51 protein-coding genes and 1 tRNA gene (1 of these 52 cut by a window edge) are annotated in these 57,160 nt (G+C 69.0%); 24 read left to right on the top strand and 28 right to left on the bottom strand.

The features are described from left to right. Positions 1 to 783 precede the first annotated feature (783 nt). A complete protein-coding gene (locus tag BJEO58_RS07215) occupies positions 784 to 1,896 on the bottom strand; it encodes an MFS transporter (RefSeq protein WP_101588817.1) in 1,113 nt (370 codons plus the stop codon). A 156-nt stretch (positions 1,897 to 2,052) separates the two neighbouring features. On the opposite strand from BJEO58_RS07215, the gene BJEO58_RS07220 reads away from it, so the two are divergent. The 5 genes from BJEO58_RS07220 (at position 2,053) to BJEO58_RS15335 (ending at position 7,665) form a co-directional block, all read left to right on the top strand. Further along, positions 2,053 to 3,333 (top strand): GTP 3',8-cyclase MoaA, encoded by a 1,281-nt coding sequence (locus tag BJEO58_RS07220; protein WP_101588818.1) that lies wholly within the window; start codon positions 2,053 to 2,055, stop codon positions 3,331 to 3,333. Positions 3,334 to 3,348: 15 nt separating this feature from the next. Next, complete coding sequence (locus tag BJEO58_RS07225; RefSeq protein WP_101588944.1) at positions 3,349 to 3,651, top strand: MoaD/ThiS family protein; 303 nt, start codon at positions 3,349 to 3,351, stop codon at positions 3,649 to 3,651. 47 nt (positions 3,652 to 3,698) lie between these two features. After that, complete coding sequence (locus BJEO58_RS07230) at positions 3,699 to 5,030, top strand: molybdopterin molybdotransferase MoeA (RefSeq protein ID WP_101588819.1); 1,332 nt, start codon at positions 3,699 to 3,701, stop codon at positions 5,028 to 5,030. A gap of 179 nt (positions 5,031 to 5,209) precedes the next feature. Further along, positions 5,210 to 5,962, top strand: a complete 753-nt coding sequence (modA, locus tag BJEO58_RS07235) for a molybdate ABC transporter substrate-binding protein (RefSeq protein ID WP_101588820.1) — start codon at positions 5,210 to 5,212, stop codon at positions 5,960 to 5,962. After that, positions 5,962 to 7,665, top strand: coding sequence for an ABC transporter permease (locus tag BJEO58_RS15335; RefSeq protein WP_144573776.1), 1,704 nt, complete (start codon positions 5,962 to 5,964; stop codon positions 7,663 to 7,665). Before modA ends, BJEO58_RS15335 begins: the two co-directional genes overlap by 1 nt. Positions 7,666 to 7,674: 9 nt before the next feature. Here the strand turns inward: BJEO58_RS15335 and BJEO58_RS07245 are convergent, their stop codons facing one another. Both BJEO58_RS07245 and BJEO58_RS07250 read right to left on the bottom strand, forming a co-directional pair. Then, positions 7,675 to 8,652 carry an SRPBCC family protein gene (locus tag BJEO58_RS07245; RefSeq protein ID WP_101588821.1) on the bottom strand — a complete coding sequence of 326 codons (978 nt, stop codon included), beginning with the start codon at positions 8,650 to 8,652 and terminating at the stop codon, positions 7,675 to 7,677. Between the two features lie 18 nt (positions 8,653 to 8,670). Continuing rightward, on the bottom strand, positions 8,671 to 9,009 hold the full coding sequence (locus tag BJEO58_RS07250) for an ArsR/SmtB family transcription factor (RefSeq protein ID WP_246075895.1): 339 nt from the start codon (positions 9,007 to 9,009) through the stop codon (positions 8,671 to 8,673). 91 nt (positions 9,010 to 9,100) lie between these two features. Here BJEO58_RS07250 and mgtE point away from each other — a divergent pair, with 91 nt between their 5' ends. Beyond that, positions 9,101 to 10,474, top strand: coding sequence for a magnesium transporter (mgtE, locus tag BJEO58_RS07255; protein WP_101588823.1), 1,374 nt, complete (start codon positions 9,101 to 9,103; stop codon positions 10,472 to 10,474). 87 nt (positions 10,475 to 10,561) lie between these two features. On the opposite strand, the gene BJEO58_RS07260 is transcribed toward mgtE, so the two are convergent. Next, positions 10,562 to 12,280 carry an alanine/glycine:cation symporter family protein gene (locus BJEO58_RS07260; RefSeq protein ID WP_101588824.1) on the bottom strand — a complete coding sequence of 573 codons (1,719 nt, stop codon included), beginning with the start codon at positions 12,278 to 12,280 and terminating at the stop codon, positions 10,562 to 10,564. A gap of 139 nt (positions 12,281 to 12,419) precedes the next feature. After that, on the bottom strand, positions 12,420 to 12,614 hold the full coding sequence (locus tag BJEO58_RS07265) for a hypothetical protein (RefSeq protein WP_101588825.1): 195 nt from the start codon (positions 12,612 to 12,614) through the stop codon (positions 12,420 to 12,422). Positions 12,615 to 12,774: 160 nt separating this feature from the next. Between BJEO58_RS07265 and BJEO58_RS07270 the strand changes: the two genes are divergently transcribed. Further along, a complete protein-coding gene (locus BJEO58_RS07270) occupies positions 12,775 to 13,686 on the top strand; it encodes a LysR family transcriptional regulator (RefSeq protein ID WP_180951867.1) in 912 nt (303 codons plus the stop codon). Between the two features lie 104 nt (positions 13,687 to 13,790). Here the strand turns inward: BJEO58_RS07270 and BJEO58_RS07275 are convergent. After that, positions 13,791 to 13,874, bottom strand: a tRNA-Leu gene (locus BJEO58_RS07275). Positions 13,875 to 14,200: 326 nt separating this feature from the next. Here BJEO58_RS07275 and BJEO58_RS07280 point away from each other — a divergent pair. The 7 genes from BJEO58_RS07280 to pknB are packed head-to-tail and all read left to right on the top strand — an operon-like array spanning position 14,201 to position 23,841. Next, entirely contained in the window at positions 14,201 to 15,112 is a 912-nt protein-coding gene (locus tag BJEO58_RS07280) for a DUF3662 and FHA domain-containing protein (protein WP_246075894.1), read from the top strand. Continuing rightward, positions 15,105 to 15,608, top strand: coding sequence for an FHA domain-containing protein FhaB/FipA (locus BJEO58_RS07285; RefSeq protein ID WP_101588828.1), 504 nt, complete (start codon positions 15,105 to 15,107; stop codon positions 15,606 to 15,608). The genes BJEO58_RS07280 and BJEO58_RS07285 overlap by 8 nt, the downstream gene beginning before the upstream one ends. After that, positions 15,605 to 17,254, top strand: a complete 1,650-nt coding sequence (locus tag BJEO58_RS14960) for a PP2C family protein-serine/threonine phosphatase (RefSeq protein ID WP_246075893.1) — start codon at positions 15,605 to 15,607, stop codon at positions 17,252 to 17,254. The genes BJEO58_RS07285 and BJEO58_RS14960 overlap by 4 nt, the downstream gene beginning before the upstream one ends. Further along, positions 17,251 to 18,717 carry an FtsW/RodA/SpoVE family cell cycle protein gene (locus BJEO58_RS07300; protein WP_101588829.1) on the top strand — a complete coding sequence of 489 codons (1,467 nt, stop codon included), beginning with the start codon at positions 17,251 to 17,253 and terminating at the stop codon, positions 18,715 to 18,717. The genes BJEO58_RS14960 and BJEO58_RS07300 overlap by 4 nt, the downstream gene beginning before the upstream one ends. Beyond that, positions 18,714 to 20,186: a peptidoglycan D,D-transpeptidase FtsI family protein gene (locus BJEO58_RS07305; RefSeq protein WP_101588830.1), complete on the top strand. Its 1,473-nt coding sequence runs from the start codon at positions 18,714 to 18,716 to the stop codon at positions 20,184 to 20,186. Before BJEO58_RS07300 ends, BJEO58_RS07305 begins: the two co-directional genes overlap by 4 nt. Beyond that, positions 20,183 to 21,925, top strand: coding sequence for a protein kinase domain-containing protein (locus BJEO58_RS07310; protein ID WP_101588831.1), 1,743 nt, complete (start codon positions 20,183 to 20,185; stop codon positions 21,923 to 21,925). Before BJEO58_RS07305 ends, BJEO58_RS07310 begins: the two co-directional genes overlap by 4 nt. Continuing rightward, entirely contained in the window at positions 21,922 to 23,841 is a 1,920-nt protein-coding gene (gene pknB, locus BJEO58_RS07315; protein WP_101588832.1) for a Stk1 family PASTA domain-containing Ser/Thr kinase, read from the top strand. The genes BJEO58_RS07310 and pknB overlap by 4 nt, the downstream gene beginning before the upstream one ends. A 171-nt stretch (positions 23,842 to 24,012) precedes the next feature. On the opposite strand, the gene BJEO58_RS07320 is transcribed toward pknB, so the two are convergent. From BJEO58_RS07320 to BJEO58_RS07340, 5 genes are all read right to left on the bottom strand, one after another. After that, positions 24,013 to 24,519, bottom strand: a complete 507-nt coding sequence (locus BJEO58_RS07320; protein WP_101588833.1) for a flavin reductase family protein — start codon at positions 24,517 to 24,519, stop codon at positions 24,013 to 24,015. Between the two features lie 68 nt (positions 24,520 to 24,587). Beyond that, positions 24,588 to 25,757 (bottom strand): LLM class flavin-dependent oxidoreductase, encoded by a 1,170-nt coding sequence (locus tag BJEO58_RS07325; RefSeq protein ID WP_101588834.1) that lies wholly within the window; start codon positions 25,755 to 25,757, stop codon positions 24,588 to 24,590. 99 nt (positions 25,758 to 25,856) lie between these two features. Further along, the gene (locus tag BJEO58_RS07330; protein WP_101588835.1) at positions 25,857 to 26,669 is read right to left on the bottom strand and encodes a response regulator transcription factor; all 813 of its coding nucleotides are present in this window, start codon (positions 26,667 to 26,669) and stop codon (positions 25,857 to 25,859) included. Between the two features lie 171 nt (positions 26,670 to 26,840). Beyond that, entirely contained in the window at positions 26,841 to 28,205 is a 1,365-nt protein-coding gene (locus BJEO58_RS07335; protein ID WP_180951868.1) for a phosphotransferase, read from the bottom strand. Further along, positions 28,198 to 29,526, bottom strand: coding sequence for an acyl-CoA dehydrogenase family protein (locus BJEO58_RS07340; protein WP_101588837.1), 1,329 nt, complete (start codon positions 29,524 to 29,526; stop codon positions 28,198 to 28,200). The genes BJEO58_RS07335 and BJEO58_RS07340 overlap by 8 nt, the downstream gene beginning before the upstream one ends. Before the next feature lie 347 nt (positions 29,527 to 29,873). Here BJEO58_RS07340 and BJEO58_RS07345 point away from each other — a divergent pair, with 347 nt between their 5' ends. Further along, positions 29,874 to 30,527 carry a TetR/AcrR family transcriptional regulator gene (locus BJEO58_RS07345; protein ID WP_101588838.1) on the top strand — a complete coding sequence of 218 codons (654 nt, stop codon included), beginning with the start codon at positions 29,874 to 29,876 and terminating at the stop codon, positions 30,525 to 30,527. 50 nt (positions 30,528 to 30,577) lie between these two features. Here BJEO58_RS07345 and BJEO58_RS07350 read toward each other — a convergent pair whose 3' ends face one another. The 3 genes from BJEO58_RS07350 to BJEO58_RS07355 are packed head-to-tail and all read right to left on the bottom strand — an operon-like array spanning position 30,578 to position 32,598. Next, positions 30,578 to 31,225, bottom strand: coding sequence for an anthranilate synthase component II (locus BJEO58_RS07350; protein ID WP_101588839.1), 648 nt, complete (start codon positions 31,223 to 31,225; stop codon positions 30,578 to 30,580). Further along, positions 31,226 to 31,390, bottom strand: coding sequence for a hypothetical protein (locus BJEO58_RS14965; protein ID WP_180951869.1), 165 nt, complete (start codon positions 31,388 to 31,390; stop codon positions 31,226 to 31,228). Further along, positions 31,390 to 32,598: a class E sortase gene (locus BJEO58_RS07355; protein ID WP_101588945.1), complete on the bottom strand. Its 1,209-nt coding sequence runs from the start codon at positions 32,596 to 32,598 to the stop codon at positions 31,390 to 31,392. The genes BJEO58_RS14965 and BJEO58_RS07355 overlap by 1 nt, the downstream gene beginning before the upstream one ends. Positions 32,599 to 32,815: 217 nt before the next feature. On the opposite strand from BJEO58_RS07355, the gene BJEO58_RS15160 reads away from it, so the two are divergent. Together BJEO58_RS15160 and yczE are read left to right on the top strand one after the other, a co-directional pair. Beyond that, entirely contained in the window at positions 32,816 to 33,586 is a 771-nt protein-coding gene (locus BJEO58_RS15160) for a cell division protein CrgA (RefSeq protein ID WP_246075892.1), read from the top strand. A gap of 10 nt (positions 33,587 to 33,596) precedes the next feature. After that, positions 33,597 to 34,262: a membrane protein YczE gene (gene yczE, locus BJEO58_RS07365; RefSeq protein ID WP_101588840.1), complete on the top strand. Its 666-nt coding sequence runs from the start codon at positions 33,597 to 33,599 to the stop codon at positions 34,260 to 34,262. A 175-nt stretch (positions 34,263 to 34,437) separates the two neighbouring features. On the opposite strand, the gene BJEO58_RS07370 is transcribed toward yczE, so the two are convergent. The 3 genes from BJEO58_RS07370 to BJEO58_RS07380 form a co-directional block, all read right to left on the bottom strand. After that, positions 34,438 to 35,619 carry a pyridoxal phosphate-dependent aminotransferase gene (locus tag BJEO58_RS07370; RefSeq protein WP_101588841.1) on the bottom strand — a complete coding sequence of 394 codons (1,182 nt, stop codon included), beginning with the start codon at positions 35,617 to 35,619 and terminating at the stop codon, positions 34,438 to 34,440. A 73-nt stretch (positions 35,620 to 35,692) separates the two neighbouring features. Further along, on the bottom strand, positions 35,693 to 36,412 hold the full coding sequence (locus BJEO58_RS07375; protein WP_101588842.1) for a rhomboid family intramembrane serine protease: 720 nt from the start codon (positions 36,410 to 36,412) through the stop codon (positions 35,693 to 35,695). Further along, on the bottom strand, positions 36,409 to 36,948 hold the full coding sequence (locus BJEO58_RS07380; RefSeq protein ID WP_101588843.1) for a peptidylprolyl isomerase: 540 nt from the start codon (positions 36,946 to 36,948) through the stop codon (positions 36,409 to 36,411). The genes BJEO58_RS07375 and BJEO58_RS07380 overlap by 4 nt, the downstream gene beginning before the upstream one ends. Positions 36,949 to 37,153: 205 nt before the next feature. On the opposite strand from BJEO58_RS07380, the gene BJEO58_RS07385 reads away from it, so the two are divergent. After that, positions 37,154 to 37,990, top strand: a complete 837-nt coding sequence (locus BJEO58_RS07385; RefSeq protein WP_101588844.1) for a hypothetical protein — start codon at positions 37,154 to 37,156, stop codon at positions 37,988 to 37,990. Positions 37,991 to 38,132: 142 nt separating this feature from the next. On the opposite strand, the gene BJEO58_RS07390 is transcribed toward BJEO58_RS07385, so the two are convergent. Then, on the bottom strand, positions 38,133 to 39,728 hold the full coding sequence (locus BJEO58_RS07390) for a PucR family transcriptional regulator ligand-binding domain-containing protein (RefSeq protein ID WP_101588845.1): 1,596 nt from the start codon (positions 39,726 to 39,728) through the stop codon (positions 38,133 to 38,135). 158 nt (positions 39,729 to 39,886) lie between these two features. Between BJEO58_RS07390 and BJEO58_RS07395 the strand changes: the two genes are divergently transcribed. Further along, a complete protein-coding gene (locus tag BJEO58_RS07395; protein WP_101588846.1) occupies positions 39,887 to 41,380 on the top strand; it encodes a CoA-acylating methylmalonate-semialdehyde dehydrogenase in 1,494 nt (497 codons plus the stop codon). Positions 41,381 to 41,412: 32 nt separating this feature from the next. After that, a complete protein-coding gene (locus BJEO58_RS07400; RefSeq protein WP_373270411.1) occupies positions 41,413 to 42,861 on the top strand; it encodes an aspartate aminotransferase family protein in 1,449 nt (482 codons plus the stop codon). A 136-nt stretch (positions 42,862 to 42,997) separates the two neighbouring features. Here BJEO58_RS07400 and BJEO58_RS07405 read toward each other — a convergent pair whose 3' ends face one another. The 3 genes from BJEO58_RS07405 to BJEO58_RS07420 form a co-directional block, all read right to left on the bottom strand. Continuing rightward, the gene (locus BJEO58_RS07405; RefSeq protein WP_101588847.1) at positions 42,998 to 44,521 is read right to left on the bottom strand and encodes an AMP-binding protein; all 1,524 of its coding nucleotides are present in this window, start codon (positions 44,519 to 44,521) and stop codon (positions 42,998 to 43,000) included. A 3-nt stretch (positions 44,522 to 44,524) separates the two neighbouring features. Beyond that, positions 44,525 to 44,716, bottom strand: coding sequence for a hypothetical protein (locus BJEO58_RS07410; RefSeq protein WP_101588848.1), 192 nt, complete (start codon positions 44,714 to 44,716; stop codon positions 44,525 to 44,527). Positions 44,717 to 45,028: 312 nt separating this feature from the next. Beyond that, complete coding sequence (locus BJEO58_RS07420; protein WP_101588948.1) at positions 45,029 to 45,634, bottom strand: GntR family transcriptional regulator; 606 nt, start codon at positions 45,632 to 45,634, stop codon at positions 45,029 to 45,031. Positions 45,635 to 45,765: 131 nt separating this feature from the next. Here BJEO58_RS07420 and BJEO58_RS07425 point away from each other — a divergent pair, with 131 nt between their 5' ends. Then, positions 45,766 to 47,880: an oxidoreductase gene (locus tag BJEO58_RS07425; protein ID WP_101588850.1), complete on the top strand. Its 2,115-nt coding sequence runs from the start codon at positions 45,766 to 45,768 to the stop codon at positions 47,878 to 47,880. A gap of 55 nt (positions 47,881 to 47,935) precedes the next feature. Here BJEO58_RS07425 and BJEO58_RS07430 read toward each other — a convergent pair whose 3' ends face one another. The 3 genes from BJEO58_RS07430 to rraA are packed head-to-tail and all read right to left on the bottom strand — an operon-like array spanning position 47,936 to position 52,085. Continuing rightward, positions 47,936 to 50,902, bottom strand: coding sequence for a DEAD/DEAH box helicase (locus BJEO58_RS07430; protein ID WP_101588851.1), 2,967 nt, complete (start codon positions 50,900 to 50,902; stop codon positions 47,936 to 47,938). Further along, a complete protein-coding gene (locus BJEO58_RS07435; protein WP_101588852.1) occupies positions 50,902 to 51,609 on the bottom strand; it encodes an alpha/beta fold hydrolase in 708 nt (235 codons plus the stop codon). Before BJEO58_RS07435 ends, BJEO58_RS07430 begins: the two co-directional genes overlap by 1 nt. After that, entirely contained in the window at positions 51,606 to 52,085 is a 480-nt protein-coding gene (rraA, locus tag BJEO58_RS07440) for a ribonuclease E activity regulator RraA (RefSeq protein WP_101588853.1), read from the bottom strand. Before rraA ends, BJEO58_RS07435 begins: the two co-directional genes overlap by 4 nt. A 154-nt stretch (positions 52,086 to 52,239) precedes the next feature. Between rraA and BJEO58_RS07445 the strand changes: the two genes are divergently transcribed. From BJEO58_RS07445 to BJEO58_RS07455, 3 genes are read left to right on the top strand one after another with little or no spacing between them, the layout of a single operon-like run. Then, on the top strand, positions 52,240 to 53,316 hold the full coding sequence (locus BJEO58_RS07445) for a pirin family protein (RefSeq protein WP_101588854.1): 1,077 nt from the start codon (positions 52,240 to 52,242) through the stop codon (positions 53,314 to 53,316). Continuing rightward, a complete protein-coding gene (locus BJEO58_RS07450; RefSeq protein ID WP_101588855.1) occupies positions 53,313 to 53,714 on the top strand; it encodes a GNAT family N-acetyltransferase in 402 nt (133 codons plus the stop codon). Before BJEO58_RS07445 ends, BJEO58_RS07450 begins: the two co-directional genes overlap by 4 nt. 2 nt (positions 53,715 to 53,716) lie before the next feature. Continuing rightward, positions 53,717 to 54,250 (top strand): carboxymuconolactone decarboxylase family protein, encoded by a 534-nt coding sequence (locus BJEO58_RS07455; RefSeq protein WP_246075891.1) that lies wholly within the window; start codon positions 53,717 to 53,719, stop codon positions 54,248 to 54,250. Positions 54,251 to 54,270: 20 nt separating this feature from the next. Here the strand turns inward: BJEO58_RS07455 and BJEO58_RS14970 are convergent, their stop codons facing one another. The 4 genes from BJEO58_RS14970 to BJEO58_RS07470 all read right to left on the bottom strand — a co-directional run. Next, entirely contained in the window at positions 54,271 to 54,420 is a 150-nt protein-coding gene (locus BJEO58_RS14970; protein WP_180951879.1) for a hypothetical protein, read from the bottom strand. A 275-nt stretch (positions 54,421 to 54,695) separates the two neighbouring features. Beyond that, complete coding sequence (locus tag BJEO58_RS07460) at positions 54,696 to 55,583, bottom strand: SDR family oxidoreductase (RefSeq protein WP_101588857.1); 888 nt, start codon at positions 55,581 to 55,583, stop codon at positions 54,696 to 54,698. Positions 55,584 to 55,866: 283 nt separating this feature from the next. Further along, complete coding sequence (locus BJEO58_RS07465; RefSeq protein ID WP_101588858.1) at positions 55,867 to 56,823, bottom strand: phosphotriesterase family protein; 957 nt, start codon at positions 56,821 to 56,823, stop codon at positions 55,867 to 55,869. 159 nt (positions 56,824 to 56,982) lie between these two features. Continuing rightward, a protein-coding gene (locus BJEO58_RS07470) for a LysR family transcriptional regulator (RefSeq protein WP_101588859.1) crosses the window boundary here: on the bottom strand, positions 56,983 to 57,160 show its final stretch. It continues 743 nt past the right edge of the window; only the last 178 of its 921 coding nucleotides appear in the window; the start codon falls outside the window, past its right edge — the gene reads right to left on this strand; its stop codon occupies positions 56,983 to 56,985.

Genomic DNA, 57,160 nt, shown 5'->3' on the forward strand with positions numbered 1-57,160 from the left:
TGAGGAGCGGTCATCGTTGTGACTCCGTTCGAGGATTCTTGGAAGGTTGACTCGAAGGATCACACGGTGGCCGCGTCCACATCCTGACGGATAGGCCGGACCTCCGTGCGCTACACCACTCTATGGGTCTCTACTTCTCAGTCGTCTACTTCTTGCTGCCCATCCTCCTTGGAGAGATAGCCAGGCTCCGCCGAGCTGCTCGTGTCAGGGCACTTCCAGCAGGCTTCGACATCGGGCCGGCCTGAACCTGGCTGCACTATCAGGGACGGCTTCCGGTTCTCGATGCGCGAAGGTGCGGCTCGTCCGGCGCGAGTGGGCATGTCCTGGCGCCCTCTCCCTCGCCGCTAGCCTGTTGGGCGCTTGACCGCGTCATTGCAGAGATTCTCCCGGCGCTGACGCCGTTGTCATTGTGATCCTGCGTGCCTCAGCAAGGAAGCTGAGAGTGTACGGATCGCGCGTGAGGTGCCGAGCAAGTTCAGAATCCGGATGCTCGAGCGCGCCGGCGAGGTTTGTAGGGGCGGCTGCATCGCGTTCGTGCAGCCGGGGCGTGTGTGGTGAGCCAGGACTGATCGACTCCTGGATCGCCCCAAGACGATATTTTTGGCCGCGTACCAGTCGCGCAGTGTCTGATCGTCAAGCTTATCGAGTAGCTCGATCACGTGAGACTGCGGGCATGAGTCGAATCACCAACCCTTCCCTTCCCAAAATTTTTCCGGGCCTTCGTTCCTCACTGAACATTTATTTCTGCGTCCTCCGCTGTGCTCTTCGGGGTCGACTGCCTGGTCACCGCGTCAGCCGAGGGCGACGGACCGCAAGCGGCAGGGTGAGCAGGGAGAGGGCTCCGCCCACCAGCAGGGCGGTGCTGAAGGACGAGCCGGCGGCGATCATGCCGATCATCACCGACCCCAGACCTGTTCCGGCGTCGAAGCCGATGTTCCACACCGCGCTGGCCGATCCGTAGTGGGGGCGGCTGACAGCCTGGAACGCCAGCACCAGCGTGAGGTTCTGCAGGGCACCGTAGCTGATGCCCACCAGCGTCGCTCCGAGCAGCAGAGCCACCACATCAGTGGCCTGGGGGTCGCGCACGCCCCACGCGAGCACGGCCATGCCGATGGTGGTGAGCAGGACCAGCGGCCAGATGAACGCCTGCGGACCGAACTGGTCGGAGAACGTGCCCGCCTGCCACCGGGCCAGCGCTGCGGCCACCGTCAAGCACAGCAGGGCGAACGTGCTCAGGACAGCGCTGTCGCTCATCGGCGCCATGAAGGTGATGAGGGCGCCGCCGGCCAGGGTGACCGCCAGCAGCAGGGCCATGGGTCGCAGCAGCTGCAGGTACGGAGGTCGCTCCTGTGAGTGCGGGACGTGCTCGGCCCTGCGGCCCAGCACGATCGCCGGCAACACTCCCACAGCCGGCAGCACACCGATGGCGAAGATGATCCCGAAGCCCAGATTCTCGACGATCCACGGGCCTGCAGACACGAAGAGCACCTGCGGGCCGGCGATCGCCAGTCCGTACACGCCGATCGCCTGGCCGCGGCGGGCGGGTTCGACCAGCTCAGCGACCAGGGCGCTGCCGGTCACGGTCAGCACCCCGAAGCCCATGCCCCGTACTGCGGACAGCACGAGGATGACTGCGAGGTCGTCGCTGAGGGCGAATGCTGCCGCCGGCAGGCCCAGCAGCAGCATTCCGGCGGTCAGGACCGGCGACCAGCCGAAGCGGCGCAGGGACGCGGGGACCACCAGCTGGGTGAGGACGGTGAAGAGCATGAGCACGCCGTTCACCAGCCCGGCACCCACCGAGCCGGCACCTCCGTGGACCGCCCACAGCGGCGCGACCGGCAGAAGGGCCGCGAACCCGGAGAAGCCCAGGACCGTCATGAGCACCAGCAGAGACATGCCCGGCGAGCGCAGGACCGAACCCCTCACTGCGGAGCAGGCGGATGCACAGGCATGCGCCTGCGGTCGAGAAAAGGATGCATAGTCGTAGGCTATCCCGACCGTCAGCGCACCGGCGATAGGACGGCAGGCCCTTGGCCCGTACACTCAGAGGGTATGGACGTAAGTCTGGGAATCCCCACCGTGCGGGCCTCCACGGCCGGCGACTCGCACGAGGCCGCCGCGGCACTCCACGCAGGAGCCCGCGACGCGACGAGGGCTGAGCTCGATCAGCGGGCGGGCGACGCACCCACGGCCCCCGGCCTCCTCGATCGGCACGGTCGCCTCGGGACGGATCTGCGGATCTCGCTCACGGACAAGTGCAACCTGCGCTGCACGTACTGCATGCCGGCCGACGGCATGGACTGGATGCCTCCGCCCTCCCTCCTCACCGCGTCCGAGGTCGTCCGCCTCGTCGACATCGCAGTCGCCGTGCACGGAGTGCGGGACCTCCGGCTCACGGGCGGGGAACCGCTCATCCGCCCGGATCTCGAAGACATCATCGCGGGCGTCCGCAGCAGCCATCCGGACCTGCCCATCGCGATCACGACGAACGGGATCGGCCTCACCAGACGGGCTGCGAGTCTCGCCGCCGCGGGCCTCACGCGCCTCAACGTCTCACTCGACACGATCGACGCGGACACCTTCCGCGCGCTGGCCCGCCGCGATCGCCTGGCAGACGTGCTCGCGGGGATCGACGCCGCGCTGGCGGCGGATCTGCATCCCGTGAAGGTCAACGCGGTGCTCATGCGCGGCGAGAACGACGACCAGGCGCCCGAACTCCTCGCCTTCGCCCTGGAGCGCGGGCTCGATCTGCGCTTCATCGAGCAGATGCCGCTGGACGGCGACCACGGCTGGACGCGGGAGGGCATGGTGACCGCCCGGGAGGTCCGCGAACTCCTCTCTCAGCACTGGCGGCTCGTCCCGGACGACGTGCCACGGGGCGGCGCGCCCGCCGAACTCTGGCGGGTCCTGCCCCTCGACACCGATCCCGATTCTGATACTGATTCTGGGCCCGATTCCGATCCCGATTCCGATTCTGGTCCCGGGCGCGGCTCCGGCCCGGTCGCTGATCCCGACGCCGCCCCCGGCTCCCGCACCGATGCCGCGGAGCCGCTGGGCCGAGTGGGTGTCATCGCCTCGGTCACGGAGCCCTTCTGCTCCGCCTGCACCCGCACCCGCATCACCGCGGACGGCAAGGTGCGGTCGTGCCTGTTCTCCCACGAGGAGTTCGACCTCGCCTCCGCGATGCGCTCCGGGGAGTCCGACGACGTGGTCGCCCGCATGTGGCAGCAGGCGATGTGGCTCAAGCCCGCGGCCCACGGCATGGACAGGCCCGGGCTGGACAGCGTTGACTACGTGCAGCCTGACCGTACGATGAGTGCGATCGGCGGCTGAGTGGAGGAGACGACGATGACCCCGGGGCAGAGGCCGCAGCGCACTCTTGCGATCCGCTATTTCGCCGCCGCGCGGGCAGCCGCAGGTGATCTCGCCGAGGAGGCCGTCCCGATCCCCCACCGCGTCGACTCGCTCACACGGGAGCAGCTCGCTGCGCTGCTCGTCTCCCTCCACCCGGATCCGCCCGGGGACGAGCCCTCGCTGGAACGCGTGCTCGAGCAGTCGAGCGTGCTGATCGACGGCGTCGTCATGGGTGAGGACGACGTCGTGCGCCCCGGTGCGCGGGTCGACGTCCTGCCGCCCTTCGCCGGCGGCTGACAGTGGCGGAGACCGCCCGTGCGGAAGGACCCCGCTGGGACCACGCCATGCGGCTCGCCCACGCGACCGGGACCGACGCCGCTCGCGCCCGCGCATCCGCCCTCGCCGGCTCCGCCGCTCCCCTCCCGCTCGCAGATGCGTTCGGGCGCACCCTCGCCGAGGACCTCCGGGCCCTGTTCGACGTCCCCCACTACGACTCGTCCGCGATGGACGGCTACGCCGTGTCCGGTCCACCGCCGTGGACTCTGGAGGACGCCGGATCGCTGCACGAGCTGCGGCCAGGGCACGCCCGGCCCGTGGTGACGGGCGGCGTCGTGCCGGCCGGGGCCTCGGGAGTGGTGCGGATCGAGTACACGCACCGCGACCCGGACGGGGGCGGTGTCCGCATCGGCATGCGGCCGGAGTCTCCCGGCTCGGAGCTGGATCCCGGCCGCCATGTGCGCCTGGCCGGGCGCGAGGCCGCAGCCGGCGACGTGCTCGCCTCTGCCGGTCATCCGCTCACCCCTCCGCTGCTCGCGATGGCCGGGATCAGCGGGCACGACGACGTGTCGGTCCTGCCGCCGGTGACCGCGGTCCTCCTGCTCACGGGCGATGAGGTGCGCACGTCCGGCACACCGGCCGCGGGCGAGGTCCGCGACGCCTTCGCGGTGCAGCTGCCCCACGTGCTGCGCGCCGCCGGGATCGAGGTCGTGGCCGTGCACAGGATCGGCGACGATCGCGCGGTGACGCGAGAGGCGCTGGCGGAGCTCGTCGACCTCGCCGACGTCGTCGTCTCGACCGGCGGAACGGGCAGGTCGGCCGCCGACCATGTGCGTGCGGTGCTGCAGGCGGAGACGCAGGAGGGGCCGCACTCGTCGTCCCGGATCGTCATCGACGAGCTGGGAATGCGGCCCGGTCACCCCACGATGCTCGCGCTGCTCGATCGGCGCGTCCCCGCGGGGACGCCTCGACCTGTGCCCGTCCTCGCGCTGCCGGGGAATCCGCTGGCGGCGCTGGCGGCGATGCGGATCGTGGGGTCCGCCGTGCTCCGCGGACTGCGCGGAGCTGATCCGGAGGTGCCCCTCTCCGTCCCCGCCGCACAGGACCTCCCTGCGGAAAAGGTCGATCGGCTCGTCCCCGCACGCCCTGCCCGCTCGGCGCCCCCTGCCGGTCATGCACCCGCGGCAGATCCCGGAACGCCGGCAGGTCCCGGAACGCCGGCAGGTCCCGGAGCCCCGCCGGATCCCGCCCCGCAGGACCTCGAGTCCGCGTGGATCCCCGTCGAGCACGTGGCGTCGAACATGGTGCGGGGGCTGACCACAGGGCGCGGCTGGCTGATCCTCCCGACCCGTCCGGTGAGCGCGGGCGAGCGCATCGCCTTCCTGCCGCTGGAGTGGTGAGGCTGCCGCTGGAGTGGTGAGGCTGTCGCCGGGGCGATGAGGCTTCCGCTGGGGCGTTGGGGCTTCCGCTGGAGTGGTGGGGCTCGGCCGGCCGAGCGTCACGGAGCACCTAGGATTGCTACCACGCAGCCCTGTGGACAGGAAGCCCTGCGAACAGGCAGCCCGGCGAAGGAGGCTCCGTGAAGAAGTCAGCCGCCGCTGCGGTCGCGGCCACAGCGCTGGCCCTCTCCGCGTGCGGCGCTTCCTCCGGTGCCGGGGGATCGACGACCCTCACCGTGTTCGCCGCCGCGTCACTGACCGATTCGTTCGAGGACCTCGCAGACCGGTTCTCGGAGGTCCGCGACGACGTCGACGTCCGGCTGAGCTTCGCCGGATCCTCGGACCTCGTCACGCAGATCCGAGAGGGCGCGCCCGCAGACGTCATCGCCACGGCCAACGAGCGCACGATGCAGAGCCTCGTCGATGACGGCCTGGTCGCGGCGGAACCGCAGGACTTCGTGTCGAACACGCTGGTCATCGCGGTCCCGACAGGCAACCCGCAGGACATCGACAGCCTGGAGGCGCTGGCGGACCCGCACCTCGACGTCGTGCTGTGCGCGCCCCAGGTGCCGTGCGGGCTCGCCGCCCGCCTCGTCGGGCAGTCCGCAGGCGTCACGATCGCACCCGTGAGCGAGGAGCCGGCGGTCACGGACGTGCTCGGCAAGGTCGCGAACGGGCAGGCGGATGCGGGGCTCGTGTACCGGACCGATGCCGCGGGAGCGGAGCGCGTCGACGCAGTCGAGTTCCCGGAATCCGATGACGCCGTCAACCACTACCCGATCGCGCCCGTCGCGGACGCGGAGAATGCCGGGGCCGGTCAGGAGTTCGTCGACTTCGTCCTGTCCGACGAGGGCCGTGCGGTGTTCGACGCGGCGGGATTCGGGGCGCCGTGATGCGCGCCCGGCCGTCTCCCGCGGCGCGCACGGAGACGCGTGGCAGCTCGTGGAGCCGTTCTCACTCCCGCGAACGCTCGCCCGGCCTCCCGTGGGGACTCGCACCGTTCGCACTGCTGGGCGCGCTCGTCGTCATCCTGCCGGTGGCGGGGCTGGCACTGCGGGTGCCGTGGTCGGAGTTCGGCGGGCTCGTCACCAGCCCGGACTCCCTCACGGCGCTGCGACTGTCGCTGCTCACGGCGTGCGCTTCCGCCGGGGTGTGCGTCATCCTGGGCGTTCCCCTGGGCATGGTGCTGGCGCGCAGCGAGGCGGTCCTCCTCCGCACCGTGCGCGCCTTCGTGCTGCTGCCGGTCGTGCTCCCGCCGGTGGTCGGCGGCCTGGCGCTGCTGGCGACGTTCGGTCGTCAGGGGATCCTCGCCGCCCCCATGGAGGCCACCGGCATCGACATCGCGTTCACGACGGCGGCGGTCGTCTGCGCGCAGGTGTTCGTGTCGCTGCCGTTCGTCGTCATGGGCGTCGAGAGCGCGATGCGCACCCACGGCACCGACTTCGAGACCGCAGCGGCGGTGCTGGGCGCCGGGCCCGGCCGCACGTTCGCGACGGTGACGCTGCCGCTCCTGGCGCCCGCGATCGCGTCCTCCGCGGTGCTGTCGTTCGCGCGGTCTCTTGGCGAGTTCGGGGCGACGCTCACCTTCGCCGGGTCGCTCACGGGCACGACGCGCACGCTTCCGCTGGAGATCTACCTCCGCCGCGAGACCGATCCGGACGCCGCCGTCGCCGTCTCCATGCTGCTGGTCGCGATCGCGCTCCTGGTCGTCGTCGCGGTCTACTCGCTCCCCGGCCACCGTCGTTCGGGACCGTCGTCCACCAGCGCGGCCCGGTCCCGGCCCCTCACCGGCGAGGGACAGGTGGCCGGTTCGAGGGACATGCGCACACACCCGTCCGTCGAACCGCTGACCCGTCCCTCGCCGGATGCAGCGACGACGACCGCCGAGGTCCCCGTCGCCCCGGTCCCGATCGCCCCGGTCGCAACCGCCCCCGTCCCGACCGCGCGCCCTGCGAGTCCGCCGCGGCTCGTAGTGGACTTCGCGGCGCCGGATCGTCGCATCGCGCAGTCCTTCGCCGTCGCACCGGGAGAGACGCTCGCCCTCACCGGACCGAACGGCGTCGGGAAGTCGACGATCCTCGCCGTCGTCGCGGGACTGCTCCTCCCCCCGCGCGCACGCGTCGACGTGGATGACCGTGTCCTCACACGGACCCGCGGAGGCCGCACCGGCGCCGACGTGCCGCCGCATCGCCGCAGCGTCACACTCCTCCTCCAGGACCCGCGCCTCTTCCCGCACATGAGTGCGGTCGGCAACATCGCATTCGGGCTCCGCGCCGCGGGAGTGACGGGGGCGGACGCGAAGGTGAGGGCCCAGCGGATGCTGGAGGACCTCGGCATCGGGCATCTGGGACGGATGAGGCCGCGCGGACTGTCTGGCGGCCAGAGAGCCCGCGTCGCACTCGCACGGGCACTGGCGACGGATCCGCAGATCGTACTCCTGGACGAGCCCTCCGCCTCGCTCGATGCCGATTCGGCTCCCCAGATCCGCGCGCTGCTGCGGGAGCTCCTGGCGGATCGCACGTGCCTGCTGGTCAGCCACGATCCGGCGGAGGTGCGGGCGCTGGCGGATCGGGAGATCCGCCTGACCCACGACTGACGGCGCGCATCAGGCCACAGACAGGACCTCGGACTCCATCCTCGCGTAGCTCGACTCCATGCCGTCGACCATGCCGGTGCCCAGCACCCTGTCGCGCATCTCCCGCGACGGGTAGGTGATGACGGTCGCCAGCAGAGTGCCGCCGTCGACCGCGGTGAGCGTCATCTCGTTGGTGGTGCCGGGCCCGTCCATGCCGATCATCGCCTCGGTCGCGGCTTCGTGTGCGGGCGGCACGGATTCGAGGACCTCGCCGGTGAAGCCGAAGCGCTCCGTCCCGTCGTCGGACTCCCATTCGTAGCGGAACGTGTCCCCCACCTTCTGCGCCGGCTCGCAGACCGGCATCGTCCAGCCGTCGGGACCGAGCATCCACCTGCGGAGGAGCGCGGGGTCGTGGTGGGCGCGCCAGACGTGGTCGACGGAACCGCGGATCACGCGACTCACGCGCACAGTCGTGTCGTCGAGGAGCTGGGCGTCGGTCCCGCGGTCCGCCGCGAACGACGCGAGGTCGGCGAGCACGTCGTCGATCTGACCCATCGCCGACTTCGTCCCTTCGAGCATCCCCATCTCCAGCAGCTGCTCGAGCTCGTCGGCCGCATGGAAGAAGGTGGTCGTCGTGAGCCGGGAACCGGACTCCGTCTCCGTGAAGGCGAAGACCATGCGCATGCTCGGCATCTCCGCGCTGGGCACACCGTCCTCATCGGCGAACCCGTCGCGGACCTCGAACGAGCGCAGGGGATCCACCGCCACGAACTCCCAGTAGCCGCGCGAGACGGAGCCGTCGGGCAGAGTCATGGAGTAGTGCGAACGCCCTCCGGTCGTGAGGTCATGGCGGGTGAAGACCGCAGGGCACTCGACGGGCCCCCAGAACTTCTCCAGCTGCCGCGGGTCCGCGTACGCGTCCCACAGCCGTCGGACGGGAACGGGGAAGTCCGCGATGATCGTGAGGGTGAGGTCTTCGGCGTTCTGGTCAATGGATGTGATGGGCATGGGAGGACCTTCCAGTCATCAGCGCTGCTCGTCGTCGAGCAGCGCGTCGAGGCGGACGATGCGGCCGCGCCAGATCTGTTCGTACTCGTCGAGGAGGTGTCTGGCGCGAGACAGCATCTCCGGGTTGCCGCGGACCAGGCGCTCCCGGCCCTTCTTCTCCTTGTTCACGAGCCCCGCTCCTTCCAGAACGGACACATGCTTCTGCACGGCGGCGAACGACATGTCGTAGTCGGACGCGAGCGTCGACACGCTCGCGGGGCCTGACAGGGTCCGCCGGACGATGCCGCGCCGCGTCGCGTCGGCCAGAGCCCGGAAGATCCGGTCGACCTCGGCGTCGCTGAGCGTGGCGTGCACCATACGCGCAACCATATGGTTGTACATTGCGGCTGTCAAGGGATCCCGACGCATCCCCGTACAGTGAGGGGTCGGAACGAGAGGAGGGTGTCGCATGACAGAGATGACCGCGGAGGCGGCGGCGGACGCACTCGACCGGGCGCTCTCCGGGCGCATGGACTCCGAGAGTGTCGACGCGATCGCCAGACTGGCCCCCCACGTGGAGCGGCAGGAGCTCACACGGCTCGTCCACACCACGATGCCCCTGCAGTCCGCTGTGCTCTTCCGCGTGCTCGACAAGGACGACGCCCTCGCGGTGTTCGAAGGGCTGCCCCCGAACTATCAGGCCGAGCTCCTCCAGAACCTGCGGGAGCCGGAGGTCGCCCAGATCATCGAGGGCCTCGACCCCGACGACCGCGCAGATCTGTTCGGCGAGCTCCCCGCGCGCGTCGTGTCCGGTCTCATGAGCGGGCTCGACGCGAACGAGCGCGAGATGACCGCAGCAGTCCTGGGCTACCCCCGGGAGGCGATCGGCCGCTACATGTCCCCCGAGGTCCTGAACCTCCACGCGGACTGGACCGCTGCAGAGGCGATGGAGGTCGTCCGCGCACGGATCGACGGTCCGGAGACCGTCTACCTGCTCCCCGTCGTCGCAGCGGGGCGGATCCTCACGGGCGTCGTCTCTCTGCGCAACCTCCTCGAAGCGGAGACCTCAGCACCCGACACGGCCGTGGGCGACCTGGTGCGCGAGGCGTTCAGCGTCCATGCCCTCACCGATCGTGAGCGAGCCGCTCGCGAATTCCTCTCCCACCGCCTCATCGCGATGCCGGTCGTGGACGAGGAGGAGCGGATCGTGGGCATCCTCACGATGGACGACGTGCTCGACATCATCGACGAGGAGGACGCGGAGGACGTGGCGCGCAGCAGCGGCTCCGAACCCCTCAACCGCTCCTACCTCTCCAGCTCGATCCTCCGCATCGTTCGCAGTCGCATCGTGTGGCTGCTGGTGCTCGCAGTCTCTGCGATCCTCACCGTGCAGGTGCTCGAGGTGTACGAGGACCGACTCGACCAGGTCGTCATCCTCGCGCTCTTCATCCCCCTGCTGACCGGCACCGGCGGCAATACGGGCAACCAGGCGGCGACGACCGTCACCCGCGCACTGGCCGTGGGTGAGGTGCGGATCCGGGACCTCGGCCGCGTCATCTGGCGCGAACTGCGCGTGGGGGCGCTGCTGGGCTCCGTCCTCGGGGCCCTCGGACTGACCGTCGCCGGCCTGGTCTACGGCTGGGCGATCGGGGCAGTGATCGGACTGACCCTCCTGTCGGTCTGCATCATGGCCGCGACCGTGGGCGGCCTCATGCCGATCATCGCGAAGCGGATCGGCGCGGACCCCGCCGTGTTCTCCAACCCGTTCATCTCCACCTTCTGCGATGCGACGGGCCTCATCCTGTACTTCACGATCGCGACCATGGTGCTGGGCCTGCAGTGACGGCCGAAGCACACGGACGCGCCGAGGCCCGGGCGGCGATCCGCGCGGGCCTCGGCTCCTCCGTGTGAGTCAGCCGCGACGACCGAGTCAGCCGCGACGACCGAAGCGACCGGCCCGGCCGCCGGGGCCCCCGTCGCCAGTCCGCGCCCGCTGCGCCTTCCGGAACTCCCGGCGGATCTCCCGGCGCTTCTCCTTCGCCTGCTCCAGACGGAGCTCCTCAGCCTTCACCTGTGCCTTCGTCGGCTCATGGTCGCGCAGTCCCACCTGGAGCTCGGCCGGGATCTCATCGAGCGTGCCCACCTGCGCGCGCGTCCGATACCGGAGGATCTCCAGCCGCAGGACGCGGGACAGGAAGTAGATGCCGAGCAGATTGGGGACGGTCATGAGGAAGAACATCGCGTCGGAGAAGGCGATGACGGAATCCAGCGAGATCGAGGCGCCCACGACCACGGCGAGGACCCAGGCGACCTGGAAGCCCTTCTCCACCTTCCGGTTCTCGTTCGTGAGGTAGCCCATCGCCTTCTGCCCGTAGTAGGCGTAGGCGAGGATCGTGGAGAACCCGAAGAGGACGACGCAGACCGTCAGCAGGACGGGGAACCACGACGTGACCGTGCCGAACGCCTGCGAGGTGAGCTCGACACCGGCCATGCTGGAGCCGTCCGTCTCCATGTCGTAGAGACCGGTGGTGATGATCGCGAGCGACGTGAGGGTGCAGACGATGATCGAATCCACCAGCGGCTCCCACAGGGCGGTGAAGCCCTCCGTCGCCGGGTCGTCCGTCTTCGAGGCCGAGTGCGCCATACCGGCGGAGCCCACACCCGCGGCATTCGAGAACAGCGCACGCTGGATTCCGACGATCGCCACGCCGATGAGACCGCCGGTGATGCCCTCACCGGTGAAGGCGCCCTGGAACATGAGGACGAAGGCGTCCGGCACATTCGTGATGTTCACGAGGACGACCGCGACCGCACCGAGGAAGTAGAGGATCGCCATGAGCGGCGTGATCGCCGACGTCCACTCTGCGATCTTCTTGATACCGCCCAGGATGACCAGCGCACACAGCGCCGCCATGACGACGCCGACGAGCCACAGCTTGTCCGCGAGCCAGCTGGAGTCCCCACCCGTCGCATTCACGAGCACGGCGGTCGCCTGGTTCGCCTGGAACAGGTTGCCGGCTCCGAACACGCCGATGACGGTGGCGATCGCGTAGAAGACGGCGAGGAAGCGACCCATCTTCGGACGGCCGATCTCCGCGAGCCCGTCGCGCAGGTAGTACATGGGACCGCCGGACGTCGTGCCGTCGGACGCCACCTGGCGGTACTTCACACCCAGCGTCGCCTCGGCCATCTTCACCGTCATCGCGAAGAAGCCGAAGATGATGATCCAGAGCGCGGCGCCGGGCCCGCCCACGGTGATGGCGACGGCGACACCGGCGATATTGCCGAGCCCCACAGTGCCGGACAGCTCCGTGGCCAGCGCCTGGAACGACGACACCTCGCCGGGATCCGTCTTGCGCGTCGCCTTCCCGCGGATGATGCGCATCGAATGCTTGATGCCCGTGATCGGCTGCAGTCGGAGGTAGAAGGTGATGAAGACCGCCGCAGCCATGAGCCACAGGACGATGACCGGGACCCCGCCGAAGACGGGGAGCTCGAAGAAGACGAACGCGGACAGGATCGTCGCGATCGGACCGAAGACGGCTTCGACTGCGGCATCGAATCCGCCGACCACCTCCTCGGCCGCTCCCGCCGTGACAACGGCTTCCGATACCGATCGATACGCGTCTACTGACGACTCTGTCTTCATAGTCCCGAGGCGCGGGGTCGCGGTACCACCGGAGGGGAGGTCCGGCTACAGCGCCTGCCTCACAGTAGCAAGCGCATCTCCGCGAGGTCCGCCACTCGCGCCTCGGGACCACCCAGGCGCACGAGGCGCACGAGGGGCGTCAGCCTTCGCGGGGCTCGTTCCAGAGGCTCTGGAGGTCCGGTGCCAGCCACCCGCGGCCGATCGTCTGGATCACGCCCGCACCGTCCAACTGCTCCAGCGGCAGACGTTCACCGCGAGGGCACACTGCTCTTCCGCGCGCGAAGTTGTGCAGCGCGAGCACCGCTCCCGTCACCGTGAGAACTCCTGTCAGCATGGCCTCTCCCCTTCGTTCGTGCCCGTTGGACCCACCTCGACGATCTGTCGCGGGCGACGGCCGGGCGGTCTCGTCCCCCACCTCCATGATCCGCCCGCACAACACCTGAGGACAAGCGATGCTTCCTTGCGCATCGTTCAGCTGTGCTTATGCTTGGGGAATGGTCGACGTCCACCGTCTGCGCGTCCTGTGCTCCGTCGTCGCGACGGGGTCCGTGAGGGCCGCCGCAGACGCCCTCTCCTTCACCCCCAGCGCGGTGAGCCAGCACCTCACGATCCTCCAGCGGGAGACCGGGCTGCGGCTGTTCGAGAAGTCCGGCCGCGGCATCGTCCCGACCGCACACGGCCGCAGCCTGGCGGATCGAGGACAGGAGGCCCTCGCCGCGCTCGGCAGGGTCGATCGCTTCATCGACGACCTGAGGATCGGACACACCGGGTCGCTCACGGTCGGAACCTTCGCATCCGCCGGCGAGTACTGGCTGCCCTCCATCGCCGCCCGACTGCGCGGCGAGTTCCCCACGACGACACTGCTCATCGAACTCACCGATCCGCCCGTGTCGACCGAACGTCCCGACATCGACATCCGGACGGAGCGCGCCACCCCAGCGCCCCACGTCCCCGCCGGCGTGACCCGGATCGAGATCGCCCGCGACCCGTTCGTCGCGATCCTGCCGCGCGACCACCGGTGCGCGACAGCCGATGAGGTCGCGGCCGCGGACCTGGGAGCGGACCCGTGGATCCACGAGTACGTCGGCGACGGGGAGGGCGCCCGCATCATCGCCGACGTCTGGCGGGCCGCGGGGATCGCGCCCCGCTCCGTCGTCCAGGCGGCCGATCACCGCGGGGCGATCGCCTTCGTGGCCAGCAGCGCGGGCGTCTGCGCGATGCCTGCGCTCGCGGCCCGCGATCTGCCGAACACGGTCGTCGCGCGCCGGCTGGTGCGCCCGGAGCCCGAACGCGTCATCGTCGCCTACGTGCTGGATTCCGTGCGCCACCACCCGGCGGCGGAGCGGCTGCTCTCAGTCCTCAGCGACATGGGAGCGCAGCACGAGCTCACGACGCGCCGGACCTGAGCGGCCGCAGCGAGGACAGATCGCCGCAGCTCAGATCAACGGCGCCTGCGGCGGACACGCGGGAAGGCCCCGGAACCATTCGGTTCCGGGGCCTTCCCACACTGTGCGCGAGGGGGGACTTGAACCCCCACGTCCTTTCGAACACTGGCACCTGAAGCCAGCGCGTCTACCAATTCCGCCACTCGCGCGAATGACAACAGCACAAGACGTTACCAGCAAGCAGGGCCCTTGCACCAATCGAGCTCCCCACTCGCCCTGCACTGCCCGCCATTCACCTGCCGGACATCTCACAGCCGCATTCCCAGGCGGGCCATCGCCCGGTCATCTGAGGCGCGCACATGCGGATCAGCGTGCGCCGCCGGCCCGGATGCCTCGATCCACTCAGCACGCATAGGGTGGGGACTCAGGATCGGCGCGTTAGCATGGAGTGCTGATGTGCCGTGCGCCGCAGCGCTCACCTGTGCCCGCCGCCGGTGTGACCCGGTCGGCAGACAGAAGTCGGAAAGGAGGCGTCGTGGGGGTTCTCGACCGTTTCGAACGCGGAATCGACCGCGTGGTCAACGGTGCCTTCGCGCGCGCGTTCCGCTCTCAGGTGGAACCGGTCGAGCTCGCGTCGGCCCTGCGCCGCGAGGCGGACAATCGCGCCGCCGTCGTGTCCCGCGGACGCACCCTCACGGCGAACTCCTACGCAGTGGAGCTGTCCAGCGGCGACCTGGATCGCCTCGGCCCCGTCTCGTCAGAGCTCCGCCAGGACCTGCGGCAGGTCGTCGGCGATCACGCGATCGAACAGGGCTACAGCTTCGTGGGGCCCGTGGCCGTGACCTTCGAGGTCGCGGACGACCTCGACACCGGCATGTACCGGGTCCGCGCGACCACGCGCCGTCCGGACGGATCACCGGCGGCCCAACCGGCCAACCGGGGCGGCTACGATCCGCCGTCCCGTTCCAACCCGGTCGTCCCGGAGCAGTACGAAGCCCAGTCCGGGCCGGTCTCCGCACCTCAGAACCAGGTGTCCCAGCGGCCGCCGGCTGCCGCCCCGGCACCGAACGTCGCCCCCGCGCCCGAGGCCCCGGGCAGCCGCCGCCGCGGCGCCCCGGCCGACGCCTCGGACGACCCGCCGGCCCGCGCTGCCTTCACCCCCACCGTGAGCGTCCAGGGACAGGTCCACCGCCTGCCACAGGGCACCACTGTGTTCGGCCGATCCGCGAACAGCGCAGACATCGTCATCGACGATCCGGGCATGTCGCGCCGGCACTTCGAGATCACCGTGTCCGGCGACCAGGCGGTCGCGACGGACCTCGGATCGACGAACGGCACGCATATGAGCGGCCGCCCCATCGGCTCCGTCTCCCTGTCGGAGGGCTCCGTGCTCACCGCCGGGGACACCCCCGTCACCTACTCCGAGGCAGGCCGCTTCAGTGAGTGAGTTCACCGTCACAGTGCTGCGGTTCGCGCTCTTCGCGCTCCTGTGGCTCTTCGTCTTCCTCATCGCCGCAGTGCTCCGCCAGGACCTCTTCGGCCCGCGCGTCGCACGCAGCCGCCGCGATCGCCGACGCGGTCGTGCCGCCTCCGAGGCCCCGGCCGCCGCAGCACACGGTTCTCCGCCACCAGACCAGCAGTCCGCCTTCAGCTCATCGCCCACGCTCGTGGTGACATCCGGCCGGCAGAACGGGTTCTCCCTGCTCATGTCCGCCGGACAGCTCACGATCGGCAGAGCGGACGACTGCGGGTTCGTCATCGAGGACGACTTCGCCTCCTCCCACCACGCCCGCATCTACCCCCAGGCCGGCGCCTGGGTGGTCGAGGACGCGGGCTCGACGAACGGGACGTACGTGGGGAGCGCGCGCCTGACGCAGCCCACACGCATCGAGCCCGGCATGCCGATCACGATCGGCCACACGACGATGGAGCTGCGCGCGTGAACGCACAGAGCACCTCTCTCCCGCACTCCGGCGTGCCGACCTTCCAGTTCGCAGCGCGCTCCGACACGGGGCAGGTGCGCAAGAACAACCAGGACTCCGGCTACGCAGGCGCTCATTTCCTCCTGGTCGCGGACGGCATGGGCGGCCACGCGGGCGGCGACGTCGCCTCGGCGATCACCGTCAGCCGTCTGACCTTCCTCGACGAGGCGGACCACGACGGCAGGGTCCTCGACGACCTCAAGGCCGCGATCCTCGCCGCGAACGACCAGATCGGCCGCGCCGTGGGCGAGCAGAGCGAGCTGGCCGGGATGGGCACCACCGTCACAGCTCTCCTGCAGGCCGGCGACCGGCTGGCCCTCGCCCATATCGGCGATTCCCGCGCCTACGTCATGCACAAGGGCGAGATCACCCAGGTGACGCAGGACCACACCTTCGTCCAGATGCTCGTGGACGAAGGCCGCATCACGCTCGAGGAGGCGGACACCCACCCGCAGCGCAGCGTCGTCATGCGGGTGCTGGGAGACGTCGGGGCGGCACCGGAACTCGACCTGTCCTTCCATGACGCGGTGCCGGGCGATCGCTGGATGCTGTGCTCGGACGGACTCACGGGCTTCGCCTCCATGCAGGACATCCATGACACGCTCGCGACGGTCGCCGATCCGGGCGACTGCTGCGAGAAGCTCATCGAGCTGGCCCTGGCCGGCGGCGGCGGGGACAACGTCACCGTCGTGGTGGGCGACGTCCTCGATCCGTCCGACGACGTCGACATCGACGACTTCGGCGAAGCAGTGGGCTCCGTCCGCGTCAACCCGTCCTATGCACTCCTGGGCGGCCAGGACCGCGACAGCACCGATACCAGTCAGATGGACGTCATCTTCGACGAGGTGGAAGCCCCCACGGTCCCCATCGAGGGCCTCTCCACTCCCCCGATGGAACCGCCGCGCGCGGCGGCCTCCGAATCCGACGACACGGACACCGCAGCCCTCGCCTCCCCCGCCGCGACGGCCGCCGCCACGGCGAACCGCGCCTCGGCGGACGACGCCGACGACACCGAGGCGCCGGCCGACGGCGAGGCGGTCACCGCACCGCGCAGCGCTCGGTCCGCAGTACGGGACGATGACCACTGGGACGAGGACGCGGACCTCGCGGACTGGGGCGACGAGCCCCCGCAGCGACGCCGCCCGTGGATCACCGTCGTCATCGCCGGAGTCGTCGTCCTGGCGATCGTCATCGCCGCCCTGTCGGGGTGGCGCTACGTGCAGTCCCAGTACTACGTCGCGGCGGCGGACGGCACGGTCGCGGTGTACCAGGGCGTCCCGCAGTCGCTCGGCCCCATCGAACTCTCGTCGCTCGAACAGAGCACGAACGTCACGGTCACGGACCTGTCGACGTTCTCGCAGCAGCGTCTCCAGGCGACGATCCCCGCCGACTCCCGCGACGCCGCGATCGACGTCGTCGACACCCTCCGCGCGGAGGCCACTCGCAACGCAGGTGCCGCCGCGAGCGAGACCACGGAGCAGACGGGCGAGGACCCTGCTCCATCGCCGTCGGGCGAGAACGGGGTCTCCGGCGGCGTCGCAGACGAATCGGAGACCACCGGGGCCGGGAACGGCGCCACGATGGACCGGGGAGAGGCGGAGAGATGACGATGCCCCCTCCGTCCGGCGCCGTCCGCGGGCCGAGGAAGCACCGTGTCTCAGAACTCCTGCTGATCCTCCTCGCGGTCATCATCTCCGCGGGCGCCTACGCGCTCGTCGGCGTGGGCACCACGGACGAGGTCCCCGCGAACGTCTACTCGTACACGATCTGGCTCGCCGTGCTCGGCGTCGCCCTCCATATCGTCGTGTGGTGGCGCGCGTCCTACGCGGACCCCGTGCTCGTGCCCATCGCAGTGCTCCTCAACGGCATCGGGCTCGCGATGATCTATCGCATCGACATGGCACTGGAGAGCAGTGCTGCGACCTCCCAGCTCGTCTGGATGACGCTGGGCACCGTGCTGGCCGCGCTCGTCATCGTCTTCCTGCGCGACCACCGGCTGCTGCGCCGCTACACGTACACGTCCGGCTTCGCCGCACTCCTGCTCCTGCTGCTGCCCCTCATCCCGGGCCTGGGGCGCACGGTCAACGGCGCCCGCATCTGGATCTTCATCGGCCCGATGTCGTTCCAGCCCGGTGAGATCGCGAAGATCCTGCTGGCGATCTTCTTCGCCGGCTACCTCGTCGCCTACCGCGACCAGATGGTGCTGGCCGGCCCGAAGATCCTGGGCCTGCAGTTCCCGCGCCTGCGCGACATGGGCCCCATCCTCATCGCGTGGGTCGCGAGCGTCGGCATCCTCGTCTTCCAGCGCGACCTCGGCACGTCCCTGCTGTACTTCGGCCTGTTCGTCGCGATGCTCTACGTCGCCACGGCGAAGAAGACGTGGATCTTCCTGGGGCTCGGCATGTTCGCCGTGGGTGCGCTGGTCGCCACCCAGATCTTCTCCCACGTCCAGCAGCGCATCGACGGCTGGTTGAACGCCCTCACGGCGGAGGAGTACAACAAGACCCCCGGCGGTTCGTACCAGCTGGTGCAGGGACTGTTCGGGATGTCCGACGGCGGGCTCGTCGGCAACGGACTCGGTGAAGGGCGCCCCCAGGTCGTCCCCTACGCGAATTCCGACTTCATCTTCGCGTCCCTGGGTGAGGAGCTCGGCCTGATCGGGCTCTTCGCCCTCCTGCTGCTGTACGTCCTCCTCTTCGAGCGCGGCATGAAGATCGCCTCCGCCGCCCGCGACGGGTTCGGCACGCTCTTCGCCACCGGAGTGAGCTTCACGATCGCACTGCAGTGCTTCATCGTCATCGGCGGCGTCACGCGACTCATCCCGCTCACGGGCCTCACCACGCCGTTCCTCGCCCACGGCGGCAGCTCGCTCGTCGCGAACTGGATCATCATCGGACTGCTCCTGCGCATCAGCGACAATGCCCGCCGGCCCCAGGACGAGTTCGCCACCGGTGTGCTCCCGACGCTGGCGGTGGATGAGGACGAGTCGTCGAGCACCGGCACCAGGCCCGACACGGTCACGGGCGGCGGCGCCGGTCCAGACCACGCGTCAGAAGGGGGTCGCGCATGAATAAGGCACTCCGGCACGTCTCCGTCGTGGGGCTCGTGATGTTCGCGCTCCTCTTCGGCTCCACCAGCTACGTGCAGTTCTTCGCGGCCCAGTCGCTCAGCGAGCATGAACTCAACAACCGGACGATCATCGACGAGCTCTCGCGGGAGCGCGGCCCGATCCTCGTCGACGGCACCCCGGTCGCCTACTCGGTGCCGACCGATTCGACGTACGAGTTCCAGCGGACCTACGGCGCGGACAACCTGCCGGCGGAGCAGTACGCGGGCCTCACCGGCTACTTCTCCGTCGTCTCCGGCGCCAGCGGGCTCGAGCGCACGGAGAACGGGCTCCTGTCCGGCTCCGACGACGCACTCTTCTACGACAAGGTGCGGTCGATCTTCACCGGCGAGCAGCCCATGGGCGCAGCGGTGGAGCTCACGATCGACCCCGCGGCGCAGAACGCCGCGTGGCAGGGCCTGGGCGACCAGAAGGGCGCCGTCGCAGCCATCGATCCGAAGACGGGCCGCGTGCTCGCCATGGTGTCGACGCCCGGCTGGGACCCGAACGCGCTGGCCTCGCACGATTCCGAGCAGGCGCAGAGCGCCTACAGTTCGCTCATCGACGACCCCGACAACCCGGCCTACAACCGTGCGATCGGCGGCAACCTCTATCCGCCCGGGTCGACGTTCAAGATCATCACGGCTGCGGCCGCGCTCGAAACGGGCGACTACACGAAGGACTCGGAGCTCGAGGGTCCCGCAGAGCTCGATCTGCCGGAGACCAGTGCGACGATCCGCAACTCCGGCGGCGGCTCGTGCGGTGCGGGCGACTCCGTCACGCTCCAGCAGTCGCTCGTCGTGTCCTGCAACACGTCGTTCGCCCAGCTGGGCATGGACGTCGGCGACGACGCGCTGGAGGAGCAGGCGCGGAAGTTCGGCTTCGGCCAGGACCTGTCGATTCCCCTGCCCGTGACGCCGTCCTCGTTCCCCGGCGACCTCAACGCGCCCCAGACCGCGCAGTCCGCGCTGGGCCAGTTCGAGGTCCGCGCGACGCCGCTGCAGATGGCGATGGTGTCCGCCGGCGTCGCGAACGACGGGGTCGTCATGACCCCGCAGCTCATCGACAACGTCCGCAATTCCCGCACGCTCGATTCGATCTCCGAGTTGAAGCCGCAGGAGTTCTCGCGAGCGGTCAGCTCCGATTCCGCGGGGCAGCTCACAGACATGATGGTGGAACAGGTGAACAGTGGAACGGGCCAGGTGGCCCAGATATCCGGCGCAGAGGTCGGCGCGAAGACGGGCACGGCCCAGCACGCGGAGGGCGCAGCGCCCCACGCGTGGTTCACCTCGTTCGCGACGTCGGACGATGACCAGGAGGTCGCAGTCGCCGTGGTGGTGGAGAGCGGCGGCAGCGCCGGCAGTGAAGCGTCAGGAGCCCGCGTCGCCGGGCCGATTGCGAAGCAGGTCATGGAAGCGGTGATCAACGGATGAGGCCACAGCCGGGAACCGTGCTGGGAGGACGCTACGACCTCACCAGCCGCATCGCCGTCGGAGGCATGGGCGAGGTCTGGAAGGGCCGCGACAAGGTCATCGACCGGGAAGTCGCAGCGAAGATCCTCAAGGAGGAGTACCTGAGCGATCAGGGCTTCCTCGACAGATTCCGTGCGGAGGCGCGCAGCATGGGTGCTGTGTCCCACCCCGGGATCGCCTCTGTGTTCGACTACGGCGAGGAGACGGGTTCGCCCTACCTCGTCATGGAGTATGTGCCGGGTGAGCCGCTGTCCGCGCTCATCGACCGCAACGGCGTTGTGCCGGAGGACGATGTCCTCGAGCTCATCGCACAGTCCGCGGAGGCGCTGGGCTCTGCCCACCGTTCGGGGGTCGTGCACCGCGATGTGAAGCCGGGCAACATCCTCGTGACGCCGGACTTCCGTGTGAAGCTCACGGACTTCGGCATCGCCCGCGTCGCCGATCAGGCGCCGCTGACGAAGACCGGTCAGGTCATGGGCACCGCCCAGTACCTCGCACCGGAGCAGGCCACGGGCAAGGGCTCCACGCCCAAGTCGGACCTGTATTCGCTGGGCATCATCATGTACGAGGCGCTGGCCGGGCGTCGCCCGTTCACCGGCGACTCGCAGGTCGCCATCGCGATCGCCCAGGTCAACACGACTGCGCCCGAACTCCCGGACACGGTCTCCGAACCGATCCGCAGGCTCGTGGCGAGCCTGCTCAGCAAGAAGCAGGACCAGCGCCCGGACTCCGGCGAGGCACTCGCGAAGGCAGCGCGAGCGCTGCGCTCCGGGGACACCGCCGGCGCCGAGGCCGCAGTTCCGCAGATGCTCGCGGGCGCGGCCGCCGGTGCGGCCGCCGCGGACGCGGTCACGCGCGCCTTCCACCAGCCCGGCGACGAGGCGACACGGGTCATGGACCCCGCCCACGCCTCGGCGGCGGCAGCTCCGGCAGGGGCACCCACCACGGAGACCCGTACGATTCCCCAGCAGGGCGACCTCGTCGAGCGCCCGAACGGTGAGCTCGACGAGGACGACGAGAAGATGGGCACCGGGATGAAGGTGACCGTCGGCGTGCTCATCGCGCTGGTGATCGCGGGTCTGGTGTGGGTCGCGTGGATCTTCTTCGGGCCGTCCGGCGACCCCGAGCCGACGGCGACCACGACGCCCACTGCGGAGGAGACCGAAGAGGACACGTCCTTCGAGATCGACCCGAACGACTACATCGGCCAGTCGGAGGCGACCGCGACGCGGAACCTCGAGCAGCAGGGACTCGTCGTCAACTCCGTCGAGGCGGAGTCGGAGCAGGCTGTCGGCACCGTCGTGAACGTCCGTTCGGGCAACAACGGCTATGTGTTCTCGGAGGGCGACACCATCACGATCGAGGTGTCCTCCGGCCCCGCCGAGGCACCCGAACCGGAACCGGAGGAGCCGGGCACCGATTCGGGCAGCGACGGAAGCAGCGACTCGGGCACCGACGGCGATTCCGACTCGAGCGGAGGGTCCGATTCGAACGACGAGTCCGGCTCGAATGACGAGTCGGAAAGTGATGCGGAAAGCGGCAGCGACGACAGCACTGACCCTACCGACGGCGATGAGAATACCGACGACACTGACAGCGGGGAGTCACCCGACAGCGATAGTACCGACGGAGGCGACGACAGCGGCGACGCCCCCGGCTTCGGTGGCAATGCCGCCATTGTGAACGGAGGCGACCGATGAACGAGGTCCGCAAGCTCTCCGATCGGTATGAGATCCGACGGGTCATCGGCCGCGGCGGTATGGCAGAGGTCCACGAGGGCGTCGACACCCGCCTGGGCCGGCGCGTCGCGATCAAGCTGCTGCGCTCCGACCTCGCCCGCGATCCCAGCTTTCACACCCGGCTGGAGCGCGAGGCGCAGTCCGCCGCCAGCCTCAACCATCCGGGTATCGTGTCCGTGTACGACTCCGGCGAGGAGCAGTTCGCGGAACCGGGCGGCGGGACGATCACCGTCCCGTTCATCGTCATGGAGTACGTCGAGGGGCAGACTCTCCGCCAGGTCCTGTCGGAGCACGGTCCCCTCACGGTGACCGAGGCTCTCGACGTGGCGGCCGGCGTGCTCTCACCGCTCGAGTACAGCCATCGCAACGGCATCGTCCACCGCGACATCAAGCCCGCGAACGTCATGCTCACGCCTGATGGCGACATCAAGGTGATGGACTTCGGGATCGCCCGCGCGCTCGAGGACACCGGGTCGCTCACGCAGACCCAGTCCGTCGTGGGCACTGCTCAGTACCTGTCCCCGGAACAGGCGCGCGGCGAGGTCGTCGATGCCCGGTCCGACCTCTATTCGACTGCGTGCCTGCTGTACGAACTGCTGACGGGTCGCCCGCCGTTCGTGGGTGATTCCCAGCTCGCTGTCGCCTACCAGCACGTCGGTGAGGCGCCGCAGCCGCCGTCCACGCTCGTCCCCAGCATCCCACCGGCTGTCGACCGTCTGGTGCTGCACGGCCTCGACAAGCAGCGGGACGCGCGGTATCAGGATGCGCACGCGTTCCGCGAGGATGCGCTGGCTGCTCGGGACGGGCGCCCGCTCGGGATCGACGGCGAAGGCCCCGCGACTCAGCTCATGTCATCCGCGCCGACCGCGGCGTGGGCCGATGCTCCGCCCACGCAGGCGGTCGAGCAGCAGGCCGGACCGCACACCGGCATGCTGGGCGAGATCGAGGAGAACCAGCACGAGGAGAAGAAGAGCCGCACCTGGCTGTGGGTGGGCGGTGCCCTCCTGGCACTCGTGCTGGCCGGCCTGGGTCTGTGGATGTACACGATGAACACGGAGCCCGAACCCCAGACCTTCGCACTCGAGGACATGTCCGACCGTGAGGCGAACGAGGCGGAGACCTACCTGGAGGGCCTCGGGCTGGTCGTCGGCAGGGAGGACCAGGCCGACGACGAGATCGACGAGGGCAACGTCGTGGAGACGGACCCCGCTTCCGGGTCGCAGGTCACGGAGGGCGACCGCATCACGATGTTCGTCTCCACCGGACCGGACAGCATCGAGGTGCCGGACGTCGCAGGCGATACGGAGTCCCTCGCACGCCAGACGATCGGCGACGCGGGGCTCACCGCGGGCTCGAACATCGAGGAGAACTCGCCCGACGTCCCCGGCGGCGAGGTCATGGAGACCCGACCGGGCGCCGGGACCGACGTGCCGCGGGACTCGTCCGTCGATCTCGTCCTGTCGTCGGGTCGGGTCGAGGTTCCGGACGTCACCGGCATGACGCAGGAGGAGGCCTGCACGACGCTCGAGGGCGATGAGTACCAGCTGTCGTGCGCGGTCGAGACGGAGGAGACCGGCGACCATGAGGCCGGCGAGGTCTTCGAGCAGGCGGCGACTGCGGGCACGGACGTCGACCAGGGTGCGACCGTGACCATCACCGTGGCCGAGGAAGAGGCGACCCCCAGCCCGTCACCATCGCCCAGCACTCCGAGCCCGGGCTTCACCGTGGATCCCCCACAGGTCCCGGGGCCGGATGACGATGGCGGAGACGGCGGAGGCAACGGGAATGGCAACGGCGGCGGAGGCAACGGCGGCGACAACCGCGGCTGGGGCAGCCTGGCCCACGCGTGGGACCGCTTCCTGGCACGCGTGAACTGAGGTGGCTGGGCCCTTGGGCTGACATCCCTGGACCGCTACGGCATCCAGCCGCTTGTCCACACGACTGACCGGTCACTTCTGCACAGATTTCAGCGAGATTCTGTGCAGAAGTGACCGGTCAAGCGCATCCGTGACGGGTCAGTGCTCTCCGCTCCTTCTTCAGCTGGGTCTTCAGCCAGCCATCGCGTCACTGCTGTGCAATGTCGCGTACCCGCCGCGGAAGAACACGAGGGGATCAACCTCTTCGCGGGCGTGCATCCCCTTGACCTCGCCGACGACGATCGTGTGGTCTCCGCCCTCATACTCGGCATGCAGAGTGCAGTCGATCCAGGCCAGGGCTGCATCGAGGATCGGATTGCCCCGATCAGATGGGCTGTGCTCGACGCCCGCGAATCGGTCGACACCCGTCTGCGCGAACGTCCGCGACACGTGCTCCTGCTCGATGCCGAGGATGTTCACACAGAAGCTGCCCGCCTCCTGGATCCGCGGCCAGCTCGTGGACGTCCGTGAGGGATTGAAAGTCACCAGCGGAGGATCGAGGGACAGCGACGTGAAGGACTGACAGGTGAAGCCCGCGGGCCCGGCATCAGTGGCCGCGGTGATGATGGTGATCCCTGAGCAGAAGCTGCCCATGATCTGGCGCATGCGCCGGGGTGATACGTCTGCGTGCTCATTCATCGGGACTCTTCTTCTCCTTTCTCCGCCCGATGCCCGCAGTCGTGGCATCGGCCGACGCAGGGGTCACGTCAGGATCTCCCGAGCTCGGCGTTGTACTTCTCCGTCATCTGCTCGACGGCTTTGATGTGCTCGGCCGTCTTGGCCCCGCGGACGGACTTCGCCCTCTCCGAGGCCTCGATCATCGGCTGCGCCTGACCCTGGAAGTGCGGCATGACGTCCTGTGCGAACAGCTCGAAGGACCGCTTCGTCGCTTCTGGGTTGGCCCAGTCATGGCCCTGTAGCAGCAGCGTTCCGAACCCGCCGGACTGATCGACCAGCTTCTGCACCTGTGCACGTGCCTGCTCGGCGGTGCCGATGACGCCCACGCCGGACGTGTTGATGAAATCGATCATCTCCGTGAGGTTGTCGCCGCGCACGTCCATCTGCGGGAAGGCGGCGATCTTCTGGAAGTAGTTGAACCAGAACTCGATGCCGTGCTCGACGTCCCTGTAGGCCTGCTCGACGGTTTCGGCGATGTGGAAGGGGCCGACGAGCCGCCACGTGGAGCGGTCGACCTGATCGGAGCGACCGGACTGATCCGCGAACTCGTTGAGCACGCCCCAGTGATGTTCCAGCGCGCTGAAGCCTTCCGGGTTCATCGTCGCCGCGATCGACATGAGCCCGATCCCCAGCTTGCCCGCCAACCGTGCTCCCGTCGGCGAGGCGACCGCCGCGACGGTGACATCGAAGAGCGGATCGGAGTACGGCGCCATCTGAACGCGTGCTTCGACGAGTTCGTGCGTCTTCGTCTTGGCCGACACCACCTCACCGCGCAGCAGCCGCATGATGATGTCGGCGTCCTCTGCCAGCAGCTCGCGCGTCTCGACCTGCGTCAACCCGAGCATCGCGGCATCAGTGGGCAGCGAGCCCGGGCCCATGCCCAACATGGACCGGCCACGTGTGAGGTGGTCGAGCATGATCATCCGATCGGCAACCCACAGCGGATTGTGGTAGCTCACTGAGGTCACTCCGGTGCCCAGTTTGATGCGCTGCGTGCGTTCGGCGGCCGCGGCGATCATGATCTCCGGAGACGCGTAGATCTCCGACCCCGCGGAGTGGTGCTCACCGAACCAGGCCTCGTCGTAGCCCAGCTTGTCGAGGTGCTCGACGAGTTCCAGGTCCCGCTGCAGGAGCAGGGTGGGGTTCTGCCCGGGGGTGTGGATCGGGGCGAGGAATGTACCGAACTTCAGTCGACTCATGGGAGCCCACCTTCCAGGTGATCGTCGTCTTTGACACACATCACCGTATGAGGCGCTCAGAGCCGCGGGTAGTCCTCGAAAGTGGACATCGGCACGCCGTCAGCGAGGTGGTTGCACTGCCACTGCGAGCATCGAGCGGTTGGTCATGCCGGTCGCCTCGAAGATCCTGCTGATGTACTTCTTGACGGTCATCTCCGTGACGCAGAGTCGTTCGGCGATCGCGGCATTGGTCAATCCGTGGCCGACGAGCTCAGCGACCTCGCGCTGTCGGGGGCTGAGCAGAACGTCGAGGTCGGGGACGACCTCAGCCCCTCCCATGGCGATCCCACGGGACCTCGCCTGCAGGTGCTTGGCGAGCGCACGCATCGCGATGACATCGGGACGGGTCCAGACGCGGTCCTCGTCGAAGAGGCCGAGGATCGCCTCCCCGTCGGAGAAGCGCAGGTGCAGTGCTGCTGCGGACCCGAGGCCATGGGGGACGAGCTGGCCGTACAGGTACTCCTGCTGTGCCTCCGGGAGGTAGGAGAGGTCCTCGAGCGTCACGAATCCGCTGCGCGTCAGGGCCTCCTGTGCAGTGGACAGGGCGAAGACATCCTTCTCGTACCAGTGCTCGTGATAGTTGCGCACCATATGGTCCGGTATGCCCTGGACGTGCGGGTCCGGGTCGGTGAACATCTGAGCGTAGGTGGGTCCAAAGAAGAAGGTCGAGCTGCGCACACGGAAGACCCGCGCAAGGGTTTCAACCATGGTCTCCTTGAACGGCACGCCGGCCGAGGTGTGATGGGCGGCTTCAAGCACGGTGAAGATCTGCTGGAGGTGGTCATGGGTGAGGACGTCCTGCCACGACTGGGTGCACTCCGCGGAGCGTCCTGCCCCAGCCTCGTCACCGTCGGTCTGCCCCGTGATCGTCATTGATCTCCCTTCGCAACGCGGTCCGCCCTCTGTGCTGCCCGGCTCCCCGCAGACGGAGAAGTACGCGCCCGGAGGGTTCACGGGCACCAAGGGGACCAGACCCTGGTCATCATCGTCCACTCCTTCGTGTCCGGATGGCGTGTTCGGTTCCCTGCCGGCGGGTACGGGGGATCACCGGCGGTCGGCGATCCGCTGCAGATGTCGCGGGTTCGACAGGGTGATCCGCTCGAGTACGGGCGCGACGACCGCAACGCGCACCTGCGGGTCGTCCGTGTCGACGGCGCCGGTTCGCACGGCCTCGGCCAGCTCCCGCTCTGTCGCGAAGCCCGCCGCCGCGAGCGCCCGCGACGATGCGTCGCGCAGCGCTGGACCGTGCTGCACGTCTCGCAGGACGGTGTCCAGCGCCGCCTTCTGCATCCGACCATCGTACGCCTGGCCGAAGGACTCCTCGAGTCCGCGCACCATCGTCTCCGTCGCCGAGGTGGCGGACACCTCCGATGTCGGGCCGCCTCCCGACGTCGGCGCGCTGGTCGGCAGGTCGACGCCGAGTGCATCAAGCACATCGGCCTCGCACTCCGCGAACCTCCGCCCGATGAGCGCGAGCTCCAGCGCTCGCTCCGGCTCCGCGTCGGCCCGCGCGGCCTGGCGGAGGCACATGACTCCCCATTTGACGATCGAGAGGATCTCCCACCATCGGACCGCGGCCTCGGCGACGGGTCGTCCCCCCGCTTCCCTGTAGCCTCGCAGCAGGGCATCCCGGGAGCCCACCCCGGCCGCTTCACCGGGCCCCCCGAACCGCCACTGCACGGCACACAGCCACCCGAGGTCCGACACCGGGTCCCCGATGTGCGCCAGTTCCCAGTCGAGGACCGCCGCGACCCGTCCGTCCCGCACCATCAGGTTCCCCATCCGCAGGTCGCCGTGCACGAACGTCGGCGCAGAATCGGGCTGAGGCGAGTCCGCCAGCTGCGAGAACGCGAGCTCGAAGGCAGGAGAGTCGACGCCGTACTCGCTGAACGCCGCCCGCCAGTCCTCGAGCTCGTCCGTCTTCACGTCGAAGAGTCCGTCCGGGACCTCCGCCCTATGCACCCGCGCGGCGATCTCACCCAGCCGCTGCGCGAAGGCCTCGCCGTCATGCCCGTGCTCACGGTCGAAGGTGCGGAGGATCCGACGAGGCAGGGATTCCCCCTCGACGAAAGACGTGATGAGATGCGGTGCTGCGATCGGGCCGTCACCCGTGTCGGCGAGGAGGACCTCCGGCACCGGCACGCCCGCGGATCCCGCCGCGCGGAACGCAGCGGCCTCACGCTCCATCCCCGTCGGGTCCGCGTCGTCGGTCGGCTCGGCACGGAGCACAGCGCGCTGCGGCGCACCGGCGACGGACGCCTCGATGATCTCGATCCTCTTGCTCGCACCCTTGCTCACCGGCGCGAGCGCTGTGACCGCTGCGGATGCGCCGAACGCGCGGGTCAGCAGGACGTCGTACGGGTGGGGATCACGAGCCTCGGTGTCGTCGCCCGGGGTCTGGTCACGCACCGGGCCCGCCCTGGTGTGCAGGTGCGGCTTCTGCGACGCCCTTCGGGGATCGCTGCTGCATGAAGCCGAACATATAGCCCGCGACGCGGCGCATCTGGATCTCATCCGCGCCTTCGGTGATCCGGTACCGGCGGTGGTGGCGGTAGATGTGCTCGAACGGCTCATGGCGGGAATAGCCCAGACCGCCGAACACCTGCATCGCCTGATCCGCCGCATCGCAGCACAGGCGATTCGACCGGTAGTTGCACATGGAGACGTGGTCCGACGCGGAGAACGCCCCCTTCGTGTCCATGTTCCACGTGGTCTCTCGGATCAGCGCGCGCAGCATGGTCGCCTCCGACTGGAGCTCCACCAGCGGGAACTGGATCGCCTGGTTGACCGCCAACGGCTTCCCGAACGGGCGACGTTCCACCGCGTATCCGACGGCCCGGTCGATGCAGTACTGGGCGGCACCCAGACTCGCAGCCGCCTGCCGGATGCGGTTCTCGTTGAAGAAGTGCTGGACGACCTGCAGGCCGCGTCCGACCTCGCCGAACACCGCGGAGTCCGGTACGCGCACGTCGGTGAAGCCCACATGAGCGTGATCCGACGGCATGTTGAAGGTCCAGAGGTACTCCTTGACCTCGAAGCCCGCTGTATCCGTGGGGACCAGGAAGCACGTGATCCCCGTGCCATCGCCGGCCTCTCCGGAGGTCCGCGCGAAGACCAGGTCATGACTCGCGGTGTGCACACCCGTGTTCCACGTCTTCTCTCCGTTGATGACCCACCCGTCCCCGTCACGGGTCGCCGTCGTCTCCATGTGCGTGGCGTCGGACCCGTGCGCCGGCTCCGTGATCCCGAAGGCCATCGACCGCTCACCGGCCGCGAGCGGTTCGATCCACTCCGCCTGCTGCTCCGGTGTGCCGTACTCGACCATCAGCATCAGGCCGATGTTGTTGCCCACCACGGAATGCTCGTTCTGCAGATCGTTGTGCAGGCCAAGCCCCTTGACCGCGAGGTGCTCCCGGATCACCGCCATGTCGTAGATCGATCCGTTCCGACCGCCGAACTCCTCCGGCAGCTGATAGCGGAAGAACCCGGCGGCATCAGCCCGCCGCCTGGCTTCGGCCAGCAGCGCCTCCCATCCCTCGTTCGGAAGACCGCCGCGCTCCCAGTCCGTCCGGGCATCCTCACGCCGATGGTCGAAGAACCGGATGTTGTCGTCCTGCTGTTCGAGCGGCTTGATCTCCGCGTCGATGAAGGCGTCCAGCTCGGACAGGAACGTCGTGAGGTACTCCGGAATCTCGTGGAGGGGGACGAACTGATGCGATGCGTGCGTCACGGTGGTGGCTCCTCGCCTCGATGCGGTCCGAACGCATACAGGGACGACGTCCTCCGGCGGCGGGCAGCACCACCGGAAAGCGCCCGAGCCCCCTCGCTCGGTCTGTGAAGATCAGCGCCCTGATCGCCTGGTCACCATCATGGATCGTTGCAGACTGCAGGAGTGATCATATGATCAGAGCGAATCCTCGATCAGGGTACGCCGCCGGCAGGTCAAGGGCAAGCAGTCGCCCCGGAGCAGTCTGCGGCCGATCATCCCGCAGGAGGGGACGGTCATCATCTCGATAGACTGGACAGCAGCGTCGACGTGCTCCGGCGCCCTCCATCCCCAGCGAAGGTCCCGACCCCATGACTGAAGCCGTCTTCGGCGCCGCCCACGACTCCGACGACCTGCGTCGCCGCTTCTCGGGCGGTGTCCTGCGCGGTGAGGACGATGCCATGATGCAGCGCATCCTCTCCGCCGCGGTCGAGGCCTTCGCGGAGAAGGGCTTCAACGGGACCAACATCCGGGACATCGGCGCACGGGGGCGGATGAGCTCCGGCTCCCTGTACAACCACTTCGACTCCAAGGCCGACATCCTGGCCACGATCATGCTCCGCGGCATCACGAACCTCGTCTCGCTCAGCGAGCACGCACTGACGCGGGCCGGAGACGATGCCCGCGCTCAGCTCGATGCACTCGTCGAGGTCCATGTCGGCCTGCATGCCGCATACCCGCGCGAGAGCGCGATCGGCAACGCGGAGCTCCGCAGCCTCCACCCCGACGCGCGCTCCGCCGTCGTCGACTATCGCGACCGGCAGGAGCGCCTCTTCCTCGCGGCGATCCTCGCCGGAGTCGATCAGCAGGTCTTCACGACGGACGAGCCCAGAGAGGCGGCACGCTTCGTCATCGTCGCGTGCACGGGCATCGCGCGATGGTTCCGAACGGGACACGGGACATCCGTCGACACGATCATCACGACCTACCAGAAGCTCGCACGCAGCACGGTCGGCGAACGGTGATCGCAGACGTTCCCGCTCCGACCCGCTGCACACGGCCCGTCGCGGCTCGCTCAGACCTCCGCTGAGACCACCGGCGTCCGTCCGCGCGCAGCCTCGACCGCCTCCGGCATCCCCGCCATGGCGAGGAAGTTCCCGACCATGAGGTAGCCGTCCTGGGTGAGCACCGATTCCGGGTGGAACTGGACACCCGCAAGAGGTGCGCTCCGGTGCTGGACGCCCATGACGATCCCGTCAGGCGTCTGCGCGGTGATCTCGAAGACGTCGGTGTCGATCGTGTCGTCGACGATCGACAGCGAGTGGTAGCGCGTCGCCGTGAGAGGGCTGCGGCACCCGGCGAACACGCTCGTGCTCCGGTGCTCGACCTCTGAGGTCTTGCCGTGCATGAGGACCGGCGAATGCGCGACGGTCGCCCCGAACACCTCGCCCAGGGCCTGGTGTCCCAAGCACACTCCGAACAGGGCCGTACCCGTCCTCGCCGCCTCGCGGATGAGGCCGGGGCAGATCCCGGAGTCCACCGGCGCCCCGGGGCCCGGCGACAGCAGGACCCCGTCGTGGTCTGCGAGCAGGGCGGCGGCCTCGGCGTCGGTCACCTGGTCGTTGCGCACGACCGTCGTCGTCGCCCCGAGCTCCTCGACATAGCTCACCAGTGTGTAGACGAAGCTGTCGTAGTTGTCCACGACCAGGATCCTCGCGCCCATCTAGCCACCCTCCTCGATCGTCGCGTCGTTGAACGGCATGAAGGGCGCGACCACGGGGAACACGTACTCCATGAGCAGGTACACGGCAGCCGCGATGAGGATGAGGCAGAGGATCAGCTTCACGATCCACGGTCCCGGGAGGGCGCGCCACAGCAGCGAGTACATCAGGCATCGCCTCCGACCTGCTCGTAGGCGGGCGAGTCGGCGATCGAGGCGGGCGCCCCATCGCCCGCAGGCGTCCAGTCCGTCAGCTCCGCGTACGCGACGTAGCGCTCCCGCGCAGAGAACATCGGATTGCAGGCAGTGAGTGTCATGATGCGGTCCTTGCCCTTGTAGTCGGGCATCGTCGGGACGGCGGCGAGCACTTCCGTCGCGTCCGGGAGGACGATCTCGAAGTTGCGGAACGTGTACGTGTAGAACCCGTCACCGGTCTGGACGACGATCTCGTCGCCGGGGCGCAGTTCGTGGATCTGATTGAGCGGCTTGCCGTAGGTCACGCGGTGGCCGGCGACGGAGAAGTTCCCGACCTCGCCCGGCATCGCGGAGCTCGGGTACCGTCCCACGCCCATTCTGTTGAGGACGGGCTCCATGGACACGCCCTCTGCGACGGTCCGGTAGTAGGACTCCCCGAATCGCGGGACGTACATGATGCCGAACCCGGTGTTCTCGTCGACGGGGTCCGCGACGACGGGCGTGTCCGGGTCGTCGGGCAGCTCGTTGTCGGGGTTCTCCTGCCAATCGGTGATCAGCTGGTCCGCGAGCACCTCGTTGTCCCTGTTGGCCGCGATGTCGGTCCACCACAGCTGCCATACGACGAAGAGGATGAGCACCATCCCGGCCGTGATGCAGAGTTCGCCGAACGCACGGATCGTGCCGCGGACGGGGCCCAGCGGTTCGTACTCGGTCTTCCGCCTGCGGTCTGTTCGTCCGGCTCCCGCCGCCGAGGCCGTCGCGGCACTCCTCGCGTCACCCCTCTCGCCGGGCGCGGATGCGGAGGCCGCGAAAGCGGACTGCGCCGTGCTCGGCCCCCGCACGGTCCCCTGTCCCTGCGAGGTCGACCACCCGTCGGTGGACCCGGCCGACGGGAAGGTGGGGGTGTAGGGCGCCTGCGCGGGGGAACCCTGAGGAGCGGCGGGGTGGTGCGCCGGCCCGGAACCGGTGCGGCCCGGCGCGCGGGAGGCCGGTCGGATGACCGGTCGCTGATCGCCCGCGGGGGCGGGCTGCTGCTGTGCACCGGCCTGCTGTGTACCGGCGTGCTGTGCACCGGCGTCCGGGCGGCTCGGGGCCCGTGGATCTGCGGCCGGGCCGGTGGTGCGGGCGCTTTCGGCAGCCTCGGCGGCACGCTCGCGCTCACGGCGCTCACGCCTCGTCATCGGCTGGTCCACATCAGCCCCCTCCGGCTTCCATCCAGCGGTCCTCTGCCCAGCGCCTCCAGCACGATGCGGGTCGGAGTGGGCACACCTCGCCCATGATAGACGCAAGCGCGGACGTCCTCTGCGCGCAGAGGGAGCTCGGGAGCTAGACTGGCCAACGATCATCAGCCTGAGACACCACCACGGTCGGACTGCAGCCGACCTCCCGAGGAGAGACGTGGCCAAGTCGAATCGCACGAACCGGGTCCGCCGGACAGCCGACTCCGCGGAAGACCAGCAGGAAACCGTCGGCACGGAAGCCTCCGACCTCCCGGTCGAGGAGGTCGACGCCGAGGAGGCCGGGCTGGACGCCCACGACCTCCCGGGCACGGAGTCCGCACCGGCGGAGACGGACGCTGTCGTCGACTCGGGGAAGACCTTCCCCGAGGAGTCCGGACCCGCAGCGGCGGAGACATCGGAGTCCGCGGCATCTGACGAGGACGACGACGCCGTCTCCACGACGTCTGACGCAGACGAAGACGACATGGATTCGGCGACGGATCCGGAGGCGGAGACCGCGTCGCCGAAGAAGTCCTCGAAGGCGGACTCCGCGTCCACGAAGGACTCCACAGCTCCTGAGAAGTCCACGGCTGCCGAGGCGTCCGGAAGCACGACGGCGGCGGCACGGAATCGCAAGGCGGCGGCCTCCACGACCACCGGCGCGAAGAAGAGCGGCAAGAACTCGGCGAAGTCCGGCGATCCCGCGAAGCGCGCAGCGAACCGCAAGACGGCTTCGTACACGAGCACCCCCGGCACGCAGACGATCAAGCCCAACGCCCGCTGGTTCGTGCCCGCCATGGTCACGGTCCTGCTGCTGGGCCTCGCGTGGCTCGTCGTCTTCTACGTCTCCAGCGGCGCCTACCCGGTCGGGGCGTGGGGCTACTGGAACCTCGGCGTCGGCTTCGCGATCCTCGTCGTGGGCCTCGTGATGTCGACGCGCTGGCGCTAGTCGAGCGTCAGTGAAGTCCACCGGCAACTTCAGACTGCTGGGCAGCCACCCCCTGTGGATCCGCCTCGTCACCCTCTACGGAGGGCTCGTCCTCTTCGGCGCATCGGCGGGGCTCGTCATCGAGTCCCGCCTGGGCAACTTCCCGTGGGACGTCCTCCACGAGGGCGTCGCGATCCGCCTGGGCGGGTTCGGGCTCTCGGTGTCCGTGGGCGTCATCGCGATCATCGCGTCCTTCGTCATCCTGTTCCTGTGGATCCCGCTCAAGCAGCGGCCGGGACTCGGAACGGTGTCGAACGCGGTCCTCGTCGGCGTCTTCATGGACGTGACGATGGCGATCGTCCCCGATCAGGACTCACTCGCGATCCGCATCGCCCTGCTGGTGTCCGGCATCGTCCTCAACGGCATCGCCACAGTCCTCTACATCATCCCGAACTTCGGGCCCGGCCCGCGCGACGGGCTCATGACCGGCCTGGTGCAGCGCACCGGGAAGCCCGTGTGGGCGATGCGCCTGTCCGTGGAGATCTCCGTGCTCATCGCAGGATTCCTGCTGGGCGGCACGTTCGGCGTCGGCACGATCGCCTACGCGGTGGGCATCGGATACATCACCCAGTTCTTCCTCATCCTGGCGGAGAAGCTCCTGGGCCGCGCGGATCCCCTCACGACAGACGCGGACTGACCGCACCGACGCGGACTGACCGCCCTTCTGCCTCCGCACCCGCCTCTTCCACACACTCGGTGGACAGTCACCCGGACGAACTGCTAAGCATTCGGCCACACGTCTGTGACCAGCAGAAACACACCGATGTTGTTCTATCCACGGCTGTGGAGAGGGCTGTGGATAACTCTGGGAATCACGACACCGAGGCCATGAGCGCGGCGATCCCGTCGACGCCCGCCGTGATGGTCGCCTCATCCGTCGCGTAGGACAGCCGGATGAATCCCTCACCGCCCCCACCGAACGCCGTCCCCGGGATCACCGCGACCCGGTGATCGATCAGCAGGCGCTCCACGAACTCGTCGCTGGTCAGTCCCGATGCGCGGATGTCCGCGAAGACGTAGAACGCCCCGTTGGCACCCGCGCAGGACACACCCGGGATCGCAGACAGCCCGTCGACGATGAGGTCGCGCCGTGAGCGGTACGACGCCACCATCGCGTCGAGCGCGTCCTGCGGTCCGGTGAGGGCCGCGACCGCCGCCTTCTGGACGAATGCGGGTGAGCAGGACGTGACCCCCTCCTTCATATGGGTCGTCGCGGCCAGCAGGTGCGCCGGACCCACGATGTAGCCGACCCGCCAGCCGGTCATCGCATAGGACTTCGACAGGGATCCGACCATGAGGAAGTGCTCGAAGTCCGGCACCGCCTGAGCGATCGACACGTGGCGGACGTCGTCGTAGACGATCTGCTCGTACACCTCATCCGAGACGACGATGAACGAGTGCTCGCGGGCCAGCTGCGCGATCCTGACGAGCTCCTGCTCCGGCACGACCGCGCCCTGCGGATTCGCCGGCGAATTGAGGATGAGCGCCTTCGTCCGCGGGGTGAGCGACGCCTCGACCTGATCAGCGGTGAGGGTGAAGCCGTTGTCCTCCGTGAGCGGGACATCGACGGCGCGCGCTCCCATCAGGTGGATCTGCCCCTGGTAGTTCGCATAGGACGGATCGGTCACCAGCACGTCGTCGCCGGGGTCCACCGCCGTGCGCAGGGAGAGGAACATCCCCTCCTGCCCGCCCACGGTCACGACGACGTTCTCCCGCGTCAGCGCACGGCCCCACTGCTGTGAGTACAGGTGGGCCACTGCGTCGCGCAGCTCCGGGATGCCCGCATTGGGGGTGTACCGCGTGTCCCCGGCGCGCAGGGAGTCGACCGCGGCTTCCACGATGTGCGCCGGAGTGTCGAAGTCCGGCTCACCCACCGTGAGCGATGCCACGCCCTCGAACTCCGCGGCACGCCTGAACACCTGGCGGATGACGCTCGCGGGATAGGACTGCGCCATCCGCGAGGCGGAGGCGCCGGCGGGATCGTCGTGACTCATCCTTGAATCTCCGTTTCTGCCCGTGCGGGTGGTGAAGGGCTCCCCACCACGCTATCCGACGACCAGCAGGGCCTCACCCCGTCATGAGGGCAGAGGCCCGCAGCCCTGGCAGCACCGCGACGATCATCGTCGCGAGGAGGACGCCGGCCGCCGCCCAGAACCACACGGTCACAGCACGATCCCGCGTGGGGTGCTGCCCACCGCGCCGCGGCAGCAGCGCCGCGCACCCCAGGGCGAAGCCGACCACTACGCCGCCCGTGTGCGACTCCCACGAGATGCCCGGCGACACGGCGCTGTAGATGACGTTGAGGACCAGGAAGACGGCAGCACCGCCCCAGTTCCGATCGAGCGAGCGGGTCGGTGTGAGGACGACTCCCAGCAGACCGAACAGCGCTCCCGAGGCACCCACATGCAGGGAGAACCACCCCGGCTCGTACGGCGCGGCCAGCAGCAGCACCGCGGCGGACCCGCCCAGCCCGGACAGCAGGTAGACGGCCAGGAAACGAGCGTGGCCGAGCGACCGCTCGACGAAGGACCCGAACAGCAGGACGCCCACCATGTTGAAGAGGAGGTGCAGCATGTCCGCGTGGACGACCATGACGGTGAGTGCACGCCACGGTTCCGCCGCGGACAGGAGCGGACTGAAGCCCAGGAGCCTGCCCGGTTCAGCCCCGGGGATGCGGCCGACAAGCCAACAGGCCACCGTCACGATGACGATGGCCTGTGTGACCGGCGCCCCGGCCAGGATCCCCGTGCGGGGGCGCCTGGCCGGTGGCGGAGACGGGTGGGTCACGCCTCGACGATCTCCACGGACTCCATGACGATGGGCTCCTGGGGACGGTCCATCGCACCGGTCGGAGCGGCGTTGATCGCGTCGACGACCTTCTTCGACTCCTCATCGACGACCTCGCCGAAGATGGTGTGCTTGCCGTTGAGCCACGACGTGGGCACCGTGGAGATGAAGAACTGCGAGCCGTTGGTGCCCTTGCCGGCACGCAGGCCGGCGTTGGCCATGGCCAGCAGGTACGGGCGATCGAACTGGAGCTCCGGGTGGATCTCGTCGTCGAACTCGAAGCCGGGTCCGCCGGTGCCGGTCCCCAGCGGGTCGCCGCCCTGGATCATGAAGTCCTTGATGATGCGGTGGAAGCCGACGCCGTCATAGAAGCGTCCGGTCTTCTTCTCGCCGGTCTCCGCGTCGACGTACTCCTTGTCGCCCTTCGCGAGTCCGACGAAGTTGGCGACGGTCTTCGGAGCGTGGTGTCCGAAGAGCTCGATCGTGATGTCGCCCTTGGTGGTGTGCATGATGGCCTTGCCAGTTGAAACAGTCATGCCCTCATTGTTCCATGAGCCGCAGACACGGAACCGCCCGATGCGCACCCCGACCCGACGTGCATCCCGACGTGGGTGCCCGCTCCCCGGACCATGACAGTACGCCCACAGTCTGATCAGTCGGCGATATCGGTGCTTCCGGACTCGACACCACCCCATAGACTGTGGGCGACGAAGTATTCTGCCGACCACCTCGGAGGGTGAGATGTTCAAGAAGAGGTCCCAGCCGAAGACCTTCATCGACGAATTCGGTGAGAGGCTCCACTCCGTGGGTGACGTGGTTCGCGAATCGTCGGCTCAGGCCCTCGAAGCATCCGGCCCGTACCTCGAGCGCGCGAACGCGTGGCTCAACGAGGCCTCCGATGCCGCCGCACCGCGCATCCGCGAGGCCAGCGGCCGCCTGCAGTCCGCTGCAGAGACCGTCCGCCCCCACGTCGAAGGCGCACTCAGCGACGCGAAGTCGAAGTTCGACGACGCGCGTGCGACTGCGGGGAAGGAGTACGAGGCCCGCGTCGCACCTGCTCTCCGCGAGCAGTCCGCAGAGGCGGAGAAGCGTGCCCGCGACATCGCAGAACGAGCCGGCGTGAAGGCGTCGTCCGTGGCGGGCCTGCTCGCCTCGACGGAGACCTCCAAGGGCTTCGAGGACGCGGTCACCCGCTTCACGGGCGACAAGAAGGCCGTGAAGAAGGCTCGCAAGGTCCTCAAGAAGGCAGGCTCAGACCTCGAGAAGCGCACTGCGCAGAAGTCCTCGGGCGGAGGCAAGTGGTTCTGGATCGTGCTGGGCGTCCTCGGACTGGGCGCGATCGGCTTCGCCGTGGCGCGTCGTCTGCAGCCCGTCGAGGATCCGTGGTCGACCCCGCTGCCGGGCAACCGTCCTGCGGATGCCCGTCCGGTCGGCTCCACACCTGCCTCGGACGTGCCGGCGAACGAGTCCGTCACGAGCCAGGTCCCTGTTCCCGCTGCGGCAGTCGCACAGGCGGAGGCCGAAGGCATCGACGTCGACGGAGAGAACGAGGACGACGAGGACTCACAGACCCGCTGAGTCCGACTCGCTCACCGCATCACCGCTGTGCCCGGGGGATCCGCTCCCCCGGGCACAGTCATGGACAAGGACGATCATGTACGGGCACAGTCATGTGCGTACACCATCATGTGCGGGCACAGGGTGCGCTGACCCCGGCCCCTCATCCCCGCGTCCGCCACCAGAGCACAGCGGTGTGCAGGGACGTCCGGGACTCGGCATCGTCCAGCGAGACCCCCAGCATCGTCTCCACCCTCTTCACCCGCGCATAGACGGAGGGCCGGCTGAGCCCCAGCGCGTCGGCGATCGCGGACTTGTTCCCGCCCTCCCGCAGGAACAGCTCGAGGAAATCGACGTCTCCCCGCGCGCCCTCGGCAGTGAGAGGCCCCAGCTCCGACTCCGCGAACGCGCGCAGGCGCGCATCGTCCCGCAGAGCGGAGACCAGCCCCCGCAGCCGCACGTCCGCGAAGCGGTAGAACGGTCGATCGCGCACGGACATCGTCGCAACGATGTCCGCGACCTGCACCGCATGCTCAAGATCGCGCCCCGCTTCCAGGAGCGTGTCCGCCCCACCCCCGGCACCGACGCTGTACCGCTCCCCCGACTCCTCGCCCAGGCGCCGGAACACTGCCGCGAGGGTGTCGTCGACCTGCTTCCCGCTGCAGCCCACGACTCCGACGATCATCCCCGACCGGCGGCCGCCCGCGATGACGGTGGCCCCGGCGTGCTTCGCCGCGGCGACGAGCTCGGTGCGCACCGCCTGCTCACGCAGCTGGAGGGACGTGATCCCCTCCTCCACCACCTCGGGGGCGGAGATCCGCACAGCGATCGGCACATATGTGCGCGCGTGTCCGAGTCCCAGTGAGCGCGCTCGGACACGCGCCTCCTCCTCTGACAGGTCGCTGGAGCCCATGAGCTCGTGGACCAGAGCGTCCGCCGCGTGCTGCAGCAGGTCCCGCTCGTTCTGAGTCGCCATCCGCACGAGCGTGACGGCCTGTCCCGCCCGCTCCAGCACCTCGCCGGCGTGGTCGTCCTCTGCCGCGGCGAACGGAGCGAGGAGCCGGCCCCACCGCCTGCCGCGCATGCCCACGGTCACCTGCTGGCGGGTGGGCAGCGGCCACTCGTCGAGCAGCTCTCCCGGCGAGGACGCTGCAGGGTTGAAGGCGAGTACTCGGTGGGCGGCATCCTCCAGGACGACCGCCGATCCGAGGAGCTCCGCCGTCGTGTCGACGATCAGCTGCTCATCGGCGCTGCGGAGGCTCAGGTCGGTGAAGACGTCGTGGACGCGCCGCGCACGCTCGACGCGGGCCAGCTGCTCCCCGATCAGCAGTCGATGCGCCGCCTGCGTGACCCGGACGTAGCGCGCCCGGGCCGCGAGCACGATCACGGGGAAGTCCAATCCGGCGACGGCCTCTGTGAGGACGTCCCGATCGATCGTGGACGGCCGCCCCTCCTCATCGACGATCTCGATGATGAACCCGGCGGCCCCCGCCTGATCGAGCCGTGTGAGGAAATCGCGCGTCCGCGCCGGTGACTGCCGGAACATCGTCCCGCTGCTGAGGATGAGCTCCCCGCCCTCCAGCAGGGACGGAACCTCTTCGGTCTCCGCGATGTGCACCCAGCGCACAGGGCGGTCCAGGCGGTCGGAGCCGCTCAGGACCTGAGGCCGCGCTCCCCGGATCTCATCGAGATGGAGGATCGAACGGACTGTCACAGCAGGTGAGACGGACGCCTCGGGAACGGCGGGGAACGAGTCCATACCCCGAGTTTACAGATCGTCAACTTCAGGCCTCCACGATTCACACTCTGCATCTGGCGCGCACGTGCCGCGCCGCCCACACTGGGGCCATCGGATCGCCGCAGTCGAGCGACCGCCGCGCACGCGCGATCACAGCACTCGCAACGAGGGGAGTCACCGTGACCACCATCAGCCACTGGATCAACGGCCGGACAGTCGAAGAATCTCACGGAGCGCGCTTCGGGGACGTCGTGAACCCCGCCACCGGGGTGAGCTCCGGTCGCGTCGCGCTCGCCTCCGCGGACCGCGGCCGCGAGGCGATCCAGGCGGCGGCAGACGCCTTCCCCGCCTGGCGCGACACATCGCTCACCAAGCGCACGTCGATCATCTTCACCTTCCGCGAGCTGCTCAACGCCCGCAAGGAGGAGCTCGCGGCGATCATCACCGCCGAGCACGGCAAGGTCCTCTCCGATGCACTGGGCGAGGTGAGCCGCGGCCTCGAGGTCGTCGAGCTGTGCTGCAACATCTCCTACCTCCTCAAGGGCGGCCACTCGGAGAACGCATCCACCGGCATCGACGTGCACTCCGTCCGCCAGCCGGTCGGCGTCTCAGCCATCATCTCGCCGTTCAACTTCCCGGCGATGGTGCCGCTGTGGTTCTTCCCCGTCGCGATCGCCACGGGCAACACCGTCGTCCTCAAGCCGTCGGAGAAGGACCCGTCGACCGCGAACTGGCTCGCGGAGCTGTGGAAGGAAGCGGGGCTGCCGGACGGCGTCTTCAATGTGCTCCACGGCGACAAGGAGGCGGTCGACACACTGCTGACCGACCCGCAGGTCGACTCCGTCTCCTTCGTCGGCTCCACGCCGATCGCGAAGTACATCTACGAGACCGCCAGCGCGCACGGCAAGCGCGTCCAGGCTCTGGGCGGAGCGAAGAACCACATGCTGGTCCTGCCCGACGCGGACCTCGACATCACGGCGGACTCCGCGGTCAACGCGGGCTACGGCGCCGCAGGCGAGCGCTGCATGGCCATCTCCGTCGTCGTGGCCGTCGATGCGATCGCGGACGAACTCGTCGCGAAGATCGCAGAGCGGACAAGGGGCCTCAAGGTCGGCGATGGCACGCGCGATTCCGACATGGGGCCGCTCATCACGGTCGCGCACCGCGACAAGGTCGCGGGCTACATCGATGCCGGCGTGGAATCCGGCGCGGAGCTGGTGCTGGACGGACGCACCTCCACCCCGGACGCCGACAGCGATGCCGCGTTCCTCAACCCGACGCTGTTCGATCGGGTCACCCCGGACATGTCGATCTACACGGATGAGATCTTCGGCCCCGTCCTCGTCGTCGTCCGCGTGCCGTCCTACGACGAGGGCCTCGACCTCATCAACGCGAACCCGTACGGCAACGGCACCGCGATCTTCACGAACGACGGCGGCGCGGCACGCAGGTTCGAGAACGAGGTCCAGGTCGGGATGGTCGGCGTCAACGTGCCGATACCCGTGCCGGTCGCCCACTTCAGCTTCGGCGGGTGGAAGAATTCCCTGTTCGGTGACACGCACGCGTACGGCGCGGAGGGCGTGCACTTCTTCACCCGCGGGAAGGTCATCACCAAGCGCTGGCTGGACCCCAGCCACGGCGGCATCAACCTCGGGTTCCCCACCAACTCGTGAGCAGCAGCTCAAGCGGACGCAAGGAGTCGACGATGACCATGACCAATACAGACCACAGTACCACCGCGGCATCCGGTGACGTCGACGCGCAGACGACTGCGGCCTCGGCGACGGGGTCCGGCTCGACAGCCGGCCCGGTGACGGAGGAGATGCTGGCCCGCGGCCGGCGGGCCCACGAACTGGACCGGAAGCACGTCTTCCACTCCTGGCAGGCGCAGGGACCCTTCAGCCCCATGACGATCGTCAGATCTGAGGGAACGCGGATCTGGGACGGTGAGGGTCGAGAGCTCCTCGACTTCTCATCCCAGCTGGTCAACACGAACATCGGCCACCAGCACCCGGCCGTCGTCCGTGCGATCCAGGAGCAGGCGGCGGACATCTGCACGATCGCGCCGCAGCACGTGAACGACGCCCGGTCGGAGGCGGCCCGCCTCATCGCGGAGATCGCACCCGACGGACTCGAGCACGTCTTCTTCACGAACGGCGGTGCCGACGCGAACGAGCACGCTGTGCGCATGGCACGCCTGCACACCGGCCGGAAGAAGGTGCTGTCGGCCTACCGCAGCTACCACGGGGGCACGAACCTCGCAGTGAACCTCACGGGCGATCCGCGCCGGTTCCCGAACGACAATCCCGGCGACGGGATCGTCCGCTTCATGCCGGCGTACCCGTACCGGTCCTACTTCGGGTCGACGACAGAGGCGGAGGAGACCGAGCGGGCGCTGCGCCACCTCGAAGACATGATCGTGCTCGAGGGCGCGCAGAACATCGCAGCGCTCCTCCTCGAATCCGTGCCGGGGACCGCGGGCATCTACACGCCTCCCGCCGGGTACCTCGAGGGGGTCCGGGAGCTCACGGAGCGCCACGGCATCATGCTCATCACCGACGAGGTGATGGCCGGGTTCGGTCGCACCGGGGAATGGCTCGCGATCGACCACTGGGGCGTGACTCCGGACCTCATCACCTTCGCGAAGGGCGTCAACTCCGGCTACGTGCCACTGGGCGGCGTGATCATGTCCGACGAGGTGTACTCCTCGTTCGTCGACCGGCAGTACCCGGGCGGACTCACGTACTCCGGTCATCCCCTGGCGTGCGCCGCGGCCGTCGCGACGATCACCGCGATGCGCGACGAGGGCATGGTCGAGAACGCGAAGCGCCTGGGCGATGAGGTCATCGGCCCCCGCCTCGAGGAGATCAAGGCGAAGCACCCGTCCGTGGGTGACGTCCGCGGTCTGGGCTGCTTCTGGGCGATCGAGCTCGTGAAGAACCGTGAGACGAAGGAGCCGATGGCGCCGTACGGCGGCTCCTCCGACGCGATGAATGCGGTGCTGGGTGCGATAAAGTCCGGCGGCGTCCTGCCGTTCGCCAACTTCAATCGCATCCACGTCGTCCCGCCGCTCAACGTGAGCGAGGACGACGTGCGCACCGCGCTCGACGTCATCGACCGCGCGCTCGATGTGGCGGATCAGCACGTGGAGTGACGCGAGCAGGGCGAGGCTGACGCCCCACTGCCGGTGAGTAGAACCCGGTCCGGTTCTCCACGAATCTGGACCAGGTTCTACTCATCGGACGCTGCAGCGACGCCCCGGCTCACCGCGTGTCGCGGGACGACCGCCGTCAGACCTCGTCGCGGAGCAGGTTCTTCTGGATCTTGCCGGTACCACTGCGGGGGAAGGCGTCCTTCACGACGATGTCCTTCGGCAGCTTGTACCGCGCCAACCGACCGTCGCAGAACTCGCGGAGGTCTGTGAGGGTGGGCGGATCCTCATCGCTGTGGGGCACGACGACTGCCACGGGGACCTCGCCCCACTTCTCGTCCGGGCGACCGACGACCGCCACCTCGGCGACCTTCGGATGCCAGGCGAGGACGTTCTCGAGCTCGGCGCAGTAGATGTTCTCCCCACCGGAGATGATCATGTCCTTCACCCGGTCGACGACGTAGGTGAATCCGTCGTCGTCCTGCTTGACGAGATCGCCCGAGTGGAACCACCCGCCGGCGAAGGCCTCGGCCGTCGCGGCCTCGTTGTTCCAGAATCGATCCATCACGCCCGGCCCGCGATAGACGATCTCGCCCACCTCGCCGCGCGGAACATCGTTCATCTGACCGTCGACCACGCGGATCGACACGTTCCGGTCCGGCAGACCCACCGACCCGAGCTTGCGCAGCGAGTCCTCGTGGTTGAGCGACAGCCCCGAGGCCGTCGTCTCCGTCTGCCCGAATGCGGCCTGCGAGACCGCCTCCGGGAACGTCTCACGCAGTGCCGTCAGCAGCGCCTCCGTCGCAGGGGCTGCGCCCCAGCTGTAGAAGCGCAGGTCCACATCGCGCGGCGCTCGTCGCTGCTCATCGTTGATCAGCTGCCACTGAGCCGGAACCATGAAGGTGCGCGTCACACGGTGCTCTGCCATGACATCGAGCAGATGGCCCGCGTCGAACCCCGTCGACGCGGTGATCACGGAAGCCGCACCGTTGGCGATATTCGTCGTCATGACGTTGAATGCCGCGATGTGGAACATCGGGGAGGCGATGAGAACGGCGTCCCTGCCGGGCTCATATGCCCACGACGCGGACGAGCGCATCGTCGTGCTGAGGAAGTTCGAGTACGTGAGCACGGCGCCCTTGGGCCTGCCCGTGGTGCCCGAGGTGTACATGATCGCCTGATCGTCAGTCTCCGCGCACACCACCGGGTCAGGGATCGTCGTCTCGCCCGTCGGTGCGGCGAGTGCGTGGAGGTCCATGACCTGCACCGCGCTCCCGCCCTCCGCCACCGCCGCCTGGACGGTGGGCGTCCTGTCCTCGTCCGCGACGACGACCGCCGGCTCGCAGTTGCCGATGATGTAGGCGACCTCGCCGGCAGCAAGGCGGAAGTTCACCGGGACGATGATCGCACCCAGGTAGTTGGCCGCGTACGACGCGACGGGGAACTCCGCACAGTTTCCTGCCACCAGAGCCACCCGATCACCGCGCTGCACCCCGGCCGAGGCCAATCGTGCCGCCGCCTGCTGGACGCGCACCAGGAACGAGTCGAACGTGATCCGGGTACTGCTGTCGACCATCGCCGGACTGTCCGGCAGTTCGCGGGCATGTCGATACGCCGCCGCGATCGGCAGGTGGGTGCGGGAGAGCGCTAGCTCTGTGTTCACTGATCATCCTCCATTGGTGTCCATTGCTGTTCCGGGGCGGTGCTGCTCCGCTGCCTCTGTGAAGAGACGCTCGCCCAACGGCCTGAAATCGATGCTGCCCGGCTCGTACCACTCATCGAGCTCCGTCAGTCCGCCGTCGTCGGTGTACCCCAGCTCCTCGACGATTCCCGTCCACTTGTCCGCGAGTCCGTGCATCTGATCCCGGATGTCCTCGGGCAGACGGCCATCGGCGATGAGGTCGTCGACCAGCTCCTCCTGCTTCGCAACGAGGACGTCCAGTACTCACCGGAGCTCATGAGAGGCGAGAGGGGGACGGGCTCCAGATCCGCGAGGCCTGACGAGACAGTCCTCTTCCTCGTTCTCACGTTTGAACCCACTCCCTTGTGCGCACATGCTTCATCGGCGGACTGCCAGTCCTCATCAACTTAACAAGCGATCGTTCGGCATGTCCAGAGCTCAGGCGCCATCCCGGACCAGCAGTCAGGCTGCCGCGCCGGCTCGCCGCATCTACGTCAGGAAATACCGCAGGTTGTCGTCCACCAGGTCGACGGCCCTCTCCGCCTCCCCCGCTTCGATGAGGTCGATGAGCCTGTTCAGCTGCGCGGCGCTGTCGCGGTCGGCCTGCCGCGGCTTCTCCTCGTCGTGGGCGACGCGGCTCTGGTCGCGCAGGCGCAGTCCGATCGATGCTGCGCGCTCCCCCAGGCCACGGCTCAGGATCAGGAAGTGGAACCGGCGGTCGGCAGCGAAGAAGGACTTCCGATCCTCAGCCTCGGCGGCGACGACGGCATCGTCCGCAGCGGTGCGCAGATTCCTCACGAGGACCGGATCCCGCGCGTCGCACAGCGCCTGCACCGCGGGGGCGGCGAGCAGGAGGCGCAGGTGCAGGATCTCGTCGAGGTCCGCGCGGGTGACCGGAACCAGCCGGTATCCGCGGTTGGGGACGGCCTCGACCGTGCCGTCGGCGACGAGCGACATCATCGCCTCCCGGACAGGACTCAGTGACATGCCCAGGGTCTTCGCCAGCCCTGCGGCGGAGAAGATCCGGTCCTCCCCCAGATCACCCACTGCGATGGCGGAGCGGATCTCCTCGAGTGCGGTCTCTCGCAGCGACATCGTCGGCACCCCTCAGCTCTTGCGCGAACGTGTTCTCGGTCACTACAGTACATGTACTCGGTAATCGATTACCGAGTACCCGGATCGCAACGACGCGACCCGACACCGCGATGCGCTGGAGGTTCCCCCTCATGTCATCCCACGCCTCGGACCCGCTGCTCACCCCGTTCTCCATCGGCTCCGTCCGACTGCGGAACAGGATCGTCTCGACCTCGCACGAACCCGCGTACACGGACAACGGCATGCCCGCAGAGCGCTATCGCCGCTACCACGTGGAGAAGGCACGCGGCGGGGTGGGACTCACCATGATCGGCGGCTCCGCGATCGTCTCCCGCGACTCCCCTGCCGCGTTCGGCAACATCGACCTGAGCACGGACGAGGTGGTCCCCTGGCTGCGGAAGCTCGCGGACGAGGTCCACGACCACGGCACGAAGGTCATGATCCAGGTGACCCATCTGGGCGCCCGGTCCTCGAACTTCACCGGCGACTGGCTGCCGCTCGTCTCTGCGAGCCGGTACCGCGAACCCGCACATCGCGCCTTCGCGAAGGAGGCCGAGGACTGGGACATCGAGCGGATCATCGACGACTACGCCTCGGCGGCCCGCAGGGTGGCCGCCGGCGGAATGGACGGCCTGGAGCTGCAGCATTGGGGCCACCTCATGGACTCCTTCGTCTCCCCGCGGCTCAACCACCGCGAAGACGAGTACGGCGGATCGCTCGAGAACCGCCTGCGCTTCCCCCTGCGCCTCCTCGACGCGGTGCGGGCCGCAGTGCCGGACGACTTCGTCGTCGGAGTGCGGATGAGCATGGACGAGCTGCGAGAGGACGGGCTGGACAGCGACGACGCGATCGCGATCCTGCAGCGCTACATCGAGCACGGCGTCCAGTTCGTCTCCGTCACCGGCGGGCGCATCGAGAGCGACCGCGCGCTGGCGGAGGCGATCCCCGGCATGGGCACCCCGTCGGCCCCCTTCCTCGAACTCTGCCGCACGGTGCGAGCTGCGGTGTCCGTCCCGGTCCTCCACGCCACCCGCATCGCGGACGTCCCCACGGCGCGCCACGCGGTGGACGACGGGTGCGTCGACCTCATCGGCATGACCCGCGCGCAGATCGCGGACCCGTACCTCGTGGAGAAGCTGGCGGCCGGAGAGGAGGACGACATCCGCCCCTGCGTGGGGGCGAACGCCTGCCTCGACGCGATCTACGTGTCCGGGTCCGCGCACTGCATCCACAATCCCGCGACAGGACGGGAGGAGACGCTGCCGCAGCGGATCCGCACCCTGGGGCTCGCGCGGCGCTCGCGGCGCGTCGTCATCGTCGGAGCCGGACCCGCCGGACTCGAGGCCGCCAGGGTGTGCGCGATGCGCGGGCATGACGTCACACTGCTGGAGGCCTCCGATCGCCATGGCGGTCAGGTCGCGATCGCCGCCCGGTCGGAGCGTCGCAGGGACCTCATCGGGATCGTCGACTGGCGCCTGCAGCAGGCGCGGAAGAACGGTGCGGACATGCGGTTCAACGTGCTCGCGGACGAGGACACCGTCCTGGATCTGGAGCCCGACGTGGTCTTCGTCGCGACCGGCGGCATGCCGAACACGGAGGTCTGCGCGGGCGCGGAGCACGTGCTCGATGTCTGGGACGTCATGACGTCCCCGGTCGTCGCCGGCCAGCGGGTGCTCGTCTACGACGACAACGGCTCCTACTCGGCCCTCGACGCGGTCGAACGGCTGGCGCGCGCCGGCGCCGAGGTCGTCTACGCATCACCGGAGCGCACCATCGCGGTGGACGTCGGGTCGATGAACTCTCCCGCGTACCTGCGCTCGATGGCCGAGCACGGTGTCCCATCACGCCTGACGGAACGACTCATCGCAGTCGAGGAGACCGACGACGGGCTCCGCGCCACCCTGCGGAACGAGTACGCGGACACGGAGACCACGACCGACGTCGACGCAGTGGTGGTCGACAACGGCACCCTCCCCAACGACGAGCTCTACCGGGCGCTGAAGGCAGGCTCCCGCAATGGCGGGGCGATCGACTACGACGCCTTCGTCGATCCGCTGGGCACGCTGCGCGCGCAGGCGACGGCGGCGGTCACGGCGACAGCGGACGCCGAGGCCGAGGAGGAGGTCCCCGTCGGGAGTCTCCCCGACGCGCCGGGCTACGAGCTCTTCCGGATCGGCGACGCGACGACCAGCCGCAGCGTCCACGCCGCGATCCTCGACGCGCTCCGCCTGTCCCTGCTGATCTGACGCCACCACCAGCGCGCCCACACGCCCAGCAGCGCTCTCACACGTCCAGCAGCCCTCACACGTCCAGCAGCCCGCGCACGTCGTCGGCGGTCAGCACCCGGGAGAACGCCCCCTCCCGGACGCCGTCGCCGTCGTCCCACAGCGCGTCCGTCAAGGCGGTCTTGCGCTGCTGGAGATCGACCACCTTCTCCTCGATCGTGCCTGCGGCGACCATGCGATAGACCATCACGGAGGAGTCCTGGCCGATCCGGTGCACGCGGTCGATCGCCTGCTCCTCCGCGGCGGGGTTCCACCACGGGTCCATGAGGAAGACGTAGTCCGCCTCCGTGAGGGTGACGCCGAAGCCGCCCGCCTTGAGGCTCAGCAGGAACACCCCCGCCTCCCCCTCCCGGAAGCCCCGGATCACGTCGTCACGCCGCCTCGTCGTCCCATCCAGACGGGAATGCGCGACCCCGCGCTCCGTGAGCTCCTCCCCGATCCGGTCGAGGAACGACGTGAACTGGCTGAACACCAGCACGCGGTGCCGCTCCCCGAGCACGTGCTCGAGGTCCTCCATCAGCGCGTGGAGCTTCGAGGACATGACGCCCGCGTACTGCCCGTCATCGACGATCGACGGATCCAGCGCGAGCATCCGCAGCAGCGTGAGTGAGCGGAAGACGATGAAGCGTCCGCGGTCCATCCCCGGTTCGCGCACGTCGTCCAGCAGTCCCAGGACCTTCTTGCGCTCCCGCTGCAGCACCGCGTCGTACACCTTCCGGTGCTCCGGCAGCAGATCGACGGTGCGCACCTGCTCCTGCTTGGGCGGCAGCTCCTCCACCACCTGCTCCTTCGTCCGGCGCAGCACGAACGGGCGGATCCGGCGCTTGACCAGCGCGAGTCTGTGCGGTGCTGTGCCGTTCCCGATCGGCTTGGTGAAGTTCTCCCGGAACGCGACGGGTGACGGGAAGAGGCCCGGCGCCGTGAGCGACAGCAGCGCCCACAGGTCGTCGAGCGAGTTCTCCACAGGCGTCCCGGTGATCGCCAGGCGGAAGGGTGCCCGGACACGGGCGAGCGCGTCATACACCTGCGTCGAGCGGTTCTTCGCGAACTGCGCCTCGTCGATGACGAGTCCGGCCCAGGGCAGGGCGGCGTAGTCGTCGGCGTCCAGTCGCAGGCGCGCGTAGGACGTGACGACGACGTCGGCGTCCCGCACCTCATCCGCGAGCCTCGTCTTCCGCGCCGCGCGGGTCGCCTCGATCACCCGCACGTCGAGCCCCGGCGCGAACCTGGCCGCCTCGCCCTGCCACACGCCCACGACCGAGGCCGGAGCCACGACGAGGAACGGGACAGCGGCGTCGGACGCCGCTTCGCGCGCCCGCACGATGAGGGCGAGCGCCTGGACCGTCTTGCCGAGCCCCATGTCGTCGGCGAGGATGCCGCCCAGCTCGTTCTCGTACAGGAAGCTCAGCCATGCGTACCCGTCGGACTGGTATCCGCGCAGGTGGGCGGCGAGTCCGACCGGTGGATCGGGCTGCGGGATCTCGTCGAGGTCCCGCAGTGCGCCCACCGTCTGCCGCCAGGCGATGGCCTCGGCGGACGAATCCGCGGCGTCGACGAAGTCCTCCCACAGGCTCACCTGGAAGCGGGAGATCTTCGGCGCACGGGGATCCCACTCCCCCAGCTCCTCGGCACGGGCGATGAGTTCCTTGAGCCGGTCGAAGGCCGGATGGTCCAGTGCGAGGAACGACCGGTCCGGCAGCAGGATCCTCCTCCGCCCCTCGGCCAGGGCCCGGAAGAGCGTGGCGAACGGGATCGAGCGCCCGGCGACCGTCACCTCGAAGCCCAGGTCGAACCAGTCCCGCGACTCCGTCTCCTCGCTGGTCACCCGGACGGTGGGCGGTTCCGTCAGCTCGCGGTAGTCCGGCCGGGCGCCGCTCACCTCGACGCGGACGCAGTCCAGCTCCTCGAGCCGCGGCAGCACACGGACGGTGAAGGAGGCGGTGTCCACACCCCTCAGATCCTCCCGCTCCGCAGTGCCGGCGCCGGGCCAGTGCAGGGCGGCACGGTCGCGGACCACGGCCTCGGCGGCGGTGTCCCGGCCGGCCGCCTCACCGCTGGTGATCGGGTACTCCCGGCGAGGTCCGGAGTAGGACCAGGACCAGTGGAGCTCGGCATCGTCCCTCTCGCCGAAGACCACGAGGAGCGCGAGCCGCGGTGGCTGCACCTCCGGCAGCTCGACCGTCTCATCCAGGCTGGTGACCGGCGCGACCGAGCGGAGGACCGGGAAGAACTCGTGTGTGAATTCCTCCGCATCCCCGGCGTCCACGACCAGGGGCTCATGCCGGCGCATGAGGTCGACCTCGTGCGCGGGGATGGGCCGATCGACGGGGGCGAGCACCAGCTCCAGGTCCGCGCCCGGATTCGTGAGCTCTCCGTGCAGGCCCGCGAATCCGTGGCTGCCCACCAGACTGAACGCGCTGACGGGCCGGTCATCGATCGCCAGCTCCGGTTCGACGTGGATCCGATCGTGGGCGTCTCGGCGGAGGTCGAAGCGCTTGATCGCGGAGTCCCCCCGGGTGACGCGGGTGACGAGTCCACCGCCCACGAGCGCGACACCGGCGGAGGTGAGGCGGTCGAGCAGCGTCCACAGGAGCGGGCTGGGATAGCGGTCCAGCCGCAGCACGCCGGCGTCGCCCGGGTTCAGGTTGCGGTCGTCGCGGGAGAGCCTGTTGATCTGGTCGAGGAGCGCGCGCACGGGAGCGTCCGGCCCGCGGCCGTGCTGGGCGAAGGACCGCCAGGTGAGGCCTCCGCGGCGGAACGTCCCCGGCCGCGCGCCCTCTTCGAGCGGCCGGACTCCGACGAACCACGGATCACCGGCCTCGAGCCGAGCGCGATCGAGCGCCTCGAGGGTGGAGGAGTAGAACCATCCGCGCGCATCGTCCGCGTAGAGCTCGAACGACAGGGCATAGCGGGTCCCCGGTTCGTCCTGCGTCGCGGCACGGCTGAGAGGAGCGAGCAGGCGCTTCCATTCGGGCTCGCGCATCAGGCTGCCGACCGCACCCGCTCCACCAGGCGCTCCAGCGCCGCGCCGACACTGACGGGGTCCTCCAGGGGTGGGGTGTGACCGACGGACTGATCGACGACGACACGTGCCGCAGGGAACACGTCCCGCCACGCCGCCGCGTCGTCCGGGGAGCGCTTGGGGTCGAGGCCGCCGTGCAGCACCTCGACCGGCAGGCGCGGTCGGGTGCCGCGCGTGCGGAGGTCGGTCGCCGCCTGATCGGCCAGGACCTCGACCGCGGGCGCTCCACCCACACGGCGGGCGTAGGCGACCATCGCCTCGATCCACTCCTCCGGGCTGTCCTCCGGGACATTGCGCCGGGCATGGCGGATGAGCACCTCGTCCGACACCGGGTCGGCGAGCTCGTCGAGCATGCCCGCAACCGTCGCGTGTCCGCGCATGTCGGGTCCTGAATCGATGAGGACGAGACCTCTCACCTGGTCCGGGAACGCGAAGGCCGCAATCGCTGCGATCGCACCGCCCGTCGAGTGTCCGACCAGCACGCAGGGGGCACCACCGGCAAGCCCCACGGCGTGCGCCGCGGCGTTCAGGAGAGTGCACGGCTGTGCGTTCTCCATCCAGGCCGCACCGACGCCGCTGCTCCCCAGCGGCACGGGCACATCCGCGAACACGTCCGGGCTCACGTGGGTGCCGGGGATGAAGACGGTGGTGAGATCGCCTGCGGTCACGGTTCGATCAGGATCCCGTCTTCGTCGGCCCACAGCTTCTTCCCGGGCGTGAACGTCACGCCGCCGAACTCGACCGGCACGTCCTGCTCACCGACCCCGTCCTTCGCGGACTTCCGCGGGTTGGACCCGAGTGCCTTGATCCCGAGGTCGAGCTCCCGCAGCGCCGTCCGGTCCCGGACAGCGCCGTGGATGACGACGCCCGCCCAGCCGTTCTCCACCGCCGAGGCCGCGATCAGGTCTCCCATGAGAGCGGACTCGAGTGAGCCTCGGCCGTCGATGACGAGCACCGCGCCCGCACCCGGTGTCGCGAGCAGGGACTTCACGAGTGCGTTGTCGCGGAAGCACCGAATGGTCCGGATGGGGCCCGCGAAGGCCCGTCGTCCGCCCAGATCCTGGAACTGCTGGGTGCACGAATCGAGCGCATCGCCCCGTTCGTCGTAGAGGTCTGCCGTGATGACGTCCTGCGCGTTCTCCATGACGCCAGGGTACCGATCGGCCGCAAGGTCACGTGACCCCGATCATGTTCCCCATGGGACGATGGGCGTGGAATACGGAGGCTCTGCGCGAGGTTCTCAGTTGATAGTTGAACTACGTGGTTGACGGACGAGCCCGACGCCCCAGGAGGCTGCCATGAGCAACGTCGAAGCCCACCCGGCCGAGGTCCTCTGCCGGAGCGAGGGCCTGCCGGGGCCCGACTCCGCGTGCGCCGACGGTGTCCCGGTCGAGCTCATCACCTCACGCGAGGTCCCACTGGGAGGCCCGCGGGCCATGCTGGTGCGCAGGACACTGCCCCAGCGGCAGCGCTCCCTGATCGGCGCGTGGTGCTTCGTCGACCACTTCGGGCCCAGCGATGTCCGCGACACGGGCGGAATGGACGTCGCCCCGCACCCCCACACGGGGCTGCAGACGGTCAGCTGGCTGTTCGAGGGCGCGGTCGCGCACATCGACTCCGGCGGCGGCGTCGGCACCGTCCTGCCCGGGGAGATCAACCTCATGACCGCCGGCACCGGCATCTGCCATTCGGAGACGTCGACGGATGGGACGACGACGCTCCACGGCGTACAGCTGTGGCTCGCGCTGCCGGACGCCGTCCGGAACAGTCTGGGGCGCGCGTTCGAGCACTTCGAGCCGCAGCCGGTGGCGCTGGACGGCGGAACCGCCCTCGTCTTCATCGGTTCGCTGCTGGGCGAGGACTCGCCGGTCAGCGTGTACTCGCCGCTGGTCGGGGCGGAGCTGCGCCTGGAGGCCGGCGCGGTCCTCGATCTGCCCGTGGATGCGGCGTTCGAGCACGGACTCCTCGTGGATTCCGGCGACGTCGCTCTCGAAGGCGTCGCACTCACCCCCGGCACTCTGGGCTACACCGGGATCGGCAGCGAGCGCCTGCGCATCGCGAACACCGGCACCGGTCCCGCACGCCTCATCCTCATCGGCGGTGAGCCGTTCGAGGAGGAGATCGTCATGTGGTGGAACTTCATCGGCCGCGATTCGGATGAGATCGCGCAGTACCGCGCGCAGTGGCAGGAGGAGGATGACCGGTTCGGACGGGTCGAGGGCTATGTGGGCCACGGCGGTCCCGGACGCGACCCGGACGGCCGCTCGCGCCTCCCTGCACCCACACTCCCGAACGTCCGCATGCGCGCGCGGAAGAACCCCCCGCCGCACGTCCAGGACAGCTCGACGAACAGCGATACGAGGAGCGGATCATGACCGACCAGCAGCTCACGGACAAGACCGGCGCAGCCGTCACAGTGGCACTCGACCAGGAGCGGCGCGCGTATGCCATCACCCTCGACAGCGGCGAGGTGGCGGGGCGGACCTTCTTCACCCCGGCCTCGGCGACGGAGGACTCCGGCGGAGCCGAGGAATGGATCTTCTTCCACACCGAGGTCGATGACTCGTTCGGCGGCCGCGGGCTGGGCGGCATCCTCGTCGGGCAGGCGATGGCCGATGTCGCGGAACGCGGCGTGACCGTCGTGCCGCTGTGCCCGTTCGTGAAGGGCTGGCTCGAGAAGAATGAGGACGCGTACGCCTCGCAGGGCGGCACCGTCCGCAGGGCGGGGCCCTCCGACGTCGACGCGGCACAGGCCGCCTCGAAGGGAGCATGAGCGTGACGACGACGCAGAACACGGCGGTGCACACCGCCGCGGGTACGGCGACGGACGCTGACCCGGGGGTCCCGAAACGCCGACCGTTCATCGACAAGGAGCATCCGGACGTGCAGAAGGCCCTGGTGAAGGCGTCCACCGCCTCCCGCACCGCTTCCAAGGGCGCGGGGCTGGGCGACGACACGATCGAACTGGTCAATATGCGGGTCTCGCAGATCAACGGGTGCCTCACGTGCCTGAGCCTGCACGCACCCCGCGCCCGCGCCGCAGGCGTCACGCAGCAGCAGTTGGACGTGCTGCCCGCCTGGCGCGACGCGATGACCGTGTATTCGGGTGTGCAGCGTGCGGCACTCCTCATCGCGGAATCCCTCACGGTCATCGACACGAGCCAGGACCGGGATGCGATCGTCGCGCAGGCTTCTGCGCATCTCACCACGGAGCAGATCGCCGCAGTGGAGTGGACCGCGGTCATGATCAACGCGTTCAACCGCGTCTCGATCGCGAGCGGCCACCCCGCCCTCGCCGCGAAGGGCTGACGGGAAGGGGTCGCGCCCGATCAGCGGCCGCGTGGACGCTGCGGGCCAGCCGCGTGGACGAGGGGGCCAGCCGCCGCTCGCAGCGCTGCGAGCGCCACGTTCCAGGGGATGCGCTCCTGCTCGAGCCGCACATCGCCTTCGCTGCGCACCCGGGCGAGCGCGATCGTCACCTGCTCCGTTCCCGGCCCATCGCCCTCGCACCCTCGCACATGCCCGCCGAGGGGCCACGACCGCCGAGGGACGGCCTTATGGTTCGGGGGACGGGCGCAATCACCCGTCCCCCGAACCATAAGGCCGTCCCTCGCGAGGAGAGAGCCGCCGCGCTCATCAGCAGACCCCACTTGTGAAGAGGGTCGGCGGGATGCCGGGTGTCACCACCGACTCGACGGATCGCCGGCGCGAGAACGGCGTCCTCGACCAGCCACTAGTCGAACCTCTGCAGGTCTCACTCCTCGGAGAACAGCGCTTTCTCCACCGCCTCCGAGATGTGCCCGGAGCCCACGAGCCCCAGCCCGCCGTCGACGGTGTACTGGGAACCCGTGACGTAGGCGCCCAGCGGGCCGGCCAGCACCGCCGCCATCGCGCCGACCTCCTCCGTCTCCGCATAGCGCCCCAGGGGCACCGCGCGCTTCCACATGTCATCGCCGGTCGGGCCGGCCAGTCGGGTCATGCCCTCTGTGCCCGCTACTGGTCCGGGCACCAGTGAGTTCGACCGGATGCCGTGCTCGCCCCACTCGACCGCCAGATCCTGCATGAGCATCTCGATGCCGGCCTTCGCCGCACCGACGTGCGCCTGGTACTTCGTCGCTTTGAACGCCTGGCTGGCGGAGATGAACAGGATCGAACCTCGTGTCTTCTGCAGCGACGGGAACGTGGCCTTCGCCGCGTGGTACGCCCCCATGAGGTCGATGTCCACGACCGTGCGGAACGCGTTGGAGCTCATCTCCTCCGCCTTCGCGAAGAAGTTCCCCGCCGCACCGGCCACGGTGATGCTGATGTCGCCCAGCTCGGACACCGCATGGTCGACGGACGCCTGGAGAGCCTCGGGATCGCGCACGTCAGCCGCCTTGTAGGCGACCTGCGCGCCCATCCCGCGCAGCTCCTCGGCGGCGCCGGCCAGCCGCTCTTCGGTGCGACCGCAGAGCGCGACCGCCGCACCGCAGCGGGCGAACGCCCGGGCGATGCCCAGGTTGATCCCCGAACCGCCTCCCGTAATGAATGCGACGTGCCCCTCGAGCATCGTGGAAGAGAGGTGTCCGATCGGGTCGTGCGCTGATGGCTCTGTCGCTGATGCCGCCGATTCTGCCGATGCCGCTGGTGATGTGCCGGTCATGGTGGTCCTTCCGCAGTGTGCGTCAGATGCGCCCCTCGCCCTCCGGCCACGTCGCCGGTCAGCGCAGTGCCGTGTGCCTCATCGCTCCACGCGGCTTCGCGCGGCATCGGAGAGCACACCCAGCACCACGGCTCGCACCTTCTGCTCCACATACTCGTCGACGGAGAGCCTCTGCGCATGGACGTACCAATGTGTGAGAGCGCAGGTGTGCGCGGGCACCAGGAAGCCGTCGGCGAAGCAGCTTCGCCCTCTCCGCCCGTCCGGCCTCGCCCTCTCCTGCGCCCTATTCGAAGTACCGCCGGATGTTCCCCACGAGCATGGTGTCGATCTGCTCGTCCGTCACGCCGCGCTCACGCAGTGCGGGGAGGACGTCTTCCGTGATGTGGCGGTAGTTCCACGTGGGCACGGCCTGCTTCTTCGCCTCCGGATCGAACCAGTCGATGAAGCAGGCGGCATCGTGGGCGAGCACCATCCGATCGGCGTATCCGTCCGCTGCCAGCTGTGCGACGGTGTCGACCCGGCCTGCGAAGGGCAGCAGCACGTCGAGTCCGAAGCGGTCCATGCCCAGGAGGGATCCGGCGTCCGCGACCTCCTTGAGGTAGTCGAGGTCCGTCGAATCCCCCGAGTGACCGATGACGACTTTCGTGAGATCGGCACCTTCTTCCCGCAGGACTCGCTGTGCGTCCAAGCCGGAGCGCGTGTGGGGATTCGTGTGGACCGTGATGGGGGCTCCGGTGCGCACATGCGCCTGTGCCACCGCCCGCATCACACGCTCGACTCCGGGGGTCATGCCCTGTTCCTCGATCGCGCATTTGAGGAACGCCGCCCGCACGCCGGTGTCCGCGATCCCCTCCGTCAGATCCTTGACGAACAGCTCCGTCAGCGGCTCCGGCTGATCGAAGAGCAGCCCCGGGCCGGTGTAGTGGAACTGGAACGGGATCTCGTTGTAGGTGTACAGCCCCGTGGCGACGACGATGTTGAGGTCGGTCCGCTCGGCGATCCGCTGGATGCGCGGGATGTACCGGCCCAGGCCCAGAACGGTGGGGTCCATGATCGAGTGGATCCCCAGTCCCTTCAGCTCATTGAGGTCTCGCACCGCCAGATCGATCATCGCCTCCTCGTCCCACTCCTGGTAGTTGAGGCGATACTCCTCGCCCAGGACGAACACGTGCTCGTGCGCGTAGGTGCGCCCCAGCTGTCCGCTGTCGATCGCGCCCCTCACCGTCTCCACCGTCGCCATCTTCGGCCTCCTTCCGACGTCGCCGTCGAACGTCGTCACCACTCAGTGACGTGTCACCGCTCTGTGACCCATAGCACGATCGTAGCCCCAAGCTCGGGCACACCGGAGGATGTCACCTGCACACAGCAGTGCGCCACATATACATCCGGGGATGCCACTTCACACCTGTGCCTCGCCTGAGCGCTGCGCGACCTCCACCAGATCCCCTGCCGCCCCGGTCAGACGTCGCGGCCCTCTCCACACCGCAGTGAATGAACGGCGCACGCCATCGCCCGCGATCGGCACGCGCAGGAGCTCTCCCGAGTCCAGCTGCGCACGCACCGCCAGGGCACTGAGC

It is taken from the genome of Brevibacterium jeotgali (assembly GCF_900169175.1).
GTDB classification, from domain to species: domain Bacteria; phylum Actinomycetota; class Actinomycetes; order Actinomycetales; family Brevibacteriaceae; genus Brevibacterium; species Brevibacterium jeotgali.

Bases quoted from the DNA above. Each gene is read 5' to 3' on its own strand.
- BJEO58_RS07215 (WP_101588817.1), bottom strand. From the start codon at position 1,896: ATGTCTCTGCTGGTGCTCATGACGGTCCTGGGCTTCTCCGGGTTCGCG.
- BJEO58_RS07220 (WP_101588818.1), top strand. From the start codon at position 2,053: ATGGACGTAAGTCTGGGAATCCCCACCGTGCGGGCCTCCACGGCCGGC.
- BJEO58_RS07225 (WP_101588944.1), top strand. From the start codon at position 3,349: ATGACCCCGGGGCAGAGGCCGCAGCGCACTCTTGCGATCCGCTATTTC.
- BJEO58_RS07230 (WP_101588819.1), top strand. From the start codon at position 3,699: ATGCGGCTCGCCCACGCGACCGGGACCGACGCCGCTCGCGCCCGCGCA.
- BJEO58_RS15335 (WP_144573776.1), top strand. From the start codon at position 5,962: ATGCGCGCCCGGCCGTCTCCCGCGGCGCGCACGGAGACGCGTGGCAGC.
- BJEO58_RS07245 (WP_101588821.1), bottom strand. From the start codon at position 8,652: ATGCCCATCACATCCATTGACCAGAACGCCGAAGACCTCACCCTCACG.
- BJEO58_RS07250 (WP_246075895.1), bottom strand. From the start codon at position 9,009: ATGGTGCACGCCACGCTCAGCGACGCCGAGGTCGACCGGATCTTCCGG.
- mgtE (WP_101588823.1), top strand. From the start codon at position 9,101: ATGACAGAGATGACCGCGGAGGCGGCGGCGGACGCACTCGACCGGGCG.
- BJEO58_RS07260 (WP_101588824.1), bottom strand. From the start codon at position 12,280: ATGAAGACAGAGTCGTCAGTAGACGCGTATCGATCGGTATCGGAAGCC.
- BJEO58_RS07265 (WP_101588825.1), bottom strand. From the start codon at position 12,614: ATGCTGACAGGAGTTCTCACGGTGACGGGAGCGGTGCTCGCGCTGCAC.
- BJEO58_RS07270 (WP_180951867.1), top strand. From the start codon at position 12,775: ATGGTCGACGTCCACCGTCTGCGCGTCCTGTGCTCCGTCGTCGCGACG.
- BJEO58_RS07300 (WP_101588829.1), top strand. From the start codon at position 17,251: ATGACGATGCCCCCTCCGTCCGGCGCCGTCCGCGGGCCGAGGAAGCAC.
- BJEO58_RS07305 (WP_101588830.1), top strand. From the start codon at position 18,714: ATGAATAAGGCACTCCGGCACGTCTCCGTCGTGGGGCTCGTGATGTTC.
- BJEO58_RS07310 (WP_101588831.1), top strand. From the start codon at position 20,183: ATGAGGCCACAGCCGGGAACCGTGCTGGGAGGACGCTACGACCTCACC.
- pknB (WP_101588832.1), top strand. From the start codon at position 21,922: ATGAACGAGGTCCGCAAGCTCTCCGATCGGTATGAGATCCGACGGGTC.
- BJEO58_RS07320 (WP_101588833.1), bottom strand. From the start codon at position 24,519: ATGAATGAGCACGCAGACGTATCACCCCGGCGCATGCGCCAGATCATG.
- BJEO58_RS07325 (WP_101588834.1), bottom strand. From the start codon at position 25,757: ATGAGTCGACTGAAGTTCGGTACATTCCTCGCCCCGATCCACACCCCC.
- BJEO58_RS07330 (WP_101588835.1), bottom strand. From the start codon at position 26,669: ATGACGATCACGGGGCAGACCGACGGTGACGAGGCTGGGGCAGGACGC.
- BJEO58_RS07345 (WP_101588838.1), top strand. From the start codon at position 29,874: ATGACTGAAGCCGTCTTCGGCGCCGCCCACGACTCCGACGACCTGCGT.
- BJEO58_RS07350 (WP_101588839.1), bottom strand. From the start codon at position 31,225: ATGGGCGCGAGGATCCTGGTCGTGGACAACTACGACAGCTTCGTCTAC.
- BJEO58_RS14965 (WP_180951869.1), bottom strand. From the start codon at position 31,390: ATGTACTCGCTGCTGTGGCGCGCCCTCCCGGGACCGTGGATCGTGAAG.
- BJEO58_RS07355 (WP_101588945.1), bottom strand. From the start codon at position 32,598: ATGACGAGGCGTGAGCGCCGTGAGCGCGAGCGTGCCGCCGAGGCTGCC.
- BJEO58_RS07370 (WP_101588841.1), bottom strand. From the start codon at position 35,619: ATGAGTCACGACGATCCCGCCGGCGCCTCCGCCTCGCGGATGGCGCAG.
- BJEO58_RS07380 (WP_101588843.1), bottom strand. From the start codon at position 36,948: ATGACTGTTTCAACTGGCAAGGCCATCATGCACACCACCAAGGGCGAC.
- BJEO58_RS07385 (WP_101588844.1), top strand. From the start codon at position 37,154: ATGTTCAAGAAGAGGTCCCAGCCGAAGACCTTCATCGACGAATTCGGT.
- BJEO58_RS07390 (WP_101588845.1), bottom strand. From the start codon at position 39,728: ATGGACTCGTTCCCCGCCGTTCCCGAGGCGTCCGTCTCACCTGCTGTG.
- BJEO58_RS07400 (WP_373270411.1), top strand. From the start codon at position 41,413: ATGACCATGACCAATACAGACCACAGTACCACCGCGGCATCCGGTGAC.
- BJEO58_RS07410 (WP_101588848.1), bottom strand. From the start codon at position 44,716: ATGCACGGACTCGCGGACAAGTGGACGGGAATCGTCGAGGAGCTGGGG.
- BJEO58_RS07420 (WP_101588948.1), bottom strand. From the start codon at position 45,634: ATGTCGCTGCGAGAGACCGCACTCGAGGAGATCCGCTCCGCCATCGCA.
- BJEO58_RS07425 (WP_101588850.1), top strand. From the start codon at position 45,766: ATGTCATCCCACGCCTCGGACCCGCTGCTCACCCCGTTCTCCATCGGC.
- BJEO58_RS07430 (WP_101588851.1), bottom strand. From the start codon at position 50,902: ATGCGCGAGCCCGAATGGAAGCGCCTGCTCGCTCCTCTCAGCCGTGCC.
- rraA (WP_101588853.1), bottom strand. From the start codon at position 52,085: ATGGAGAACGCGCAGGACGTCATCACGGCAGACCTCTACGACGAACGG.
- BJEO58_RS07445 (WP_101588854.1), top strand. From the start codon at position 52,240: ATGAGCAACGTCGAAGCCCACCCGGCCGAGGTCCTCTGCCGGAGCGAG.
- BJEO58_RS07450 (WP_101588855.1), top strand. From the start codon at position 53,313: ATGACCGACCAGCAGCTCACGGACAAGACCGGCGCAGCCGTCACAGTG.
- BJEO58_RS07460 (WP_101588857.1), bottom strand. From the start codon at position 55,583: ATGACCGGCACATCACCAGCGGCATCGGCAGAATCGGCGGCATCAGCG.
- BJEO58_RS07465 (WP_101588858.1), bottom strand. From the start codon at position 56,823: ATGGCGACGGTGGAGACGGTGAGGGGCGCGATCGACAGCGGACAGCTG.